The sequence below is a fragment of the Agrobacterium vitis genome, from assembly GCF_014926405.1.
Lineage (GTDB): Bacteria > Pseudomonadota > Alphaproteobacteria > Rhizobiales > Rhizobiaceae > Allorhizobium > Allorhizobium vitis_H.
On the sequence record NZ_JACXXJ020000005.1, the window covers coordinates 1,779,987 to 1,837,103 of the forward strand.

Sequence of the window (57,117 nt, forward strand, 5' to 3'; positions counted from 1 at the left end):
TGGCCGGCATGTTCGACCACAGACATGGTAATCAGGTTCGAGCGAGCGAAATTGATAAAGGCGCTGCGGGCTGTATCGACCATCGTCCGCGTTTCACCGACGGGAATCATCGCCTGTTCCCAGGCGCGAAAGCCGATATCGGCCAAAACCCCTGCTTCGTCGGAATGCGCGCTGCGAATCGTCGACATCGGCTCCTCACATGGATGATCGGTCGAGTAGATCACCGGGAATGCAACAGCGCCAGTGGCGTTAAGGTTTTATAAACACTTTGATGACGAGGTGCTTCAGTAAAGCCGCCGCCGTAGCCGGACCTTGGGAATTTCCAGCTCCACGACGGCGTCGCGCTCCATACCCTGCCAAACGGTCTCGAAACCGCAGCTTTTATAGAGGGCCTGGGCAGCAAAATTGTTCTGGTGTGTGGAAATTCGGGCCTGTTTTACCCCTTCGCAGCGCATGGTCTCGCAAAAATGCAGCACCAGCGACCGGCCAATGCCACGCCGCTGATGGTCAGGCGAGATCCAGATATCGGAAATCACATCCCGCTCCGCCTCACGCGCGCCCCACCCGGCAATCGTCCCTTCGACCTCGGCGACAATGACATCCAGCGCAGGCTCAAAAGGGAAGCGCAAAAACGCTTGCTTGACCTTTTGCGCAATAGCCGGATCGGTCATGGTGCGATCCAGCGGTCCGGTGGAGCGCCAGCTGTCCCAGCCGATGTGACCGACTATCTGCCGGTCAACCTCCTCCATCGGCCGCAGGATCAACGGCTTACCACCACTGAGCGGGCGTGAACTTTCCGGCGGCCTGTTCGATGACATGGGCGGTTTTGAAAAGGGTTTCTTCCTCGAAGGGCTTGCCGATCAGTTGCAGGCCAAGCGGCAGACCCTTGGCGTCGAGACCAGCAGGAACGGACAGGCCCGGCAGGCCCGCCATGTTCAGCGTTACCGAGAAAATGTCGTTGAGATACATTTTCACCGGATCGGCGGCCAGATCCTTATCGCCAATGGCGAAGGCCGAGGACGGAGTGATCGGCGTCAGGATCGCATCAACGCCTGCGGCAAACACCTGTTCGAAATCGCGCTTGATCAGCGTGCGAACCTTCTGGGCACGCAGGTAATAGGCGTCGTAGTAGCCAGCCGAGAGCACATAGGTGCCCATCAGGATACGGCGCTGCACTTCCTTGCCGAAGCCCGCCGCGCGGCTCTTTTCATACATGTCGGCAATATCCTTGCCATCAACACGCAAGCCATAGCGCACACCGTCATAGCGGGCGAGGTTGGATGACGCTTCGGCTGAGGCGACGATGTAATAGGCTGGAAGCGCATATTTGGTATGCGGCAGGGAAATATCGACAATCTCGGCACCGGCCTCCTTCAGCCAGGCCATGCCCTTCTGCCAGAGGGCTTCAATCTCTTCCGGCATGCCATCGACGCGGTACTCCCGGGGAATGCCGATCTTCATACCCTTGACGGACTGTCCGATAGCCGCCTCATAGTTCGGTGCCAGAAGATCAACCGAGGTCGTGTCCTTCTCGTCAATGCTGGCCATGGATTTCAAAAGGATGGCGGCGTCGCGCACGTCACGGGCAATTGGACCGGCCTGATCGAGCGACGAGGCATAAGCAACAATACCCCAACGCGAACAACGGCCATAGGTGGGCTTGATGCCGACAGTCCCGGTGAAAGCTGCCGGCTGGCGGATGGAGCCGCCGGTATCGGAAGCAGTGGCACCCGCGCAAAGCCGTGCAGCCACAGCCGCCGCCGAACCGCCGGACGAGCCGCCCGGTACCAGCTTTTCCTCAGATCCAGTGGCGCGCCACGGATTGACCACCGGGCCATAAAAGGAGTTTTCGTTGGACGAACCCATGGCGAATTCGTCCATGTTCAGCTTGCCCAACATCACCGCGCCCTCGTTCCAGAGGTTCTGGGTAACGGTCGATTCGTATTTCGGCTTGAAGCCGTCAAGAATGTTCGAGCAGGCCTGGGTATGGACGTCGCGGGTGGCGAACAAATCTTTCACCCCAAGCGGAATGCCCTCCAGCGCGCCAGCCTTGCCGGTGGCCAGCCGCGCATCCGAGGCCTTGGCCATGTCGCGGGCAATCTCCGGCGTCACCGTCACATAGGCATTGATGGCGCCATTGGCAGCCTCGATGGCGCCCAGATAGGCATCGGTCAGTTCGACGGCGGTGATATCCTTGGAAACCAGCTTTTCGCGGGCTTCGGCAATGGTGAGGCTGGTGAGTTCGCTCATGAATACGGTCACTTTATAGTTGGCGCGGCTGCGTCGAGGGCGTCGATGGCTCGGTGGAAAACCGGGCGGGCTTATTCGACAACCTTCGGCACCAGGAAGAAATGGCGGTCGGTTTCCGGCGCATTGGCAACGATGTCATCAGCCTTGCCGCCATCGGTAACGGCGTCCTTGCGCTTGCGCATCGCCATCGGCATGACAGAGGTCATCGGCTCGACGCCATCGACATTCACTTCCGACAATTGCTCGACAAAGCCGAGAATGCCATTCAACTCTCCCATCACCCGCTCGGCCTCGTCTTCGGGCAGAGCAATACGGGCAAGCTTGGCAACACGCTTGACAGTGGCGAGATCAACGGACATCGGCATTCTCCAGATCGATTATCAGACCGCTATAATCGCCGAACCGCGCCCGCGCAACGGGCAGGCTTTTGCCACCCTCGATTTTTCGCCCCTGGAGTGACTTATCCAGGGGCAAAGACTGAGGTTTTTAGCAGGGCATCATTTCAAAGCGACAGCGTTTCGCCAGGCTTGGGTGCCTTGACCTCGGTTTTCGAGCCTTCCATGCCGGCCACGAATTTTTCCGGGGTCTGGTCGATGATCGGGAAGGTGCCGTAATGGGCGGGAATAGCGGTCTTGAAGTTGAAGAATCGCTGGCAGGCAAGTGCGGCGACCGCACCGCCCATGGTGAAACGGTCACCAATCGGTACGATGCCAATATCGGGCTGATGCAATTCGTTGATCAGCGCCATATCGGAGAAAATATCGGTATCGCCCATATGCAGCAGCGATGCTTCATCCTGGAAATGCAGCATCAACCCATTGGCATTGCCGAGCGCATGCGACACGCCATCCTCGGTGATCTGCGCGGAAGAATGCAGCGCATTGGTAAAGGTCGCAGTAAAGCCGCCGAGATCGATCGTGCCGCCTGTATTGCCCATCTCGATTTTCTGGACGCCCTTGGCACCAAGCCAGGCAGCGAGATCGGCATTGGCCAGCACGGTTGCGCCGGTATCCTTGGCAATCGCCACCGTATCGCCGACATGGTCGCCATGGCCGTGGGTGAGCAGAATATGGGTGACGCCCTTGGTCATATCCTTCCTATCCAGCCCGGAAAAGCTGGCATTGTGGGTCAGGAACGGGTCGATCAGAATGGTCGCCTTGGCGGTTTCGAGACGAAAAGCCGAATGGCCGAGCCAGGTGAGTTTCATGGAATATCCTCTATGGATGAATGAAAATGGTTTGCCCGCCAAGACATATGGCATAAGCAGCGCAAGAAAAGACCAAACGGCGAGGATACCCCCGTATCCACACAGTTTGGCATGAACACACTATTCACATTTTGAGAAACAGTTATGGCGACCCTTGATATCGAAGAACTGGCGCAAAGCCTGCAACCGGGTCAGGCCGTGGCGGGTCTAGATCTCGGCACCAAGACCATTGGTCTTGCGATGTCGGATCTCGGACGCCGGTTCGCTTCGCCGCGCACGGTGATCAAGCGGACGAAATTTACCAAAGACGCAGAGGTTCTGCTGGCCTTTGCCGCGAAGGAAAAAGTCGCCGCCTTCGTCATCGGCCTGCCGATCAACATGGATGGCTCTTCCGGGCCGCGTGTCCAGGCCACACGCGCCTTTGTGCGCGCTATGGCCGAGAAGACCGACATTCCCTTCGTCTACTGGGATGAACGACTATCAACGGTCGCGGCAACGCGTGCGCTGCTGGAAATGGACGTTTCGCGGGCCAAGCGTGCCGAACGGATTGATTCGGCAGCCGCAAGCTTCATTCTTCAAGGGGCGCTGGACAGGCTGTCTGGCCTTGCATCCACGCTCTGAAGCTGCCTTGCTTTCCACCAGGCAGCAATTTGCTTGCGGCGGCGAAAGGCCACCAGGCTGAATAGCACAGTGCTATCGATAACGATGGCACGCATGACCAGCGGCGGAATGCTTTCCGGCGCGATGCCTAGAACATTGCCATAGATGGTAAAGACCAGATCATGGGTCTGGCGGGTCAGCATGAAAAAGCCGAAGCTCATGTCGTTGAGCGAAAGATAATACCAGCTTCCCAAAAGCAGGATTGGCCCTGCCCAGAAGATCAGCAGATATTTCATGCCAGCCTCCCCTTTACCGAGAGGGAGTGGGCCGAGACGGACTGACGCGGCAGGAGATGGTCGAAAAGATCATCCGGCGCCTTCAGCACCAGCCAATTGATCGCCGCCATGACAGACAGCACCAATGCCGGCACCGCAATATCCAATGCCAAAACGGCAAAAAACGTCATCATGACGCCCAGTGCCATATATTTCCGAAGGCCAGCCATCATTACCCGCCCCTATTGGTTGCATTCACCAGCAGAGTTAACGGTTAATGAATGCCGCACAACGTAAACCTTTTATTAAGGTTAATTTTTGGAGGCGGGGCTGTGGATAGATTGGCGGCAGGCCCTGCACCAAAAGAGCGAGCGATCCATCCATGCTTTGATAGCCAGGTTTAAAAAAATGGGTCACGTCACTCGTAAACTATGACAACAAGTCGTCGTGATCGGCTTCATCCCCAATATTTTGGCGGATTTCCGCTTGCAATCATTGACGAAATTGACTGCCTCCCCATGGGACAAAGGCACTGTTTCCATGACCAACCTCGAAAAGAGACTGACTATCTGTCTTGCTTGCCGGAACTGAAATTTCAACGTCTTGGAATAGATCGACATCGCTACTTCCGTCGATTAAATCGGGCCGATTTCTTCATAGTGATATTCGTTAAGCGCAAATTCCGGAACAAGCCCCAAGGCTTCAAATCTGTCACCAATCAAAGCCACCGAATAAGGGTAGTCGCCGGACACAATATAGAACTGTTCTCCATCCAAACTTTCAAATTTTAATCCGCATTCGGCCCTGCCCCAGTCACCGACGTAAACCATCTTAGAACAAGCCCCGATTAATAATCTATCAAAATGAAATATGCAGGACCTTGTTTCAAGACATCCGCCTGCAATATGGCGCTCAATAAAAATATTCCCTATCTCATACCTCTCTCGAACATGGTTCATTTTTATAGATATGATTATTGAATTCTCATTTTCATGAAATAATTCGATATATAGAGGCTTATACGTCATACCATATACAACCTTAATCGAAAAAACGGGTTGTATTAATTCCTGCTCCACGTTGATATCTTCGTCCACGACGAAAGGAAAATTCAGCATGAGCGGCCTCCTTCGGGCTTCTCACCGTGCAGACGATCACATCCGTCTCAATCTACCGCCGGATACAGCAAATCGATCAGATACCGGCTGTCGAATCGGGCATCGAGCACGCCGTAGGTATTTCGCCAGCCGCCTGTCAGGCGTGTCTCCAGAAAGGCATCAGCAATCTTGCCTGCCCCCATGCGGTAAAGCTCGGCGGCGGCGGCGGCCAGTGCCATTTGTTCGACCAGCAGGCGGGCAGCACCCTCGTCGCGTTCGCAGAGCGCCATGGCGGCGCGCAGCACTTCGACAGTTTTGCGGCCTGACGGGCCGAGATCGCGTTCCAGCTCGGCAAACACCATTTCGAACAGGTCTTTACCACGGGCCAGCACGCGCAACACGTCCAGCGCCATGACATTGCCGGAGCCTTCCCAGATGGCGTTAACAGGGGCCTCACGGTAATGGCGCGCGATGGCGCGCTCTTCCACATAGCCGCTGCCGCCGATGCATTCCATCGCTTCATAGATCAGCGGCGGCGCCATCTTGCAGACCCAGTATTTCACCACCGGCGTCATCACCCGTGCGTAAGCCGCATCGGCGGGATTATCACGGGCGCGGTCGAAGGCCTCGGCCAGCCGGAAGGACAGCGCCGTAGCCGCCGCCACATCCAGCGCCATATCGGCCAGAACGCGGGTCATGATCGGCTGATCGACCAGCTTTTTACCAAACACCGAGCGGCCCCGCACATGGTGGACAGCCTCGGCCATTGAGGCACGCATGATGCCCGCAGAGGCCAGCGCGCAATCCAGCCGGGTCAGCGTCACCATTTCGAGGATGGTGCGGATGCCGCCGCCCTGCTCGCCCAGCAGGAATCCGAAGGCATCGGTAAATTCGACCTCGGAGGAGGCATTGGAGCGATTGCCGATCTTGTCCTTCAGCCGCTGGAACTGCAAACCGTTGGCCGAGCCGTCTTCCAACAGGCGCGGCACCAGGAAACAGCCAACGCCCTCCGGCATCTGCGCAAGCATGACGAACCCATCGCTCATCGGTGCCGACATGAACCATTTGTGGCCAGACAGCCGGTAGATCCCCTCGCCTACCCGTGTGGCGGTGGAGATATTGGCGCGCACATCGGTGCCGCCCTGTTTCTCCGTCATGCCCATGCCAATGGTAATGGCGGATTTCTGCATGGCGGGGCGGTTGGAACTGTCATATTTGCGCGACAGAATCTTCGGTGCCCATTCCTTCTGCACTCGGGGCGAGCCCATCAGGGCGGCGACCGAGGCGCTGGTCATGGTCAGCGGGCAGAGATGGCCGCATTCGAGCTGCGCGGTGAGATAGAATCGCACGGCGCGGGCCTTGTGATCCTGGCCGCGTGCATCCGCTAAATTTTCCCAGACGGAGGAATGCAGGCCGGTTGCCATGGAACGGCGCATCAGCGCGTGCCAGGCCGGATGAAATTCCACCACATCCAGGCGCTCGCCGCGCGGCCCGTGGGTGCGTAGTTCCGGCGGATTGTGGTTGGCCATACGGGCCAGTTCCTGCGCCTCATGCGAGGTAACATAGCGGCCCAGCGTATCATATTCATCGCGCAGGTTGCGGCTGAGGCCGTTGGTAATATCAACCACCAGCGGATCGGTGCGAAAGGCGTTCACGCCGGACCAGGGCCTTGGCTGATTGAGTTCCAGCAATTTGTCTTCCGTACGGCTCATCCGCGTTCCAATTTTTATCTTTGTCTTACAGCAATGCCGCAAATCGATCTTTGTCGATGGTCTTTAACACGTTTGCGCGCATTTGCGACAGCATGGGTCGGGGCAAGCGACCAAAACGGGGGACAAAGGCTTGCACGTCTCAAGCAGGCTTGCTCCTGATCATCGCAGTCTTTATAGACCGCGCGACCCCTTCGGAGTCTCATGCTTTCACTACGAAGCGGAGAGACTCCAAAGCCTTTCGTTGTCGTTTGTCCTGTCGGAAAATCGGGCTCCATTTTTCCCTGACGAACTCTAGGAGAACATGCGCATGGTCTTCTTTCCCCATCGCCATCTGATTGGCATCAAGGGCCTTACCGAAACCGATATTACCTATCTGCTCGATAAAGCTGACGAAGCGGTAAAAATCAGCCGCCAGCGTGAAAAAAAGACCTCGACCCTGCGCGGTCTGACCCAGATCAACCTGTTTTTCGAGGCGTCCACCCGCACCCAGTCATCCTTCGAGCTGGCGGGCAAGCGGCTCGGTGCCGATGTGATGAACATGTCGGTCGGTAATTCGTCGGTCAAGAAAGGCGAAACGCTGATCGATACGGCGATGACGCTGAACGCCATGCACCCGGACGTGCTGGTGGTGCGCCATGCCTCAGCCGGTGCCGCAGCCCTTCTGTCGCAAAAGGTCGCCTGCGCGGTGATCAATGCCGGCGACGGCCAGCATGAACATCCAACCCAGGCGCTGCTCGACGCGCTGACCATCCGGCGCGCCAAGGGCAAGCTGTCTCGGATCATCGTTGCAATCTGCGGCGACGTGCTGCATTCGCGCGTCGCCCGCTCCAATATTCTGCTGCTCAATGCCATGGGCGCGCGGGTCAGGGTTGTGGCCCCCGCCACGCTGCTGCCTTCGGGCATTGCCGATATGAGCGTCGAAGTCTTCCACGATATGAAGGAAGGCCTGAAAGGCGCCGATGTCGTGATGATGCTGCGCTTGCAACGCGAGCGCATGGCAGGGTCGTTTGTCCCGTCGATCCGCGAATATTTCCACTTCTACGGGCTTGATGCCGAAAAGCTGAAAGCCGCCAAGGAAGACGCCCTGGTCATGCATCCCGGGCCAATGAACCGCGGGGTGGAAATCGCCTCCGATGTGGCCGATGGGCCGCAAAGCGTTATCGAAAGCCAGGTCGAAATGGGCGTCGCCGTGCGCATGGCCGTGATGGAATCGCTGCTGATCTCTGACAATAACGGCCCGCGTAGCGAAGGAGTTGGCGCATGAACAAGCCGCTTGTCTTCAACAATGCCCGCATTATCGACCCATCCCGCGCATTGGATGAGGTTGGCAGCATCATTGTCTCCGCCGATGGCCGCATTCTGGCCGCCGGTGCGGATGCCCGCAATCAGGGCGCACCCGAGGGTGCCGAAATCAGGGACTGCAAAGGACTGGTCGCGGCACCGGGTCTGGTGGATGCGCAGGTATTTGTCGGCGAACCCGGCGGTGAGCACCGCGAAACACTGGCCTCCGCCGGCAAGGCCGCAGCAGCTGGCGGCGTGACCTCCTTCGTGATGATGCCGGATACCGATCCTGTCATCGATGACATCGCCCTGGTGGAATTCATCAAGAATGCGGCGCGGGAAAAATCGCCGGTCAATATCTATCCGGCAGCGGCCCTGACCCGTCGGCTGCACGGCGAGGAAATGACCGAATTCGGCCTGTTGCAACAGGCGGGTGCCGTCTGCTTCACCAATGGCCGCCATGGACTGGATGATACGCTGGTGCTGCGCCGGGCGATGACCTATGCGCGTGAATTCGGCGCGGTGATTTCGCTGGAACTGCACGAAAAATATCTCGGCAATGGCGTGATGAACGAAGGCCTGTTTGCCAGTTGGCTGGGCTTGTCCGGCGTGCCGAAGGAAGCCGAAATCATTCCGCTGGAACGCGACCTGCGTATCGCCGGGCTAACGCGGGCAAAATATCATGCCGCCAAGATTTCGGTGCCCGGCTCGGTGGAGGCCATCAAACTTGCCCGCGCACGCGGCGCAAACGTCACCTGCGGTATTTCCATCAACAATCTGTCGCTGAACGAAAACGATATCGGTGAATACCGGACCTTCTTCAAGCTGGCCCCGCCGCTGCGGGCCGAGGATGATCGGGTAGCGATGGTCGAGGCCTTGGCAAGCGGCGATATCGACATCATCGTTTCAGCCCATGATCCGCAGGATGTCGATACCAAGCGCTTGCCGTTTGCCGATGCTGCCGATGGCGCGGTTGGTCTGGAAACCTTGCTGGCAGCAGCTCTCAGGCTGCATCATGCCGGTCAGGTGCCGCTGATGCGGCTGATCGATGCGATGTCCACCCGGCCTGCCGAAATTTTCGGGCTGGATGCCGGTACATTGAAGCCGGGCGCAAAGGCCGATATCGTGCTCATCGATCTGGACGAGCCATGGTTGGTTGCCAAGGAGACGCTGTTGTCGCGCTCCAAGAATACACCCTTTGAAGACGCCCGCTTCTCCGGCCGCGCTGTCGCCACCTATGTGGCGGGCCGTCCGGTGTTTTCTCTGTTTTGAACGTATAGGAGCCGGCCATGCCCAGCCTCGATTACAGCCAGGTGACGATCACCGCCCTCATCGCCTCGCTGGCGATCGGCTATCTGCTTGGCTCCATCCCCTTCGGACTGCTGCTCACCCGGATGGCGGGCCTGGGCGACGTGCGCAATATTGGTTCCGGCAATATTGGCGCCACCAATGTGCTGCGCACCGGCAATAAGAAGCTGGCCGCAGCCACACTGCTGCTGGATGCCTTGAAGGCAACAGCGGCAGCACTGATCGCCCAGAAACTGTTCGGCTCCGATACGGTCCATCTGCCGGGCCTGCTTGGTGGCTTTGCTGCTTTTATCGGCCACCTGTTCCCGGTCTGGCTGGGTTTTAAGGGCGGCAAGGGCGTGGCCACCTATATCGGCACATTGCTCGGCATTTTTCCTTTGATGGTGCTGGTCTTTGCCATCGTCTGGCTGTCGATTGCCTTTCTCAGCCGCTATTCCTCGCTATCAGCACTGGTTGCAACCCTTGTTATTCCGGTTGCATTGTGGATACTTGGTCAGCCGGAAGCTGCCATGATCACCTCGGCGATGACCGTGATCACCTGGGGCAAGCACAAGGCGAATATTGAACGATTGATTTCAGGCACCGAGAGCAAGATCGGTAAAAAAGGATAGCACACCATGTCGGCAGGCGGTTCGGGACGCTCAGGTATCGCCCTGACGGAAAAGCAACGAACCGCCTGGCTAAGGCTGATCCGCTCCGACAATGTCGGCCCCGCCACCTTTCGCGACCTGATCAACAATTTCGGCACCGCCGAACGTGCGTTGGACATGCTGCCCGAACTGTCGCAGCGCGGCGGCGCTACCCGCTCCATCCGAATCGCTACAGTGGCCGAGGCCGAACGCGAGCTGGAATTTGCCCGCAAATTCGGTGCGCGATTCGTCGGGATCGGCGAGCCGGACTATCCCCCGGCGCTGCGCCAGATCGACGCGGCACCGCCGATTCTGGCCATGAAAGGCCAAGGAAGCACTGCAATCCGCCCCTCGATCGGCATCGTCGGATCGCGCAATGCCTCAATCAGCGGCGTAAAAATGGCAGCCATGCTGGCACGCGATTGCGGCACAACCGGCTACACCATCACATCAGGTCTGGCGCGCGGTATCGATGCGGGCGCGCATCGGGCAAGCCTGGACACTGGCACGATGGCGGCACTGGCCGGTGGGCTCGACCGCCCCTACCCGCCTGAGAATGTCGATCTGCTGAAAGACATCTGGGATGGCAAGGGTGTGGCGATCAGCGAAATGCCATTTGGCTGGGAGCCTCGCGCCCGCGATTTTCCAAGACGCAACCGCTTGATTGCCGGGACCTCGCTTGGGGTTGTGGTGATAGAAGCCGCCAGCCGCTCCGGTTCGCTGATTACCGCGCGGCTGGCTGCCGATTTCGGACGGCTGGTGTTTGCCGTGCCGGGCTCGCCGCTCGATCCGCGCTGTCATGGTACCAATGGACTGTTGAAAAACGGTGCGACGATCACCACCGAGGCCCGGGATATTCTCGAGGCGCTATCCCCGCTCAGCAGTATTGACTTGTTTTCCCAGCCGCAGGTGGAAGAGCCGGTCTATGAAGAAAGCGAGACCTTCAACCAGCCACCCGGCGAACAGGATCGCAGCCGGATCATCGATGCGTTGGGCATAACGCCGGTCGAGGTCGATGATATCATTCGCCACACGCAATTACCGCCATCCGCCGTCTATCTGGTGATGCTGGAACTGGATATCGCCGGGCGCCTGCACCGTCATCCCGGTGGACTGGTTTCGATTGCACCGCTGGATTAAAGTTGGACTTCGCGCATTCGCGCCTTGAACGATTTTCAAAGCGATCTTTTGGCGTTTGAGATCATTCTTGGCGCTTTGTGGCGGCGTTGAAGGTCGCCGGCCTCTTCAAAAGCCATCTCGATCAGGTAGCACAGCATTTGCGCGCCCTCTTTTTCGGCAACCAGCCGCAATTCGCCCAGCATCTGGCGCACATAGGCTATGCTTTCCCGGCTATGAAGTTCCGCTGCGCCACTGCCCGTCATTACGTGTTCCCGTCGTGGAAATACAACCTGAATATGTATAATTGCTACCTATGCAACATATGATACAGAATTGATTTATGATTGCAATACCATTTTCATAAACTTTTGGTTGTGCAAACGTGTGATGGATAAAATGCATGAGGGGACTTGACCCCGGCGCAATCCCTGTCCATGTCGAACCATCGATGCTTGAACCCTCGCCAGAATCGACGCCATATGCAACAAACGGGGCCATGTTCAGAGAAACAGAATGAATGTAGTCGTTGTCGAATCCCCTGCCAAAGCCAAGACGATCAACAAGTATCTCGGACCGGGATATAAGGTGCTCGCCTCCTTCGGCCATGTCCGCGACCTGCCTGCCAAGGACGGCTCGGTCCTGCCGGATCAGGATTTCGAAATGCTATGGGAAGTGGACACCGCCTCTGCCAAACGCATGAAGGACATTGCCGATGCGATGAAGGGGGCCGATGCCTTGTTTCTCGCAACCGACCCGGATCGTGAGGGTGAAGCGATTTCCTGGCATGTGCTGGATCTCTTGAAGAAGAAGAAGGTGATCGGCGACAAGCCAGTAAAGCGCGTGGTTTTCAACGCCATCACCAAGAAAGCCGTGCTCGACGCCATGGCTGCCCCGCGTGATATCGATGGCGATCTGGTCGATGCCTATCTGGCGCGCCGTGCGATGGACTATCTGGTCGGCTTCAATCTGTCGCCGGTTCTGTGGCGCAAGCTGCCCGGTGCCCGTTCGGCAGGCCGCGTCCAATCGGTGGCCCTGCGGCTGGTTTGCGACCGGGAAAACGAGATCGAACGATTCGTCTCGGAAGAATACTGGAACCTGTCGGCGCTTCTGAAGACTCCACGCGGCGATGAATTCCTGGCTCGTCTGGTGTCCGCGGATGGCAAGCGCTTGCAAGCGCGCAGCGTTGGCAATGGCGACATGGCCAACCGGCTGAAAGACCTGCTCGACGGCGCAAACTATGTGGTGGAATCGATTGAGGCCAAGCCCGTCAAGCGCAACCCATCGCCGCCGTTTACAACTTCTACGCTACAACAGGCCGCCTCCTCCAAGCTCGGTTTCTCCGCCTCGCGCACCATGCAGGTGGCGCAGAAGCTTTATGAGGGCGTTGATATTGGCGGCGAGACCGTCGGTCTGATCACCTATATGCGTACCGATGGCGTGCAGATGGCCCCGGAAGCCATTGAGGCCGCCCGCGCCGCGATTACCCAGCAATTCGGCCCGCGCTATATGCCGGAAAAGCCGCGCTTCTATTCCACCAAGGCGAAAAACGCCCAGGAAGCGCATGAAGCTATCCGCCCGACCGATTTCAACCGGACACCGGATCAGGTGCGCCGCTATCTCGATGCCGACCAGTTGCGTCTTTACGATCTGGTCTGGAAGCGCGGCATTGCCAGCCAGATGGCGTCTGCCGAAATCGAGCGGACCACCGCTGAAATCCTCGCCGACAAGGCCGGTGAAAAAGCCGGCTTGCGCGCCGTTGGCTCGGTCATCCGCTTCGACGGCTTCATCGCCGCCTATACTGATCACCGTGAGGAAGGCGAAAAGAGCGACGACGATGATGAAGATGGCCGCCTGCCGGAGATCAACGCCCGCGAGGCGCTGGCCAAGCAAAAGGTCAATGCCACCCAGCATTTCACCGAGCCGCCACCACGCTATTCGGAAGCGACCCTGATCAAGAAGATGGAAGAGCTTGGCATTGGCCGGCCCTCGACCTATGCCGCGACGCTGAAGACGCTCAGCGACCGCGAATATGTTGTTATCGACAAGCGTAAGCTGATCCCCGAAGCCAAGGGCCGTTTGGTGACGGCATTCCTGGAAAGCTTCTTCACCCGCTATGTCGAATATGATTTCACCGCCGATCTTGAAGAAAAGCTCGACAAGATTTCTGCCGGCGAGCTGAACTGGAAAGACGTGCTGCGCGAATTCTGGCAGAATTTCTTTGCCCAGATCGAAGGCACCAAGGAATTGCGCGTCACCAACGTGCTCGACGCGCTGAATGAGGCGCTGGCCCCACTGGTGTTCCCGAAGCGCGAAGATGGCTCGGACCCGCGCATCTGCCAGGTTTGTGGCACCGGCAATCTGTCGCTGAAGCTGGGTAAATACGGCGCCTTCGTCGGCTGCTCCAATTATCCGGAATGCAACTTCACCCGCCAATTGTCCGCTGATGGCGGCACGGAAGCGGAAGCCGTCGGCAATGAACCGAAAGCACTGGGTGAAGATCCGACAACCGGTGAACAGATCACGCTTCGCAGCGGCCGTTTCGGTCCTTACGTCCAGCGTGGCGATGGCAAGGAAGCCAAGCGCTCGTCCCTGCCCAAGGGTTGGTCGCCGACCGATGTGGATTTTGACAAGGCGCTGTCACTGCTGTCACTGCCGCGCGAAGTCGGCCTTCACCCGGAAACCGGCAAGATGATGACTGCGGGGCTTGGCCGCTATGGACCTTTCGTGCTGCATGATGGCACCTATGCCAATCTCGATGGTATCGAGGATGTGTTGACCATCGGCCTCAACCGCGCCGTCACGGTTCTGGCTGAAAAGCAAGCCAACCCCGGTGGCCGTGGCCGCGCCGCACCTGCCGCCCTGAAAGAGATCGGCGATCATCCCGATGGCGGCGCGATTACCGTGCGCGATGGCCGCTATGGTCCCTACGTGAATTGGGGTAAGATCAATGCGACCATTCCCAAAGGCATGGACCCGCAAGCCGTGACCATGGAAGAGGCGATTGCCCTGATCGTCGAGCGCGCCGCCAAGGAAGGCAGCGGCAAGACCAAGGCGAAACCTGCGGCCAAATCCGCGGCCACCAAGAAAGCGCCTGCGAAAAAACCGGCTGCGAAAGCCACCAAGGCCGATGCGGATGACGCCGCCGACGCCAAACCAAAGAAAGCAGCTGCCAAGCCGAAGGCGACGAAGCCCAAGGCAAAGCCCGCCGCAAAAACAGAGAAAGCCTGACCTTGAGCAAATCCCCGCGACCCGACACCCGCAGCCTCACCAACAGAACGCGGAAGGCGGAGCTTGCGGCGAAAAAGGCAGCGGACAAGAATGAAACGGTGATCATTCACGGGGCGGTGCCGCCCCGTGAAATCCTGATGCAGTTCATCACCGACAATCCCGACCGGGCCTCCAAGCGCGAAATCGCCAAGGCTTTCGGCCTGAAGGGCGAAGCCCGTATTGAATTGAAGGAAGCCCTGCGGGCTTTGGAAGAAGACGGGCTGGTCAACAAGAACCGCAAGTCGCTGAGCCGACCCGGTGCGCTGCCGCCCGTGACCGTTCTCGACATCACCACCCGTGACAAGGATGGCGACCTGATCGGGCGTCCCGCAGAATGGCCGGATGAATTGGGTGCTGCCCCTGCTGTCTCCATCCGCCAGTCGAGCGCGGACCGCGCCAAGGGCAAGACGCCGGTTGGCGGGCTTGGCGACCGGGTTCTGGCAAAGATTTTCCCGTCGAAGGACCGCGCTGGTCCGGCCTATACCGCCCGGATCATCAAGGTGATCGACAAGCGACGCGGGGCGCTTTTGGGCGTTTACCGCGAAATGGCCGGTGATACCGGCGGCAGGCTGATGCCCATTGAGCGGCGCGGCGAGGAGATGGTCATCGAGGCCGCCGATGTCGGCGACGCCCGCGACGGCGATCTGGTCGAGGTGGAAGTCGGGCGGCTCTCCAGCCGTCTGGGCCTTGCCCGCGCCAAGGTTCTGTCGGTGATCGGCTCGGTGGCATCAGAAAAAGCGATCTCGATGATCGCCATCCACGCCCATGGCATTCCGCATATCTTCCCGCAATCGGTGCTGGACGAGGCCGATGCCGCCAAACCAGCCAGCATGGCGCATCGGGAGGACTGGCGCAGCCTGCCGCTGGTCACCATCGACCCGCATGACGCCAAGGACCATGACGATGCTGTTCACGCTGAGCCGGACCCCTCGCCCGATAATCCGGGCGGCGTGATCGTCACCGTGGCGATTGCCGACGTCTCCTATTACATCCGCAGTAAGTCGGCGCTGGATCGCGAGGCGCTGAAGCGCGGCAATTCGGTCTATTTCCCCGACCGGGTCGTGCCGATGCTGCCGGAGCGGATTTCCAACGATCTCTGCTCGCTGCGCGAGGGCGTTGACCGGCCGGCGCTGGCCGTGCGCATGGTATTTTCCCATGAAGGCCGTAAGGCCAGCCATACCTTTCATCGCATCATGATGAAGAGTGCGGCCAAACTGTCCTACCAACAGGCACAGGCCGCTATTGACGGCAACCCGGATGACAAGGCTGGGCCGCTGCTGGAGCCGATCCTGAAGCCGCTTTGGGCCGGCTATGCGATTCTGAAGCGTGGCCGCGACCGCCGTCAGCCACTGGAACTGGACATGCCGGAGCGCAAAATCATCCTTAAAGCCGATGGCACAGTGGATCGGGTCTTTGTACCAGAACGGCTGGACGCCCATAAGCTGATCGAGGAAATGATGATCCAGGCCAATGTGGCCGCCGCCGAGACGCTGGAGAAGAAAAAACAGCCGCTGGTCTACCGTATCCACGACACGCCAACATTGGCCAAGCAGGAAGTGCTGCGCGAGTTCCTGGCCACCATCGGCTTTTCACTGGCCAAGGGCGGCAATCTGCGCTCCAATTCGTTCAATGGCATCCTCGCCAAGGCGCAGGACACGCCCCACCAGACCATCGTCAACGAAATGGTGCTGCGCTCCCAGAGCCAGGCGGTCTATAGCCCTGAGAATATCGGCCATTTCGGCTTGAACCTTTTGAAATACGCGCATTTCACCTCACCCATCCGCCGCTACGCCGACCTGATCGTGCATCGGGCGCTGGTTGGCACGCTGGGGCTTGGCGAAGGCGGCATTACATCCGATGAAGAAGCGGCGCTGGCCGATGTCGCCGCCGAAATCTCCACCTTCGAGCGCCGCGCCATGGCCGCCGAGCGTGACACGATCAACCGGCTGATCGCCCATCACCTGGCAACCCGGATCGGCGACGAATTCGACGGGCAGGTTTCCGGCGTCACCAAATCCGGCCTGTTCATCTCGCTTCCGCAATATGGCGCCGATGGCTTCATTCCGGTCTCAACGCTTGGCCGCGACTATTTCATCTACGACGAGGCACACCAAGCTTTGACCGGTGAAAAGACCGGGCTTGGGTATCAATTGGGGGACAGCGTCAGTGTCAAGCTGGTGGAAGCCGTGCCGCTCGCGGGTGCCTTGCGGTTTGAAATCCTCAGCGAAGGCAAGAAAATGCCGACCGGCATCCGTTCCTTCCACAAGACAACACGGCGCGGACGGCCTGGTCCCGGCAAGACACCGGGAACAAGACCACCACGTAGCAGGCGTTGAAAATACGCGCCGAGTTCGTATATCTGGGCTTCGTAAATGAAGCCAGTCGAAGCGCTTGTGCGCAAATGCCGCGATGAAATATCAACTTTCATGCCCCATCTTTGATCAAAGCCTATAGGATTTGATAGAAGTTCAGGAGGAACCGCATGTCTGTCAGCCAGTCTCCCCCCGTTATCCGCTTCGGCGGCGGCAAGGATGCGGTTCGCCCGCTTGGACGCTCCATCCTGCGCGGTCTGATGTGTACCTGTCCGGCCTGCGGCTCCGGTCGCCTGTTCAAGGCCTTCCTGAAGCCGGTCGATACCTGCGCAGCCTGCGGCGAGGATCTTTCCCATCAGAGGGCCGACGACCTGCCGCCCTATATCGTCATCATGATCGTCGGCCATGTGCTGCTGGGCGGCTATATGATGACCGATCTGGTCTTCGTGCTGTCAACCTGGGCGCATCTGGCGATCTGGACACCGATTGCCGTCGTCGTCTCTCTGTTAATCATCCAGCCCATCAAGGGCGGCGTGGTCGGGCTGCAATGGGCGCTGCGCATGCATGGTTTCGGGGACGAGCCTGAGGTGATCGAGGACTACGACGAGCGCTATCCGCCAAAGTGACGGTTTCAACGAGCCATATCGGATGGACCAGCCAGGCCAAACCAACCCAGGTCGGGCGACGTATTAAGACAATCAAATAAGTAGTTTTCTGCATAGTGGCTTAAACCGGTTTCGATTTTTGCCATTATGGAGTAAAGCCCCGGAGGATCGCTGGCATATTATGAGATGTAATCGGCCTTTGTTGCCCTGGCATGACGCCTTGCGCTGTTATCCTTCACCGCGCATTGCGTGCATTTTCTTCTAAGGACCTTCCATGTCTGACACCAGAGACCCTGTTACCGGACATCGTGAAGAGATCCATTGGCCATCGCTGATTGCCGCAGTCTCATCGATTTCCGCTGTGGGCATTGCCATCGGGCTTGGATTGCCTCTGCTCAGCATCATTCTGGAAAAACGCGGCATTCCCTCCACCCTGATCGGGCTGAATTCAGCCATGGCAGGCGTTGCGGCGATGATTGCCGCGCCAATCACCACCAGGCTCGCGCACCGTGTCGGGGTGGCGCAGACCATGATCTGGGCGGTGCTGCTGGCAGCGCTCAGTTCGCTCGGCTTCTATTACGCCGAAGCCTTCTGGATGTGGTTTCCCCTGCGGCTGGTGTTTCACGGCGCAACGACGACATTGTTCATCCTGTCGGAATTCTGGATCAATGCCGCCGCCCCACCGTCGCGGCGCGGGCTGGTGCTCGGCATTTATGCCACGGTCCTATCGGTCGGTTTTGCAGCAGGCCCCTTGTTGTTTTCGATTGTCGGCAGTGAAGGCGTATTGCCCTTTGCCATCGGTGCGGTTGCCATCCTGATGGCAGCGGTGCCGATCTTCGTTGCCCGCAACGAAAGCCCGGCGCTGGATGAAAAGCCAGAGATGCATTTCTTCCGCTATATCTTCCTGGTGCCAACCGCCACAGCCGCCGTCTTCGTGTTCGGCGCGGTGGAAGTCGGTGGACTGTCACTGATGCCCGTCTATGCCACCCGTATCGGCTTCACAGAGGCCCAGTCAGCCCTGCTGCTCACTGTGATGGGGGTTGGCAATATGGTGTTCCAGATCCCGCTTGGCATGCTCTCCGACAAGCTTAGGGATCGCCGCTTGCTGCTCGGCGCCCTGGCAACGGTCGGTCTGATCGGATCGCTGCTGCTGCCGCTGATCTCCCATAGCTGGATGGCGATGGCCGTCATCCTGCTATTCTGGGGCGGCTGCGTGTCGGGGCTCTACACAATCGGCCTCAGTCATCTGGGCTCCCGACTCACCGGATCTGATCTGGCAGCCGCCAATGCCGCCTTCGTTTTCTGCTACGCCGTTGGCACGGTGGCCGGACCACAAGTCGTGGGTGCAGCGATTGACATGGGCGGAAATGCCGGTTTTGCCTGGTCGATTGCCGGCTTCTTTGCGTTATATGTGGTTCTTTCCGTCGCACGATTGTTTTTCAAGGGTGCGCGGGGTTGACTTTTCGGTGGCGATTTGTAGTTTCCGCCCAGATTTGCCGTGGGCCCTGAAGGTCGTCACGGCTTTGTGTTATTCATGTAAGGCAGGACGACCATGGCCAAGGCTACAACCATCAAGATCAAGCTGCTGTCGACAGCCGATACGGGTTTCTTCTACGTCACCACCAAGAACAGCCGTACGATGACGGACAAGATGACGAAGACCAAATACGACCCGATCGCTCGCAAGCATGTCGAGTTCAAGGAAACCAAGATCAAGTGATCCTGGTTCTTCGTAAGAAGATTGAAAAGCGCGCTCCATCCGGCGCGCTTTTTTTATGCCGTTTTGAGGATGCGCCAGCACGCCACGCAGACCGACTCTAAAAGCCGAGCCCGATCCTGCGCCTGTGGCAATAGGCGTAAGGACGCTGTCGGCGCGAGGACAGTAACCCCACGCATAGAGAGGGGCGCTGGATAGAATGCATCGGAAACCATCCTGACCGCGAAACGCAGAACGCCGCCTCCGGACAAGGAAGCGGCGTTGGGAAGCGGCGTTGGAATGGGGGTCGGCGGGCATGCAATAACGGCACGAGGAACCGCTTGATAATCGCACACCTGCCGACCAACCCCACGACCCAGGAGATGCGGCGGACCTGAGCACCATGGGGTATTGGTTAAACCTGTTATTCGTCAGTTTTTACTGCTTAATTTCTCAGATCCACAGGGATCGATGGATATCTCTAAGCAGCTTATAAAAACGGCATTTATTAAGAACCACAGCACACGTTAAAGCACAGCTTGCTATGGATGTATCGTAGTTGTCCCAACTATGCGCATATGAAATAAAAAATCAACATTTTCTTAACCGTTGCATCTTTTCGATGTCGGCATGGTTAAATTCTGCTCATTTCCGCTTCGTAAAAACAAATAGAATTAACACTCCAGAGAGGCAAGTATTTTCTCTCAAAAACTCTCGATATCGACGAAAAATTGTCGTTATCAACAATTCGAAAAACATAATTTTCTATTGCACCTCCATTTCTATCCAAAACAGAGTACAAAAATAAAACTATACCCTTATTTATTTATGGTATATTTTTTATTTTTTTAAAAGAAAATAGACATGTATCGAGCACATCTACAAGCTCTCGGAAAAGTCCGGGCAAACATGGCTTTCCATGTCAGGAGCAAATTTTTGCCAAACCGAATCCTTGAACACGCGCATGGATGTAACGGAAAATCACGGCAGATGAATTTTTGATGATGCGGGAGAGCGGGCTCCACGTGACCCCAAACACAAAGGCACACCTGTGCTGAAATTACTTTAGGCCGCCGCCGACACGACCCTGTTACGGCCCTCGGTTTTGGCTTGATAGAGCGCGCGGTCAGCCTGTCTTAACAATTGTTCCGGACTTGCGACCTCATCTCCCGCCGTAGCGATGCCAAGCGATGCCGTAACATTCAGTTCGCCACCAGATTGCAACCGAAATGGCTTTTTCTCTACCATCTCGCGCAGGCGCTCGGCCACCGTACCGGCCATCTCTTGCGACGTATCCGGCATCACGACCACGAATTCCTCACCGCCATAGCGGCAGGCAAGATCGGCTCCGCGCACCGTAGCGCGAATACGAGCAGCAAACTCCCGCAGAACGTCATCGCCCGCCTCATGGCCATAGGTGTCATTGACCAGCTTGAACCGATCGATATCCACCAGGCATACCGATAGCGGCTTCTTGCGCAGGCTGGAGCGCTCGAACAACACTTTGATATGGGTATCGAGATAGCGCCGATTGTGAAGTCCGGTAAGATCGTCGGTCACCGCCAGTTCGATGCTTTGCTGCACGCTGCTACGCAGCCTGTCGTTATACCGTTTGCGGCGTAGCTGGGTCAGCGTGCGCGCCAGCAGCTCATTGGTGTCGACCGGCCGGACAATGTAATCGTTGACGCCCAGATCCAACGCCCGCACGATCAAGTATTCCTCTCCCGGTTCGGCAATCAGCAAAATCGGAATGAAGCGGGTACGATCCAGCGAACGCAGCTGCGAACACAGGCGCAACGGATCGTAATCCTCCAGCGTGCCGTTGACGATGACCAGATCGAAATTGCTTTCCGCCGCCTCAAACAGCGCGGCCTGGGCGTCGGACATCGCAACAACATCAGCCACAGGCTTCAACGCCTTGATGATGCGCTCCTGCGAACTGGCGCGGCTATCGACCAGCAAGACCTGGCCGACCTCGTCCATACGTCCGTCGCCGAGATGAATGTTGCTGTCTATGCCCATTTTCTGCGCCGTCTCGGCGCGGATGCGCAATTCATCGGAGAGGGTTTTCAGACGCACCAGACTTTTAACCCGGGAGATCAGCTGCAGATCGTTGACCGGCTTGGTCAAAAAATCGTCAGCGCCAGCCTTCAATCCCCTCACCCGGTCCGAAGGCTGGTCCAGTGCCGTGACCATCACCACGGGAATATGGGCCGTGCGCGGGCTGGATTTCAGCCGCTCGCACACTTCAAAGCCGTCAATGCCAGGCATCATGACATCAAGAAGGACGACGTCCACCTGGGTGCGGTCGCAGATATCCAGCGCCTTCAGCCCGTCTTCCGCCGTCAATACCTCGAAATATTCCGCCAGCAGCCGCGCTTCCAACAGCTTCACATTGGCAGGAACATCATCAACAACCAGAATACGGGCTGTCATCAGCCATCACCCCTTGAAGCATGCCTGGCGCACACGCGCTACCGGCTCTGCATGAACATTGCGCCACCCCGACAGACTGGCACTTCAGATAGAATTCATAACTTCCAGAGCGCCGCGGTGCGTCAGGCATTTGACCAGGTCTCACGGCGATCGCCTACGTTTAAGACACCCGCGCTGCCTGCGCCTCAGGCGTCGCCCAGATAGGTCTTGATCGTTTCCAGGAATTTTGGCACGGAAATCGGCTTCGACACATAGGCCTCGCACCCACCCTGGCGAATACGTTCCTCATCGCCCTTCATGGCGAAGGCAGTCACCGCGATCACGGGAATGACGTGCAGCTCGCTATCCTGCTTCAGCCATTTGGTCACTTCCAGGCCGGAAACTTCCGGTAGCTGTATGTCCATCAAGATCAGATCGGGATGATGTTTGCGGGCCAATTCCAGCGCTTCCATGCCGTTACGGGTCTGGATGGTCGCATAGCCCGACGCTTCGATCAGATCACGAAACAGTTTCATGTTCAGCTCGTTATCTTCAACGATCATCACCTTTTTCGGCATTTTCAATCCTTGCTTTCCCGCCCTCCATGGTGGATGACAGGCGTAACAGACATAAAGATTCATTCTTTTGTGAAATAGAATTTAGCGCGATTTGGTTGAGAAATAGGTAATTCCCCGGCACATTGCGACACAAGTCAGTCAAGACAATTTAACCGTGATAAACCGAAAATAACAACCGGTTTAAGCGAGTTGGCCGGATAGAACGAACTGCCGGACGAAACAAACGGGAATGGGCATAGACTGTGCGAGACAAAGTGACGATCAAGACGGTTTCAGCAGAGCATGCCGAACAAACGGCGATTGCCGTGCTCGGTTGGCTGGCGAGTGAGCCGGACATGCTGGGACGCTTTCTGTCCCTGACCGGCCTGGAGCCTCAGCAATTGCGCCTGGCCGTCAATGACCCGGAATTTCTGGCCGGACTTCTGGAGTTTCTCATGCAGCATGAACCGACCTTGCTGGAATTCTGCTCCGCCACACAGACCCGACCGGAAGATGTTATTGCAGCCTATCACGTCTATGTTCGGCCTGCACTTGATTCCGGTGAAATCTGATGGGCGAGATTGTTGACTTCAACCACGTTCGATTGGCGGACCGGCCATTGCTGATCAGCGACGTCGACGACGTCGTGCTGGAATTCTTGGTGCCCTTCGAGGCCTACCTCGACAGCCTGGGCCATCGTCTCTTGCCGAAATCCTTTCGACTGCATGGCAATATCGTGTCAGCCAAGGACCAGCTTGCGCTGGAAGATCAGATCGTCACGGATCTCCTGCTGACGTTTTTCGAAAAGCAGGAAGAATGGCAGACGCCGTTTGGCGATGCCGTGGCCGTGCTGCAACGGATCGGCAAGATTGCCGATATTGTGTTTCTAACCGCCATGCCCCCCGCCTTTACCGCCCAGCGGCGCCGTCTGCTGGATCGGCTGGGGCTGGATTTCCCACTCCTGGCCACGGAAAGCCCAAAGGGACCCGTCGTGAAAGCCCTGCATGGCGACAGACCCCTGCCCTTCGCCTTCATGGATGACATGGCCCATAATCTCCATTCCGTGGGAGAGCATGCACCGGACTGTCTACTGGTGCAGATCGGGCCTCAGTCTGAAATTCATCGCCACGCGCCGCCGCCCGGCCCCCATGTATTGCGTGCCGGCGATTGGCACGATGCCAGCGAGCGAGTTCTACGCCATTTCCAGGCGCGGGTCTGATCCGCTTCCGTCTTTTACTTTTTCAGGTCATGGGGATTAGCAAGGGTTCCCCTTGCAGGCACTGAAAACCCGGCTTATGGTGGCGATGTTCAACATATGTTCTCGCCCATGTCTGCTGCGCCGCCCCTCCATTCCGGCTTTTGTCGTGATTGCCTTTCCCTACAGGCGGAAGGCAAGCGGAGATGCACGGCTTGCGGCAGCCCTCGCCTCGTCTATCACCCGGAACTGTTTAAGCTGACATTGGCCCATATCGATTGCGACGCCTTTTATGCCTCGGTTGAAAAGCGCGACAATCCAGACCTGATCGACAAGCCATTGATCATTGGCGGTGGTAAGCGCGGTGTGGTTTCCACCGCCTGTTACGTGGCCCGCATCCATGGTGTGCGCTCGGCCATGCCGATGTTCAAGGCGCTGGAAGCTTGCCCTGACGCCGTAGTCATTCCACCGAATATGGAAAAATATTCCCGTGTCGGTCGGCAGGTCCGGGCAATGATGGAGGAACTGACCCCTCTGGTGCAACCCCTGTCCATTGATGAGGCCTTTCTGGAATTGAAAGGGACTGAGGCCCTGCATCACGCACCACCCGCTCTTGTGCTGGCACGGCTTGCCCGGCGTATTGAAAGCGAAATTGGCATCACCGTTTCCGTTGGCCTGTCCTATTGTAAATTTCTGGCGAAAGTGGCGTCCGACCTGCAAAAACCCCGGGGCTTTTCAGTCGTCGGCGAGGCCGAAGCGCTGGACTTTCTGGCGCCCCGCCCTGTCACCACGATCTGGGGCGTCGGCAAGGCCTTCGCCAGCACCTTGGAAAAAGACGGCATTCGCACCATCGGACAATTGCAAACCATGGAGGAAAGCGACCTGATCCGCCGCTATGGCAGCATGGGCCAACGACTGGCACGGCTATCGAAAGGCATCGACGACCGGGACGTCCATACCAATGACCCGGCCAAAAGCGTCTCCGCCGAAACCACGTTCTTTGACGATATTTCCCGCCGGGAAGACCTTGTCCCCCATCTGCGCAAGCTCTCGGAGAAAGTCGCCTGGCGCTTGAAAAAGCAGGAACTGGCTGGACACACCGTTATCTTGAAGCTGAAGAGCGCCGATTTCAAATTACGCACCCGCAACCGGCGCTTGGACGATCCCACTCAACTTGCCGACCGGATCTTTCGCACGGGCCTGCAAATGCTGGAAAAGGAAGCCGATGGCACGAAATTTCGGCTAATCGGTATCGGCATCAGCGATTTTGCCGACCCAAGCCTGGCCGACCCCCCGGATCTGGTCGATCCGGATGCCGCCCGCCGCGCCAAGGCGGAAGCCGCCATGGACCAATTGCGGATGAAATTCGGCAAGGGCATGGTCGAAACCGGCTTCACCTTCGGCAGCAATAAAAAATAGCTACTATCAAAGCGCCGTTGTCAAAGCATTGCCCGTCAACTTTGTGTGAGCGGCCATGCCGGGTAAGCAATCGTTAAAGATCGACGTTTATTTTAGGATTCAGCCTGCACGCGGCTGCATCCTTTGTGCATTTTATAAAACGCACGGCGGTATAGGCGTTTAACAACTGATTTCTCGGCACATCGTTGCTCACATGATCAGGCGACCTTTTGAAGGCCCAGTTTTTCCCGGTTTACAGATGAGGGCACCATGACGGTCCGCACCATGTTTCGTTCGATGTTCCTGTCCGCTTCCCTGCTCGCGTTGAGCGCAGGCCTGTCGCAGGCCTCCGCCAGAGACGGCAGCGCATTGCAAATCATCGTGTCGAAACAGACGCAATCTCTCACGGTCTATGATGGAGACCGGATCATCGCCTTTTCGAAGGTTTCTACTGGTAAGGAAGGTCATACGACGCCGTCTGGAATCTTCTCGATCATCCAAAAGACGAAATATCACGAATCCAACCTTTATTCGAATGCGCCCATGCCCTGGATGCAACGAATCACCTGGTCTGGCGTTGCCTTGCATGAATCGAACAGCGTACCAAACCGGCCAGCCTCGCATGGCTGCGTGCGCCTGCCCGGCCAATTTGCGCGTGAGCTCTACGGCATGACCCGGCTGGGTGCGCATGTGCTGATCAGCGATGCTCCGGTCGCACCGGCTCCCATTGAACACCCGTTCCTGTTCACCCCGACGCAACAACAGCAAGGCCCGCAAATCCTGTCCGACGCCCGCCTGCGCGGTACGGACGGCACCAGCGGCACAGAACCGGTGGAAGTGGCGATGGCCGATCTGCCCCGCCCCAAGCCCCCGTCCGTAATTTCCGCCCAACCACCTTTGAGCCTGTTGATCACGTTCCGGGGTGAAACCGAAACCATCCATGACGCCCAACTTCTGTTGCAGGACATGGGGTTTGAGACGGGCGGCCATGACGGTCATGCAGGCCCCCTGACCCGCACGGCCATCCAGGGCTTCAAACGGTGGAAAGGTCTGCCCCTGAAGGGTCCGCTCATTACGCCGACGTTCCTGAGCGCTCTCTATCAAACTGCTGGCAAGCCGATACCACCCGTTGGCCAAATCTATGCACGCCAGGCATTCAAGCCGGTCTTCGATGCGCCTATTGTCATCGACCAGCCGGAAACACCACTCGGTACGCATTTTTTCGCAGCGAACCTGGAGAGTGCCGGTGGGAAGGCTCATTGGCAGGTGACCAGCCTTGAGCCAGCTTCCACGGTCTCAAATTCGTCGATTGTCACCATTGGCAAGGTGCAGCCAAACGTCCCCAATGGGTTGGATACGGTTTTCAATCGGATTCACGTCCCCGACGACATCCGCGAGCGCATTGAAACCACCATGACGACAGGCACCGTGATGACGATTACCGACCATGGGCTAAGCCCGGATACGGTTGATGGCACAGACTTCATCACCAACCTGCCGGGATAACGGCAATACCGAAATAATCCATGTCGCTTGAGCCCGGGCAGCGGTTTTGCGAGAGCGGCGCTACAAAGAGTGCCTATACCAATTCAACATCCACCACGCCCGGCGCGGACCGCATGGCGGCGGCGATTTCCGGGGTGATACGGAAACGTTGATTGAGTTCGACCTCGATTTCGCGGCGGCCATCTTCCTTGATCACCACGAAGGAAACCAGTCCATCGCCCTTGGTATTGAGATGGGCGGCGAGCGCCCGCAAGGGGCTGGAATCGCGCAGGTAGACGCGCAACGTCTTTTGCATCTGCAAGGATTTTTCTTCCAGAGACTGCGCCGTCTGAATGCGAAGGCCTATCCCTTCAGGACGCTCCTCCGCAGCAACCGTGATCACCAGCGACTTGCCCGATTCGAGCAGGTCGCGGTACTGGTTCAAGCCTTCCGAAAACAACACCGCCTCGAACTGGCCAGTGGCATCGGAAAAGGTCACAATGCCCATTTTGTTTCCGGTTCGTGTCTTGCGCTCCTGCTTTGAAATCACCGTCCCGGCCAGCCGACCCGCCGTCGCGCCCTGGCGCACAGCGCCGGAAAAGTCCGCGAAATTCTGCACGCGCATCTTTTCCAGCAGTGGTTTATAGGTGTCGAGCGGATGGGCCGAGAGATAGAAGCCCAGAACCTGAAACTCCCGCATCAGCTTTTCGGATGGCAGCCAGGGTGTATAGGTCGGAAAAGAAATCCGCTCCGGCCCTGTGGCGCCGCCAGAGCCGAACATGTCCGACTGGCCGCTGACGGCATTTTCCTGGGCGCGTTGCGCATAGCCGATGATCCGGTCCATGCCAGCCAGCAATTCAGGACGGTCGCGGCCAAAACAATCGAAGGCACCGGCAAAAATCAGGCTTTCAAATACCCGGCGATTGATCTGCTTCGGGTCGATCCGTAGACAAAAATCCTCGAGATCGGCAAAGGGCGTATCGGCGCGGACCGTTACGATATGCTCGACGGCTGCATCGCCGACGCCCTTCAAGGCAGCCAGCGAATAGTAAATCCTGTTCGGCCCCGTCTGGAAGTGCCGGAAAGAGGTCTGAACCGACGGTGGCACGACCTCAATACCGAGACGCCCGGCATCCTGGCGGAAATCCACCAGTTTTTCGGTATTGGCCATATCGAGTGTCATCGACGCTGCCAGAAACTCCACCGGATAATGGGCCTTCATATAGGCGGTCTGGTAGGAGACAATCGCGTAGGCTGCGGCGTGGGATTTGTTGAAGCCGTAATTGGCAAACTTCGCCAGCAGGTCGAAAATGTTGTCGGCCTGGGGCTTTGAGACGCCATTCTTCACCGCGCCATCGACGAAACGGGCGCGCTGCTTGTCCATTTCCTCCTTGATCTTCTTACCCATGGCGCGGCGCAAAAGATCCGCTTCACCAAGCGAATAGCCCGACAGAACCTGGGCCACCTGCATGACCTGCTCCTGATAGACGATAACCCCCTGGGTTTCCTTCAGAAGGTAATCGATGGTCGGATGGATCGATTCGATCTCCTCCTCACCATGCTTACGGGCATTGTAGACCGGAATATTCTCCATCGGCCCCGGACGATAGAGCGCCACCAGCGCGATAATATCCTCGATACAGTCGGGTCGCATACCGATCAGTGCCTTGCGCATGCCGGCACTTTCCACCTGGAACACACCGACGGTCTCACCGCGTGACAGCATTTGATAGGTTTTTTCGTCGTCCAGCGGAATTGTCGCCAGGTCGATCTCGATATCGCGCAACCGGCAGAAATCCACGGCGGTTTTCAGCACTGTCAGCGTCTTCAATCCGAGAAAGTCGAACTTGACCAGCCCGGCCTGCTCCACCCACTTCATGTTAAACTGGGTGACCGGCATATCCGAGCGCGGATCGCGGTACATCGGCACCAGCTTGGACAGCGGTCGGTCACCGATAACGATACCGGCGGCATGGGTCGAGGCGTGGCGATAAAGCCCCTCGATCTTCTGGGCGATATCCAGAAGACGGGCAACGACAGGCTCCTTCTCCGCTTCCTCCTGAAACTTTGGCTCTTCTTCGATAGCCTTGGACAAGGGGGTCGGATTGGCCGGATTGTTCGGCACCAGCTTACAGATCCTGTCGACCTGCCCATAGGGCATCTCCAGCACACGGCCAACGTCGCGCAAGGCTGCACGCGCTTGGAGCGACCCGAAGGTGATGATCTGCGCCACCTGCTCGCGTCCGTATTTACGCTGCACATAACGGATCACCTCTTCACGGCGATCCTGGCAGAAGTCGATGTCGAAGTCGGGCATCGAGACGCGCTCAGGATTGAGAAAGCGTTCGAACAGCAAGGAGAACCGCAAGGGATCGACATCGGTAATGGTCAAAGCATAGGCGACCAGCGAACCCGCACCGGACCCACGGCCAGGGCCAACGGGAATGTCCTGGCTCTTGGCCCATTTGATGAAGTCGGCAACGATCAGGAAGTAGCCGGGAAACTTCATCCGCTCAATAACGCCGAGCTCGAAATCCAGCCGGTCTCGATACTCCTTCTCCTCGTAGCCTGGTGCCATGCCAAGCTTCGCCAGCCGGTCGTCCAATCCCTCGATAGCCTGACGGCGCAATTCCCCGGCTTCGGCGCGCTCGGCCTCTTCCGGATCGTCACTGCCACCGGTAAAGCGCGGCAATATAGGATTGCGGGTATCGAGAACGAAAGAACAGCGGCTGGCAATCTCCACCGTGTTTTCAAGCGCTTCCGGCAGATCCTTAAACAAGGCCTGCATTTCCTTGCGGCTTTTCAGATAGTGATCCGGTGTCAGGCGAAACCGGCGGTCGTCGGACACGATGGCATTATGGGCAACCGCCATCAGCGCGTCATGGGCATCATAATCGTCACGGCTGGGAAAGAAGGCCTCATTGGTGGCAACCAATGGAATATCGTGATCATAAGCCAGCGCGATCATCCGGCTTTCATGCACCCGGTCATAGCCTTGGTGGCGCTGCAATTCGAGATAAAGCCGATCACCGAACAGGGATTTGAGCGTCTGAAGCCGCGCCAGCGCCTGGGCGTGATGGCCGTCCTTCACCGGCAGATCGACCGGACCGCCTGCTGCACCCGTCAGGGCGATCAGGCCATCCGTGCCGATCTCTTCCAGCCAGGATGCGGTGATATGCACGGATTGACTATTATCGCCCTGGAGATAGGCACGGCTGACCAAGTCCACCAGCCGCTCGTAACCGGCCGGATCGGCAGCCAGAAGAACGATGGCGGGATATTTGGCAAGAGAGCTATTGCCCCGCTTTTCCTCACTGGCGTCTTCCATGTCGATGGACAATTGGCAGCCAATGATCGGCTGCAAGCCATCGCCGAGCGCCTTCTGAGAAAACTCAAGCGCGATGAACAGGTTATTGGTATCGGTAATGGCAATGGCCGGTTGCTGGTCAGACGCAACCTTGCTCAGGATCTTCTTCAGCGGCAGCGCACCTTCCAGCAGCGAATAGGCCGAATGCACTCTCAAATGGACGAAACCTGGACCCGCCTTCACTACAGCCTGTCCGCTTGCGCCCATATCACTCATTGCATCCATCCTGCTTGCTTGTCGCCGCTACACACTGAAGACCGCCGCCATAAAACTTCTCGTTCAACCGAAATCGGCCCAAGGAAAAAGCAATGCAGCAGATGAAAGTGTTACCGCGTCCGATGTGCATTTAACAAAACGCACCGCGCTGTATGAAGGTTATTGTCCTAGGTTTGGCCCGCCATGTCCAGAAGACATGCAGCCTAACCGCGACCTATCCCCTTAAAGCGACAGGCGCCTTTGGCAGGCCCATCTAGATCAGGTCGCGCCCATACGATGCCCGGCATTTCAAAAAGCCATCGCCAGAACAGACAAGCTGGCGATAAAAACAGCCAGCGATGCGAATGCGGCGATGTCATGCAGAATGTCACTCATAGCTCACTCCTGTCTGGTTATGTATCCATTTTGTTCTCCTTTTGTTTGTTCGTCAACAGATATTTTTTCCCGGAGTTTGTCTACCAAAACCGGTTTCCATTTTTCTCTGACAAACACTAAGCGCCATACGAAAAACCCGCCGATCAGATGATCGACGGGTTTTGATATCGCTGATGTAAAAACTCTTTCCAGACCCGTGGGCGATTACAAATCGAAATCGACGATTCTGCCGTCCTGGAGAGTGACGCAGCGGTCCATCCGCCGGGCCAGTTCGTGATTATGGGTCGCAATCAACGCCGCAAGACCGGACTGGCGCACCAGCGCTTCCAGCGCGGAAAACACATAAGCTGCAGTTTCCGGATCGAGATTGCCGGTCGGTTCGTCCGCCAACAGCAACAGCGGCGCATTGGCGACAGCGCGGGCAATGGCCACGCGCTGCTGTTCGCCACCGGAAAGCTCGGCGGGACGGTGATCACCGCGATGGCCGATGCGCATGTAATCAAGCAAAGCCTTGGCACGCTTGCTGGCTTCCGGAATGCTCAAGCCCGCAATCATCTGCGGCATCATGATGTTTTCAAGCGCCGAAAACTCCGGCAACAGGTGATGGAACTGATAGACGAAGCCAATGCTGGTGCGGCGCATGGCCGTGCGGCCTTCCTCGGACAACTCATTGCAACGGGTGCCGCCAATCAGCACGTCGCCTTCCGTCGGATGTTCCAGCAGCCCGGCAATATGCAGCAGGGTGGACTTGCCCGTGCCCGACGGAGCAACGAGAGCGACGGTTTCGCCTTCGTATAATTTTAGTCCGGCGCCTTTCAGAATGGAAAGCTTGGTTTCGCCCTCCCCATAGGTGCGCGAGACCTCCGAAATTTCGAGAACAGGGTTGTTCGCCATGGATCCGCTGTTCCTTATTCGTAACGCAGGGCTTGCACGGGATCGAGCCGGGCTGCCCGCCATGCCGGAAAGATGGTGGCGATAAAGGATAGGGTGAGCGACATGATAATCACCGAAACCGTTTCACCAAAGCTCATATCCGCTGGCAATTTGCTTAGGAAGTAGAGTTGCGGATCAAACAACACGGTACCCGAGACCCAGGAGAAGAAATTCCGGATCGATTCGATGTTCAGACAGACCAGCACGCCCAGTCCGACGCCAGCGAACGTGCCAGCGATGCCGATGGCCGCACCTGTCATGAAGAAGATCCGAAGGATCGAACTTGAACTGGCGCCCATGGTCTTCAGAATGGCGATATCGCTGCTCTTGTCCTTCACCAGCATGATCAGGCCGGAGATGATGTTCAGCGCCGCGACGATGACGATCAATGTCAGGATCATGAACATCACATTGCGCTCCACCTGCAAGGCGGAGAAGAAGGTCTGGTTTCGCTGTCGCCAATCGCTGATAAACACCTGCCGACCCGCTGCCGCCTCGACCTTGGGACGCAGCTCATCGATGTCGTCAGGATTGGTGACGAACAATTCGATGGATTGCACCACGCCTTCCGCGTTGAAATAGAGCTGCGATTCTTCAAGCGGCATGTAGATGATCGAGGAATCATATTCCGACATGCCGATTTCGAACGTACCGGAAATCTTGTAGGATTTGACCCGCGGGTTGACGCCCATCGGGGTCACGTCCCCCTCTGGCGAGACCAGTGTGATAGAATCGCCCGCCTGCAAGCCGAGATCGTTGGCCATGCGCGAACCGATCAGCACGCCCTGGCCGGATGTGAAGCCAACCATGTCGCCGGTCTTGATATTTGCTGCCACTTCCTTGAGCTTCAACAGGTCGTCGGGACGAATGCCGCGCACCAGCGCACCCGTGCCAGCTCCGCCCTTGCCGGAAGCCAGCGTCTGGCCTTCGACCAGCGGCAGCGCCATGGTAACACCGGGTACGGCGGAGAATTTCTTGGCAAGATCGGCGAAGTCGGTGAAGGGACTATCGACCGGCTGAACGATCATATGCCCGTTTATGCCGAGGATACGAGAAATCAACTCGGTCCGAAAACCGTTCATGACAGCCATGACGATGATCAGGGTCGCAACCCCCAGCATGATGCCGACGAAGGAGAAGCCGGCAATAACCGAAATTACCGCCTCCTTGCGCCGGGCGCGCAGATAGCGCCAGGCCACCATGCGCTCGAATGCGGAAAACGGCTTTGCGGATGACGGCACTGCGGTATCGCCTGCCGCAGAGCTTCCGGTTTCACTGCTCAATCTTGCCTCCTGGCGTCGCTCAACCGGCAAGACGGTTGATGGCGGCCTCGATGGTCATGGTTTCACGCTCGCCGGTTTTACGGTTCTTCAGCTCGACTTCGCCATTGGCGACCGACCTCGGACCGACGATCACCTGGTAGGGAACGCCAATCAGATCCGCGAGTGCGAATTTCGCACCGGCGCGATCATCGGTATCGTCGAGAAGAACATCCTTGCCGGCCTTGATCAGCGCCCCGTACACGGTGTCGCATGCGCCATCGCAACCGGCATCCCCAGCCTTCATGTTGATGATGATAGCATCGAAAGGCGCGACGGAAGCCGGCCAGATAATGCCATTTTCATCATGGGAAGCTTCGATAATGGCCGGAACAAGGCGGGTCGGCCCAATACCATAGGATCCCATGTGGACAAGATGTTCCTTACCATCAGGTCCCTGCACCTTGGCGCCCATCGGTTCGGAATATTTGGTGCCGAAATAGAAGATATGACCGACCTCGATACCACGAGCGGAAATCTTCGCGTCATCCGGCATAGCAGCGTAAGCCGCCTCATCATGCATTTCAGAGGTGGCGGCATAGTGCGACGTCCAGTCGTCAAAAATCGCCTGAAGGCCAGCAACATCGTCAAAATCGGTATCGGCAGGCGGAATGGCGCGATCCAGGAAGCTCTTGTGACAAAACACTTCCGATTCACCGGTATCGGCGAGAATGATGAATTCATGGCTGTGATTGCCACCGATCGGGCCGGTATCGGCGCGCATTGGAATGGCCCGCAGACCAAGCCGGTCAAACGTCCGAAGATAGGCGGCAAACATCTTGTTATAGGAGTGAATGGCGCTTTCCTTCGTCAAATCGAAGGAATAAGCGTCTTTCATCAAAAACTCGCGCGACCGCATCGTGCCGAAGCGCGGCCTGATCTCATCACGGAATTTCAATTGTATGTGATAGAGGTTCAGCGGCAGGCTCTTGTAGGACTTTACATAGGACCGGAAGATGTCCGTGATCATTTCCTCATTGGTGGGACCGTACAGCATGGGCCGGTCCTGCCGATCCTTGATCCGCAGCATTTCCTTACCGTAATCGTCGTAGCGACCGCTTTCCTGCCAAAGCTCCGCCGATTGCAGGGTCGGCATCAGCAATTCCACTGCCCCTGCCCGGTTCTGCTCCTGACGAATGATCGCATTGACCTTGTCCAGCACGCGCTTGCCCAGCGGCAGCCAGGAATAGATGCCCTGCGACTGCTGTCGGATCATGCCGGTGCGCAGCATCAGCCGGTGAGAAACGATTTCCGCTTCCTTGGGATTTTCCTTCAGGATAGGCAAAAAATAACGGGAGAGACGCATACCGACTTCCATTGGTGAGGCGAGCCGCATTTCGTGCGGAATCAGCCGTATATCTGGTTTTTCTTGAAGCCTTCTAACCGTTTCGCACGCGGAAGAAAACCCGCCCCGTCCTTTTGTGCACGGCGGCGAAGGATAACAAGGCCCTGCGGCCCAATCTGCCTCATGCAGAGACATCTTAACGATCGGCTTGTTTTGGCTGGCTCATGACTGAACACCTGGCAAAAAACCGAGTTCCAGCTCCAAAACCGGGGCAAATCACTCACGCCTGAGCATTCGCTCACGGTCCAACCATGTCAAAATATTGACAAATCAGCAAAAACTTCCAGTTCAATTTCTTTTTTTAGAAAGCTGTAACAAAAATGCAAAAAGTTGATGACAAGCCTGCCTTGTTGAGCTAGTTTACGCTCACAAAACAGGCAGAAAGCTTAAATTTCTGCCGATTTCGCGGTTAAAGTCTTGGGAGGATCAGATCTTAGGCGCGGTCATTCGCAGCCCCTTAATTGGTGAAAGGTCACGCGACATTTCAATAACAAGGTCTTCGGGCCTTGTTTTTTTTTGCCCATACGGGTGCTGTCCGCTTACGGGACAAACCTAGCGCTCCGAGAATATCAGGCCCTCAGCGAATATCAGGCATGACGTGCGGCAGGTCAGCAAAGCTGAAGCCGAAATAGCCGGACACGAAATTCCAGCCAAAAAAGATGACGGCAGCGACAATTGTCGTGGTACCCATCACCCGCCAGAAGCGGAAGCCTGCTGGGGCGCTGGCCACGGTGCCAGGAACGATGTCGCTTTCTTCGTCCTGAGTCCGCACTCCAAAGGGCAGGACAGCAAATAGTGTGACCCACCAGAGAATGAAATAGATCGCTCCACCGGTAACCCACGACATCACTCTTCCTCCCCGAAATGCACCCCAAACACAGTCGCAAGAGTGCAATCTACAGCATTGGGCCGAAAAGTGGAAACCGGTTTTCGGGAAAACCCGAGGCTATCGGCAGTACCTTTCACACCGTGATTGTTCAATCCGGCGGCGTGGGCAAACCGATCAAAGCGGATTGCGAAGCAAGCCTTCAGCCATGGCGCGGAAAGCCTCGACCGCCTTTGGCAAGACATTTTCCGGATTGTCGCTGGCCGCAATCCAAAGTGCCGCATCAAGAGCGGCCCCGCTCAGAAGCCGTGCAGCGGCTTCTGCATCAACCGGCTTTAGGACCTTTTGAGCAATAAGGTTCTCCAAGACCTGCCGGGTTATCTGAAGACAGGTATTCTGGCTTGGCCATTTGGAGGGGTCACCCAACACTGCGGGGCCGTCAAGCAACACGATACGCTGCACCTCCGGCTCCATTGCCATTTCAATATAGGCCACGCCCTCAGCCAGCAGGCGCTGCCAGTCCGTCGCGGCATGAGAACCGATTTGCTGGGCGCGCGCGGCCATTTCCGAATCGATCTGGTCGACAACCGCCGCCAACAGACCACGCTTGTCGCCAAAGTTGTGATAAAGCGCACCGCGCGTCAGCCCCGCGTCGGCGGTTAACTCGTCCATGGACGCAGCCGAATAGCCCTTTTCAGCAAAGGCTTTTCGACCAGCCGCAATCAATTTGATGCGGTTTTCCTCCATGGTTTCTCGTCGGGACTTTGCCATTCAGACCTCATTTCATATACGATATGCATGTGAATTTGACATACGGATCGTATGCGGTTACCTTGGATACGAATCGTATACGAAATAACGGCTGCGTTGTGAAGCGTCGCGCGGACCCACTCGCATTGTCATCCGATAACCCAGAAAAGAGAGAAAAATGACTGAGCGCGAAGCAATCTTTCCTGCCAACCGACATGCTCTTTACGAAGAACACGGTTATTCCGCCGCCATACGCTCCGGTGACCTGTTGTTTGTCTCAGGTCAGGTCGGCAGCCGTGACGATGGAACACCCGAGCCTGATTTCAAGCGTCAAGTCCAACTGGCTTTTGAAAATCTCAAGGCCGTCTTGGGTGCTGCGGGATGCGGCGTGGAGGATATCGTCGATGTAACGACGTTTCACACGGACCCCGAACAGCAGTTTCCAATCATAATGCCCGTCAAGCAGGAGATCTTTCACAGCGCACCCTATCCGAACTGGACGGCCGTTGGGGTCACCTGGCTAGCTGGCTTCGATTTTGAAATAAAGGTCATTGCCCGTATTCCGAAAATTCATTGAAACCGAACCGCCATAAGGATCCAGCATGAGCTAAAGTTGCTCGAGTTCGATCAATGTCCCATTAAAATCCTTGGGATGCAGAAAAAGTACCGGCTTGCCATGCGCGCCGATTTTCGGTTCGCCATCTCCCAAAACGCGGGCACCTTTGGAGATCAAGCGGTCCCGCGCAGCGTAAATATCATCCACTTCATAGCAAATGTGGTGCATGCCACCATTGGGCGATTTCTCGAGAAAGGCTTTGATCGGGGAATGATGGCCCAGCGGCGCCAGCAGTTCGACCTTGGTATTTGGGAGTTCGACAAAAACCACCGTCACACCATGCTCCGGCAAGGCTTGAGCTTCGGAAACCGTCGCGCCAAGCATGTCAGCGTAAGTCTCAACGGCAGAGCCAAGATCTGGCACGGCGATGGCGATATGATTGACCCTGCCCAGCATACGCTTCTCCCATATCTGCGCCCATAGAGCGCCGTCATCACAAGATGACTGGCGCTCTATGCATTGTTGATAGCTGAGGTATTCCAGCTCCAGAAATATCCCTTGCCAGTGACCCCGGCAATCAGACCTTGGTCACAAAAACCGTAACGACAGGCTTCTTGCCCCAGCACTCATTGGCAGTAGAGCGCACAGCACGACGGATACTTTCACGCAAGGCGCCAAGATCCTTGCGCCGCGTGCGCGGAATGCTCTCGACCGCGCTCAGCACGGCGTCATAGAGAATATCCTCCATGTCATCGCCTTCCAGATCTTCCGCTGGCAGGCCATGGGCGACCACTTCAGGATCGTCGCGGAACTCGAAGCGTTCGTCCAGGAGGACACTAACCGAGACATGGCCTGCAAAAGACAGCTTGCGCCGCTCACCAATGCCCATCTGCTCGAAATCGCCCAGCAGTTTGCCGTCCTTGAAAACCCGGCCATACGGCGCTTCACCGATGACTTCGGCAGGACCAGGCGCCAGCCGCAGAATGTCGCCATTGCGCACTTTCGGCACCTGGGCAATCCCGGCCTCCAGAGCCAGTTTCTGCTGCGCCGTTAGATGGGCCGCCTCGCCATGAACAGGGACGAGAATTTGCGGGCGCGTCCATTGGTACATCTGCAAAAGTTCGTTGCGGCGTGGGTGACCGGAGACATGCACAAGCGCGTCGCTATCGGTAACGATGGTTACGCCCTGCTCGATCAGGCCATTCTTGATATCGTTGATCGGCTTTTCATTGCCGGGAATAGCGCGAGACGAAAAAACAACTGTATCGCCTTTGGTCAGCGCCACGTTGCGCATTTCATCGCGCGACAGCTTGGCAAGCGCCGCGCGCGACTCACCTTGGCTACCTGTCAGGATCACCACGACCTTATCGCGGGGAATGTACCCATATTCGTCCTCGGCGATAAAGGGCTGCACGCCTTCCATCAGCCCGACATCGCGCGCCACACCGACGACCCGCTTCAGGGAGCTGCCCAACAGCAGGACTTCGCGGCCTGCTGCCTCGGCTGCCTTGGCAATCGAGCGGATACGTCCGACATTGGAGGAAAACGTGGTGATCGCCACGCGCCCCTCTGCTGTTTGGATGATCTTGCGCAATCCTTCCGAGACTTCCTGCTCGGAGGGCGAAACGCCCTCCCGCATCGCGTTGGTGCTATCGCACATCACCGCCAGAACGCCCTCGTCACCAAGAGCGCGGAACCGCGCCTCATCGGTCAGCGGGCCAAGCGACGGCGCATGGTCAATCTTCCAGTCTCCAGTATGAATGACATTGCCAAGCGGTGTGCGAATAATCAGCGACATCGGCTCGGGAATGGAATGGTTGACGTCCGAAGCCTCGACAACAAAGGGGCCGACATGGACCTTGTCGCCTGGCTTGAAGGGCGTTACCGGAATTTCAGCCCGGGTTCCCTCATAATTCCGCTTGGCTTCCAACATGCCAGCGGTAAAACCCGAGGCATAGACCGGCACATTCAGGCCCGGCCAGATATCGTTTAGCCCGCCATAATGATCTTCATGCGCGTGGGTGATGAAGATCGCCTTGAGCCTGTTTTTCTGCGAGAGAACGAAGCGGATGTCAGGCAGCACCAGATCCACACCAGGCAGATCGGGACCAGGGAAGGTCACACCGCAATCCACCATGATCCATTCCCGGTTCTTCGGCGGGCCAAAGCCGTAAAGCGCCAGGTTCATGCCGATTTCACCCACGCCGCCCAGCGGCAGAAATACCAGTTCGTCTGTCTTTGTCATTCTTTCCTTGGCCCATTCGGCTCGAAAAACACATCTCCCGCCGCAACTGGCGTGATGCCTAGCGAGCCCCGGTCGAGCAATAATATCCCTTTATCATCGATTCCTGAAAACACACCGGAAATCGACCGATCCGGGAGATTGACGGTGATTTTCTCACCGATCCCACAAGCCACCTGCCGCCAGCGCTGCATCACGGCCTTGACGCCACGGCCCCGATCCCAGAGCGCCAGTGCATCGGCCATGGCGGCGAAAAGATGCGTGAAAAGCTCATCGGGCGTCACGGCAGCGCCGTGCTCGGCGAGCGAGGCCGTGGGATACGGCGTTTCAGTGGGTTTGAAAACAAGATTGATGCCGATGCCGATGACCAGGGCGTTGCGGCCATCCGGTGTCCGCTCCGCTTCCAACAGAATGCCGGAGGTCTTGGCACGACCAATCAGCACATCATTCGGCCATTTGATTTCCAAAGGCGGTGCACCCGACGGCAACACGACGCCAATCGCATCATGCACGGCCACGGCCACGGCCAGAGGAAGCGAAGCCAAATCGGCCAAAGGCGCCGGATCGATCAATAAAAGAGAGCTGTAGAGATTGCCGGGCTCCGAGGCCCAAGGCCTGCCACGACGCCCTCGCCCGCCTGTCTGGCGGTTGGCTGTGATCCAGAGATCTCCCGGATCACCGTCACGGGCTCTGATCAAGCATTGCTGGTTGGTGGAATCCACCTCGTCCAGCGCAATATGTCGGAAGGCGTCGAGCGCCTTCCGACGATGGGTGGAATAGTCGCTCAACGGAACAGAGTCGCTGCCGCTGCCGACGCCGCACTGCCGATCGGTCCGCCGATCAACACATAGGCAATGACGAACAGACCGGACAGGCCAAAGACCACCCGCAACGTGCCAGACGTCGCGGCAAACTCGATCTTAGCATCATCGAACCACATGACCTTGACGAGGCGCAGGTAGTAGTAGGCGCCGATAACCGAGGCCAGAACACCAATGATCGCCAGGGCATAAAGATGTGCCTCGATAGCCGCCAGGAAGACGAAATACTTCCCGAAGAAGCCAGCGAGCGGCGGAATGCCGGCCAGCGAGAACATCAGTGCCGTCAGAACAAAGGCCATGAACGGACGGGTCTGCGACAGGCCAGCCAGATCATCCACTGTTTCAAGCGCTTCCCCCTCTTTGGTCCGCATCGCCATGATGCAGGCAAAGGTACCGAGGTTCATGATCAGGTAGATCAGCATATAGAGCAGAACGCCCTCGATGCCCTGCTTGGAGCCAGCGGCCAGGCCGACCAGAGCGTAACCCATATGACCAATGGAGGAATAGGCCATCAGGCGCTTGATATTGCGCTGGCCGATGGCGGCTACCGAACCCAGAACCATGGAGGCGATCGCAATAAACACGACGATCTGCTGCCATTCAGCGGTAATCGGCTGGAAGGCGTCGATGACGATGCGAACCAAGATCGCCATAGCGCCAACCTTTGGGGCGGCGGCAAGAAAGGCCGTGACGGGGGTCGGCGCACCTTCATAAACATCCGGTGTCCACATATGAAAGGGAACAGCGGAAATCTTGAAGGCGAGACCGGCCAGCACGAAGACAAGACCGAAAATAAGTCCGAGATTGGTGTGACCAGCAGCCAGGACGGCAGCGATCTTGTCGAACTCGACATTGCCGGTAAAGCCGTAGACCAGAGACATGCCGTAGAGCAACATGCCCGACGACAGGGCACCAAGCACGAAATATTTCAGGCCAGCTTCCGAAGACCGCGCGCTGTCGCGGTTCATGGCGGCGATGACGTAGAGCGCCAGAGACTGGAGTTCCAGCGACATATAAAGAGAGATCAGGCTATTGGCCGAGATCATCAACAGAATGCCCAGCGTCGCCAACACCAGCAAGACCGGAAACTCGAACTTGTCGAGATCGTTGGCTCGTGCCTGACCGAACGCCATGACCATGGTGGTGATGGAACCGATCAGGGCCAGGACCTTCATGAAACGGGCATAACCGTCGGAGATATAGGCACCGCCGAAGGCGACACCGTCGGCGGGCATCAACAGGATCCACGCACAGGCGGCGGCGAGAAGCGCCACCGCCAGGCCTGTCACCAACGAGGTCTTGTTGGTGAACACGCCGATCATCAGCAATACCAGCGCGCCAACCGCAAGCAGAAGCTCCGGCGTGACGAGATGCAGGCTTGCAAGGAGAGTTTCAGCATTCATGTCCAATGATCCTGTCGTCAGTTCACCAGGAGCGCAACATTTTGCGCAGCCTGCAGAGCAGCGGTGTAGTTATTCAAAAGCGCATCCACCGAAGCCGTCGTCACGTCGAAGATCGGGGCCGGATAGACACCGAACAGGATGGTGAGCGCGATCAACGGATAAAGCGTGACCTTTTCGCGGAACGACAGATCGAGAAGCGCTTTCAGGCTCTCCTTGTCCAGCGCTCCGAAAACGACCCGGCGATAGAGCCAGAGCGCGTAGGCTGCCGACAGGATAACGCCGGTGGCAGCAAACAATGCCACCCAGCTATTGGCCCGGAACGCACCGATCAGCGTCAGGAATTCGCCGATAAAGCCCGAGGTGCCAGGCAGGCCGACATTGGCCATAGTGAAGATCATAAAGGCCAGCGCGTATTTCGGCATGTTGTTGGCGAGACCGCCATAGGCGACGATTTCGCGGGTATGCATGCGATCATAGATCACGCCGACGCAGAGAAACAGCGCGCCTGAGACAAAGCCGTGGCTGATCATCTGGAAAACCGCACCCTGCAATCCTTGGGTATTGGCCGCAAAGATACCCATCGTCACATAACCCATGTGAGCAATGGAGGAATAGGCAATCAGCTTCTTCATATCCTCCTGCATCAGCGCCACAAGCGAGGTGTAGATGATGGCGATAACGGAGAGCGCAAAGACCGCCGGTGCAAAATAGTCGGAGGCTAGCGGGAACATCGCCAGCGAAAAGCGGATGAACCCATAACCGCCGAGCTTCAGCATGATGCCCGCCAGAATGACCGAACCAGCGGTCGGCGCCTGGACGTGGGCGTCGGGAAGCCAAGTGTGGACAGGCCACATCGGCATCTTTACCGCAAACGAGGCGAAGAAGGCCAGCCATAGCACCGTCTGCAGGTGCGGCGGGAATTTATGAGCCAGAAGCGCTGCGATATCGGTCGTGCCGGCATCCCAGTACATCGCCATGATCGCCAGCATCATCAGCACGGAGCCGAGCAGCGTATAGAGGAAGAACTTATAGGAAGCGTAGACGCGATCCTTGCCACCCCAGACACCGATGATGATGAACATCGGGATCAGGCCAGCTTCGAAGAACACGTAGAAAAGCACGATATCGAGCGACACGAACACGCCGACCATCATCACTTCAAGGATGAGGAAGGCGATCATGTATTCCTTGATCCGCTTCTGGACCGAGGTCCAGCTGGCGAGCACGCAGAATGGCATGAGAAACGCCGTCAACACCACGAAAAGCATAGAAATGCCATCGACGCCGAGGTGATAGGCGATGCCGGTGCCGAGCCAGGGATGATTTTCCACCATCTGGAAGCCTGGATTGGCGTTATCGAAACCGATCCAGATGAACAGCGAGACAATGAAGGTCGCGACCGTCGTCAACAGCGAAATGTTGAGAACGTTCCGGCGTCCGGACGGAGTGTCGCCATTCATCAGCAGCAGCAGGGCAACCCCGACCAGCGGCAGAAAGGTGACCGTTGAAAGAATTGGCCAATCGGTCATCAGATCGAACTCCCGAGCATCATCCAGGTAATAAGCGCTGCAATTCCGAGCAGCATTGCGAACGCATAGTGGTAGAGATAGCCGGATTGCAGCCGGACAACCCGCTGCGTCAGACCTGCGACCCCGGCAGCAACGCCATTCGGACCATAGGCATCAATGGTGGCAACATCGCCCTTCTTCCACAGGAACCGTCCAAGCGCCTTGGCCGACCGTACGAAGAGGAAGTCATAAAGCTCGTCGAAATACCACTTGTTGAGCAGGAATTGGTAGAGAAGCCACTGGCTTTGCGCCAGCTTCTTCGGCGTTTCCGGCGACTTGATATACATGTACCAAGCGGTGACCAGGCCGACGAGCATAGCAACAAACGGGCTGAGCTTCACCCAGGTCGGAACGTGATGCACCTCGTGGAGGACTTCATTATGCGCACCGGTAAACAGCGCACCCTTCCAGAACTCGGCATAGGCTTCGCCAAAGAAATAGTCATGGAAGATAAAGCCAGCGAACAAGGCTCCTGCGGTCAGAAGGTAAAGCGGCACCAGCATGACCTGAGGTGATTCATGCACATGATGCATGACTTCGTGCGAGGCGCGCGGCTTGCCGAAGAAGGTCATGAACGCCAGGCGCCAGGAATAGAAGCTAGTGAACAGGGCGGCAATGACCAGAAGCACGAAGGCAAAGGTTGAAACACCTGTGCCAGCGGCAAAGGAGGATTCGATAATCGCATCCTTGGAGAAGAAGCCTGCCGTACCGATCATCGTTCCAGGAATGCCGACACCTGTCAGCGCCAGATTGCCGATGGTCATCGCCCAGAAGGTCACTGGGATATGCTTGCGAAGCCCACCCATGTGACGCATGTCCTGTTCACCATCCACGGCGTGAATGACCGAACCGGCACCAAGGAACAACAGGGCCTTGAAGAATGCGTGCGTGAACAGGTGGAAAATAGCCGCCCCATAAGCACCGACGCCAAGCGCCACGAACATGTAGCCAAGCTGCGAGCAGGTCGAATAGGCAATCACCCGTTTGATGTCGTTCTGCACGAGACCGACAGTTGCCGCAAAGAAGGCAGTGATCGCACCGACGATGGTGACGACCATCAGGGCATCCGGCGACAGTTCGAAGACCGGCGACATGCGGGCGACGAGGAAGACACCGGCGGTGACCATGGTTGCCGCGTGGATCAGAGCCGAAACCGGTGTCGGCCCCTCCATCGCATCCGGCAGCCAGGTATGCAGCAGGAACTGTGCCGACTTACCCATGGCCCCCATGAACAGCAGCAGGCAGGCTGCGGTTACCGCATGGCCCTTGTCGAGATGCATACCGAACAGATTGATGACAGCGTCACCGGCAGGTGCGCCTTCGGCTGGCAGATATGTCTGAGCAGAAGCGAAAATCGTTTCGAAATTGATCGAGCCAAACAGCACGAACAGCGTGGCGATGCCGAGAATAAAGCCAAAGTCGCCGACACGGTTGACGATGAAGGCTTTCATCGCAGCAGCCGTTGCCGAAGGCTTCTTGAACCAGAAACCGATCAACAGATAAGAGGCCAGACCGACGCCTTCCCAGCCGAAGAACATCTGCAGGAGATTGTCTGACGTGACCAGCATCAACATTGCAAAGGTAAACAGCGACAGATAGCTGAAAAAGCGTGGACGATGCGGATCGTGATGCATGTAGCCGATGGAATAGAGATGCACCAGCGTCGAGACGCTGTTGACCACCACCAGCATGACCGCTGTCAGCGTATCGATCCTCAGCGCCCATTCAACGTCGATGCCACCGACCTGAATCCAGCGTAAAACCGGAACCTTGATCAGCTCAGAATGACCGAAGCCAACCGAGATGAACACGTACCAGGACAGGGCCGCAGTCAGCACCATGAAGCCGGTGGTGATGAATTCCGATGCCTTGGCGCCGATCTGGCGACCGAACAGGCCGGCGATGAGCGCGCCAAGCAGCGGAAGAAAGACGATTGTCTTATACAATAGCATAGCCGTATCAGCCCTTCATCATGTTGACGTCTTCAACGGCGATCGATCCGCGGTTGCGGTAGAAGACAACGAGGATAGCAAGGCCGATCGCCGCTTCCGCAGCCGCGACGGTCAGGATAAACAGCGCGAAAACCTGGCCGACGATATCATTGAGGAATGATGAGAAGGCCACCATGTTGACGTTTACCGCCAGAAGAATGAGTTCCACCGACATCAGAATAACGATGATGTTCTTTCGGTTGAGGAAGATACCGAAGACGCCCAGCATGAACAGGATCGCGCTGACGGTGAGATAATGGGAAAGTCCGATTTCCATTGTTCGTTTCCTTGAGATCCCTTGCCTTCAGCTCAGATGCCCTGGCCGGGCTTGACCTTGACCACCTTGATGGCAGTCGCTGGTCCACGTGCAACCTGGTATGCGATATTCTGCCGCTTGATGTGCTGGCGGTGACGCAGAGTCAGCACGATGGCGCCGATCATGGCCACCAGCAGCACAAGGCCGGCAATTTGGAAGAAGAAGACATAATTGGTATAGAGCACATCGCCGAGCGCCGCCGTGTTCTGACGGTCCGCCAGTGCCGGGATCGGCATGGTGATCGCCTGCTTGGCCGCAGGCGAAATGACCGAACCGCCGATCACGAAGATCAGTTCAGCTGCAACGATGGCACCGATCAAGGCCGCCAGGGGACCATGTTTCGAAGCCCCTGCCCTCAATTCCGTGAAGTCGATGTCCAGCATCATCACCACGAACAGAAAGAGCACTGCAACCGCGCCGACATAGACGACCAGCAGGATCATCGCCAGGAACTCGGCACCCGTCAGCATGAACAGACCAGCCGCGTTGACGAAGGTGAGGATGAGGAACAAAACCGAATGAACCGGATTGCGTGACGAAATAACCATGAACGCCGACGCAATCGCGACAAAGGCGAAAAGGTAGAAAAAGATTGCCTGAAGACCCATGATGGTGCCTTTTCATCTTCCCCAGGAGCGCGGCGCGGCCGTGTCCCATGAAATGCCAGTGGCCCGGGCCGGACCATCCATGCATTTCGTTTCAATTTCAAACCGGGACGGACAGATTTTGTCCCGCCGCCATCGGTTTCCTCAAAAGACGATCTCAGCGGTAGGGAGCATCCTGCGCAAGATTGCGCGCGATTTCCCGCTCCCACCGATCTCCATTGGCCAAAAGCTTGGCCTTGTCGAAATAGAGTTCTTCGCGTGATTCCGTCGAGAATTCGAAATTCGGACCTTCGACGATCGCATCGACCGGGCAGGCTTCCTGGCAGAAGCCGCAATAGATGCATTTTACCATGTCGATATCGTAACGAACCGTACGGCGCGTGCCATCGTTGCGGCGTGGGCCGGCTTCGATGGTGATCGCCTGGGCCGGACAGATCGCCTCGCATAATTTGCAGGCAATGCAACGTTCCTCGCCATTGGGATAGCGGCGCAACGCATGCTCGCCGCGAAAGCGCGGGCTAACGGGGCCTTTCTCAAACGGATAGTTCACGGTCGCCTTCTGCTTGAAAAAGTAACGCATCGACAGGAAAAATGCGTTGACGAACTCTTTCAGAAACAGCGAGCGGACAGCCTGGGAAACACTTGCCATCTTCAAACTCCAATTCTGCCGAAATCTGCGGGGTGAAGGCTCATGCCCAGCCCCCAAGCTTCAGCACGAATGCAACAATAACCACCATGGCCAGCGACAGCGGCAGGAACACTTTCCAACCCAGGCGCATCAACTGGTCATAACGGTAGCGCGGAACGATCGCCTTGGTGATGCCGAACATGAAGAACACCAGCGTCGCCTTGAGGATGAACCAGATAATACCCGGCACCCAGTTGAGTACGGCAATGTCCAACGGCGGCAGCCAGCCACCCAGAAACAGAATGGTGGTCAGGGCGCACATCAGCACGATGGCTGCATACTCACCCAGCATGAACATCATGTAAGGGGTCGAGCCGTATTCGACCATGAAGCCGGCGACCAGTTCGGATTCAGCCTCAGGCAGGTCAAAGGGAGGACGATTGGTTTCCGCCAGCGCCGAGATGAAGAAGATCACAAACATCGGAAACAGCGACAGCCAATGCCAGTCCAGCAGCGAGGCCGGCATTCCCATCATCGTGCCGAGACCATGGTTCTGGGAATTGACGATGTCGGTGAGGTTCAGAGATCCCGCACACAGCAGCACCGTGACGATGACGAAGCCGATCGACACTTCGTAGGAGACCATCTGAGCCGCAGAGCGCAGGGCACCGAGGAATGGGTATTTCGAGTTGGACGCCCAGCCCCCCATGATGATGCCGTAGACTTCCAGCGAGGAAATCGCAAACACATAGAGAATGCCGACATTGATATTGGCAATCACCCAGCCCTGGTTGAGCGGAATAACCGCCCAGGTCGCCAGAGCAAGCGTCACGGCCACAAGCGGAGCCAGCAGGAAAACGGCTTTATTGGCGCCAGCCGGAATGATCGGTTCCTTGAACACGAATTTCAAAAGGTCGGCGAAAGACTGGAAAAGCCCCCATGGACCCACCACATTCGGACCACGGCGCAATTGCACCGCCGCCCAGATCTTGCGGTCTGCCAACAGGATATAGGCAATGAACACCAGCAGGCAGACCAGCAGCAGCAGGGACTGGCCGATCATGATGGCCGCCGGCCACACATAGGTAGAAACGAAACTGTCCATGGTCCCTTGCCCTTACTCTGCCGCAGCCTTGAAATTATTGCGGGCCAGTGCCGAACACTCGGCCATCACCGCAGACGCGCGTGCAATCGGGTTTGTCAAATAGAAGTCTTTGATCGGAGACGCAAACCCGGATTGGGTCATGTTCCCGCCTTTTTTCGCCAAGGCGTCGATTTGCGCCGGATTGCCTATGGCAATCTCGTCAAGCGCGGCAAAATGCGGATAGGCCTGATAGAGCTTCTGTCGCAGTTGGCCAAGCGAATCGAACGGCAGCTTCTTGCCGAGCACGTCCGAAAGCGCGCGCAGCACAGCCCAGTCTTCGCGAGCCTCACCCGGCGCGAAACCAGCGCGATTGCCGAGCTGGACGCGACCTTCCGTATTCACCCAAGTGCCCGACTTTTCCGTATAGGCGGCAGCCGGCAAGATAACATCGGCATTCTGGGCGCCGTTATCGCCATGCGAACCAATATAGACAGTCAGCTTTGCGGTCTTGGCCGACAGATCCAGTTCATCGGCGCCGAGCAGGAAGAGGACATCCATTGCACCAGGCATTTCTGCTGCCGTCTTGCCCCCCTGCCCCGGCACGAAACCGAGATCGAGGCCACCGACGCGCGACGCTGCGGTATGCAGAACACCGAAGCCATTCCAGCTCTCGCTGACAGCACCGACGGCAACAGCAAGCGCAGCGACCTGAGCCAGCACGGCAGCGCCGTCACCACGGGTCAAGGCGCCCTGGCCAATGATGATCAACGGCTTGGCAGCCGTCTTCAACGCATCAAAGAAGCTGTTCTTGCCAGCTACCAGATCGGAAAGCGTCTCGCTACCGGCACCAAGATAGCTATAGTCATAACGCAGATCGGCGTTTTCGCCGATTACGCCGATCGGGAAGCCACCACGACGCCACCGCTTGCGGATACGCGCATTCATGACCGCCGCTTCAAGGCGCGGATTGCAACCGATCAATAACAGCGCGTCGGCATCCTCGATACCCTCGATGGTCGAGTTGAGGATATAGGACGAACGCCCAAGAACAGGATCGAGCGCCGTGCCGTCCTGGCGACAATCGTAGCTGGTGGAACCAAGCGAAGTCAGCAGTTCCTTCAGTGCATACATTTCCTCGACGGACGCCAGATCACCAGCAATCGCGCCGATCTTCGAGCCGTTGGTAGCCGAGACGGCAGTCTTGATCTCGGCAAAGGCTTCCGGCCAGGTTGCTGGCTGGAGACGTCCATTGCGCCGCACATAAGGCCGGTCCAGACGCTGGGTCTTCAATCCGTCCCAAATGAAGCGGCTCTTGTCGGAAATCCACTCTTCATTGATGCTGTCATTGACGCGCGGCATGACACGCATCACTTCACGACCGCGCGTATCGACGCGGATCGCCGAACCCAGCGCATCCATCACATCGACCGATTCGGTCTTGCCCAATTCCCACGGACGGGCCGTGAAGGCGAAGGGCTTGGAGGTCAGCGCACCGACCGGGCAGAGATCAACGACATTGCCCTGCAATTCCGAGGTCATTGCCTGTTCGAGATAGGTGGTGATTTCGGCATCCTCGCCACGACCGATCAGGCCGAGTTCGGCAATGCCGGCCACTTCGGTGGTGAAGCGGACGCAGCGCGTGCAGTGAATGCAACGGTTCATCACCGTCTTGACCAGCGGCCCGATATATTTGTCCTCGACGGCGCGCTTGTCCTCGCCATAGCGGGAACTGTCGATACCGAAGGCCATGGCCTGGTCCTGCAAGTCGCATTCGCCGCCCTGGTCACAGATTGGACAATCGAGCGGGTGGTTGATCAGGAGGAACTCCATCACCCCTTCACGCGCCTTCTTGACCATTGGCGTATTGGTATAGACTTCCGGTAACTCGCCATTCGGGCCACCGCGGATATCACGCACACCCATGGCGCAGGACGCTGCCGGCTTTGGCGGGCCGCCCTTCACCTCGACAAGGCACATACGGCAATTGCCAGCGACCGAAAGCCGCTCGTGGAAACAAAAACGCGGAACTTCGGCACCCGCTTCCTCGCACGCCTGAAGCAGCGTGAAATGATCGGGAACCTCGATCTCCTTACCGTCGACTTTCAGCTTTGCCATATTCGCCTTCCTGTCTCACGTCCATCGCAGCCGCCGCTTCTTCAGTCCGGCCAGGAAAATCGCACAGGATTTTCCGCTACGCATGTCTCAGTTCTCGACGGCTCGCCTGCTTTGCATCCCATCAGTCAAGGTGGGATGCATGGCGGCAGAGCGCCCTCAATTCATCCAATAGGCCTTCGCCCATCTTTTCCGTGCAGTGCTTCATACATGAGACACAAAACACGTCGTAACACATTCTATCTCAATCACAATTCCTAAACCGACGCCGTCACACCCGCCTAATCAAGCACCGGTCAGCTTGCGGGCCTGTCCGATCCAGTCATCACGCAGGATGCGACCGTCAAGACCAAGCTCCGCATCAATCCGTGCCGCATCTTCGGGGGTCCAGGTGGCGATATCATCAAGGCCATGAACACCCAGTTTACTGAGCATTTCCTGAACCTTCGGCCCGACACCGCCGATTGCCTTAAGATCAACCTTCTTGCCGCGCCGCCGGGCGGGCTTGACGGCAACAGGCGCCGCCTTCACTTCGGGCTCCTCTACAGGTGTCACAGGCGCGACTGTCGGCTTTTTGGCCGAACGCACTGCCGGGCTTTTTACCGGCTTGGCAGCCTGCGGCTTGCTCTTGGTTTTTGCGACTGGACGGCGTGCGGGTGCTACTTTGGGCTGAACCACTGCATCCGAAACCGGAGCATCGACTGGCTGCAGCTGCGTTTCAGGCTTCAAATTGACCTCTGAAACGGATGCGGCAGCAACCTGATGATCAGCTTTATCTTCCGGCACATCGTCCTTCGTCCGACGGGTAGGCTTGTCCATCATTGTTTGCATGGAACCGAGCATCACACCGGTCATCTGGGTGGCAAAACCGAAACCAAGCACCGTGGCAGCCGCAAAGGCAGCCATCGGATTGGCCATCAGAGCATGCAGCGACGATCCGGCCATCTCAGCACCGCGGCTGGTGTCAGCCGGCTTTGCCGATGCATCCGTTCCCGTCCGTTTCGAAGCCTCAACCATCGCATCACCTTTGTTACTCGGCACCACTGTAACCGGAGCCTTCGTTACTCAGCCGCTTCCATGACCGCGCCATGGTCCATGGCCTTGCGGGTATAGTCATCAATCCTGGCCTCGATCTCAGGCCGGAAATTACGGATCAGACCCTGGATCGGCCAAGCAGCCGCATCGCCAAGCGCGCAGATCGTATGACCTTCGATCTGCTTGGTGACCTGGAACAGCATGTCGATTTCGCGCTTCTGGGCATTGCCCTTCACCATGCGTTCCATCACCCGCCACATCCAGCCGGTCCCTTCACGGCACGGCGTGCATTGGCCGCAGCTCTCATGCTTGAAGAACTGCGACAGCCGGGCAATCGCCTTGATGATATCGGTGGACTTATCCATGACGATAATCGCTGCGGTACCGAACGAGGATTTCACATCACGCAGCCCATCGAAATCCATGGGGACGTCAATAATATCTTCCGCCTTGACCACCGGACAGGACGCACCGCCGGGAATGACAGCCAGAAGATTGTCCCAACCGCCGCGAATGCCGCCGGCATGCCGCTCGATCAGTTCGCGGAACGTGATCCCCATGGTCTCTTCAACCGTGCAGGGCTTGTTGACATGACCGGAGATCATGAACAGCTTGGTGCCAACATTGTTCGGGCGGCCAAAGGACGAGAACCAGCCAGCGCCACGACGCAGGATGGTCGGCGCAACCGCGATCGATTCGACATTGTTGACCGTCGTCGGGCAGCCATAGAGACCCATATTGGCCGGGAACGGCGGCTTCAGGCGTGGCTGGCCCTTCTTGCCTTCAAGGCTTTCGAGCAGAGCCGTTTCCTCGCCGCAGATATAGGCCCCTGCGCCGTGGTGAACGTAAATGTCATAATCCCAGCCGAGCTTGTTGTTTTTGCCCAGCAATCCGTATTCGTAGCACTCGTCGATTGCCGCCTGAAGCGCTTCGCGTTCGCGCATGTATTCGCCGCGCACATAAATATAGGCGGCGTGGGCGCCCATGGCGAAACCGGCGATGACACAGCCTTCCAGCAGCGTATGCGGATCATGGCGCATGATTTCCCGGTCTTTGCAGGTGCCGGGTTCGGACTCATCGGCATTGACGACCAGATAATGCGGGCGACCGTCGCTTTCCTTCGGCATGAAGGACCACTTCAGACCAGTTGGAAAGCCTGCACCGCCACGACCGCGAAGACCGGAGGCCTTCATTTCATTGATGATCCAGTCGCGCCCCTTTTCCAGGATCTGCTTGGTCCCGTCCCAGTGGCCGCGGCTCATCGCGCCTTTCAGGGACTTATCCTTGAGGCCGTAGATATTGGTGAAAATGCGGTCCTTATCCTGTAACATCTCTCACCCCTTGGCCTTGTCGGCAGTGTCGCCGGAGACTTTCGCATTCTCGCTCGCTGCCGGTTTGTCGGTAGCAGGCGTCTTCAGCTTCGGATCGGTAACCGGCGTATCGGTGACCGGGCGGGCCGCGTTGGATGGAGGAACCGCTGCCTCATCCTGCCCTGATTGCCCCTCGCCCCAACGGACCGGGGTGATCTCTTCCGTCAGGCTGGTCAGCCCGCCTTCAGGCGCAGAAAACACCCGCTCAATCTGCGGGCCTGTCTTGACCTCTACACCCTTGCCGGCTTCGAAGGCGTCGATGATTTCTTCGAGACGCTCAGGTGTCAGATCCTCATAAGCGTCCTTGAAAATGATCACCATCGGCGCGTTGACGCAGGCACCCTGACACTCGACTTCTTCCCAGGACAGAGTCCCGGTCGCATTACGCTCCAGAGGCTCCGGATGGATCTTTTTCTTACAGATTTTCATCAGCTCTTCCGAGCCGCGCAGCATACAGGGCGTGGTACCGCAGACCTGGATATGGGCTTTGGTGCCGACCGGCTTCAACTGGAACTGAGTATAAAAGGTCGCCACTTCGAGCACGCGGATATACGGCATGTCGAGCTTGTCCGCGACGAATTCGATCGTCGCCTTGGTAACCCAGCCGTCCTGCTCCTGCGCCCGCATCAACAGCGGGATGACAGCGGATTGCTGACGACCCTCCGGATATTTGCGGATGGTGGCTTCGGCCCAAACGGCATTCTCATCGCTAAAAGCGAAGGATGCGGGCTGGAATTGATCTTCGGCTAAACGACGAACGGACATACTTCCTCACGCCTTATCTCAGTTTTTGAACAGAAGACCTTGATGCGTCGCCATGACAGCATCCCGGCCTGCGTTCAGATTGTCCTTCTCGCGGACGCTGACGAGCAATGCGGCAGAAAGCCCGATTGCCGCCTGCAGAGCAGACGGCCTGGCGGGACAGTGCCGGTCGGTCCCAACGGATTGCAATGCGTAGCGCCAACCTGCAACCGACGTTGCAAGACGAGCACCACACTGCCGATCCGAAAGGATAAGCTGCATCAACGATCCACCTCACCAAACACGATGTCGAGAGACCCCAGCACCGCCGTTACGTCAGCAAGCTGATGACCGCGCGACATGAAGTCCATGGCTTGCAGATGCACGAACCCAGGAGCGCGGATCTTGCAGCGATACGGCTTGTTTGTGCCGTCCGCCACCAGATAGACCCCGAATTCACCCTTCGGCGCCTCGACGGCCGCATAAACTTCGCCAGCCGGTACGTGGAAACCTTCAGTGTAAAGCTTGAAGTGATGGATGAGCGCTTCCATCGACCGCTTCATCTCACCCCGTTTCGGCGGCACAACCTTGCCATCCACAGACGAAACCGGGCCAACGCGCGCATCGCCGAGCAGGCGATTGACGCATTGCTTCATGATCTTCACCGATTCGCGCATTTCCATCATGCGGATCAGATAGCGGTCGTAGCAGTCGCCATTCTTACCGACCGGAATATCGAATTCCATATCGGAATAGCATTCGTAAGGCTGCGAGCGGCGCAAATCCCAAGCCGCACCCGAACCGCGAACCATCACACCTGAGAAGCCCCATTTCCAGGCATCTTCCAGGCTGACGACGCCGATATCGACATTGCGTTGCTTGAAAATCCGGTTCTCGGTCAACAGTCCCTCAATATCATCGAGAACTTTCAGGAAAGGATCGCACCAGGCACCGATATCCTCGACCAGCTGGGCCGGAATATCCTGGTGAATGCCACCGGGACGGAAATAGGCGGCATGCATGCGCGCGCCAGAAGCCCGCTCATAGAACACCATCAGTTTTTCGCGCTCTTCGAAGCCCCAGACCGGTGGCGTCATCGCACCGACGTCCATCGCCTGCGTGGTGACGTTCATGATATGCGACAGGATACGGCCAATTTCGGAATAGAGAACCCGGATCAGCTGGCCGCGGATCGGAATTTCCAGGCCGAGGAGCTTTTCCACCGCCAGGCAATAGGCATGTTCCTGGTTCATCGGCGCGACATAGTCCAGCCGGTCGAAATAGGGCAATGCCTGCAAGTACGTCTTGGCTTCAATCAGCTTTTCGGTGCCACGGTGCAAGAGGCCGATATGCGGATCGACACGCTCGACGATTTCACCGTCCAGCTCCAGCACCAGACGCAAAACGCCGTGCGCGGAGGGATGTTCAGGGCCGAAATTGATCGTGAAGTTACGGACGGAATGTTCAGTCATGGTCTCGCCTTCCGTTCCCTTACTTCGCGGCTTTTTCATCGCCGGGCAGCACGTAATCCGTACCTTCCCAAGGCGAGAGAAAGTCGAAACTACGGAATTCCTGCTTCAACTCAACCGGTTCATAAACCACCCGCTTGACCGTGTCATCATAGCGGACTTCAACAAAGCCTGTCAGCGGAAAATCCTTGCGCAGCGGATGGCCTTCAAAACCGTAATCAGTCAGCAGACGACGCAGATCCGGATGACCGGTAAACATCACGCCATAGAGATCCCAGGCCTCGCGCTCAAACCAGTCAGCGCCCGGAAACAGCGGACAGATCGACGGAACCGGCTTGTCTTCGCTGGTGGACAGCTTGATGCGGATGCGCTGGTTCTGCTTTGGCGCCAGGAAGTGATAGACAACCTCGAAACGCTCGACACGCTCGGGATAATCCACACCGCAGATGTCGATAATATTGATGAAGCCGCAACGGGCGTCGTCACGCAGGAAAGTCACCAGCGCATAGATATTTTCGACGGTCGTGGTGACCGTCAGTTCACCAAAGGCAACGGTGCTCGACAAAGCAAAACCACCGCTGTTTTCGGTGATATGGGATGCCAGCACTTGCAGGGCTTCACTCATTTTGTCGGTCCCTCGCCTTAGCGCTCGATCGTGCCGGTGCGGCGGATTTTCTTCTGAAGCAGCAGGACGCCATAGAGCAGCGCCTCTGCCGTGGGGGGACAGCCCGGCACATAAATGTCGACAGGCACGACCCGGTCACAACCCCGGACGACGGAATAGGAATAGTGGTAGTAGCCGCCGCCATTGGCACAGGAACCCATGGAGATCACATAGCGCGGCTCCGGCATCTGGTCATAGACCTTGCGCAAGGCGGGCGCCATCTTGTTGGTCAGGGTTCCCGCAACAATCATCACGTCCGACTGGCGCGGAGATGCACGCGGTGCAACGCCGAAGCGCTCCATGTCGTAACGCGGGCCGGACGCCTGCATCAGGCCTTCGACGGCGCAGCATGCCAAACCAAACTGCATCCACATCAATGACCCGGTACGCGCCCAGGTGATCAGAGCCTGGGTTGAGGTAACCAGAAACCCTTTGTCAGCCAGCTCATCATTGATCTCGCCGAAAAAAGTGCTGTCATTGCCAATCGGCTTGCCGGTGGCAGGGTCCAGAATACCCTTGGGCTGTGGTGCAACCAGGGTCTGGTGATCGCTTTGGCTCACTCCCATTCCAGGGCTCCCTTCTTCCATTCATATATAAATCCGACGGTCAGCACGCCGAGAAACACCATCATCGACCAGAAACCGAACCAGCCGATCGCACCAAAGGAGACCGCCCAAGGAAACAGGAAGGCAACTTCAAGATCGAAGATGATGAAGAGAATCGACACGAGGTAGAATCGGATATCGAACTTGATGCGGGCATCGTCAAAGGCGTTGAAGCCGCATTCATAGGCCGAAAGCTTTTCCGAGTCGGGTGCCTTGAATGCCACGGCAAACGGCGTCACCAAAAGGGCAATGCCGATAACCATCGCAATTCCGACGAAAACCACGATCGGAAGGTAGGAACTGAGGAGTTCAGTCATCGTATCCATCCTTGCTTGTCAAAACGCCGGGCGACGTTCACGGCAGAATACCGACAAGCCAAAAAGACTGTTGCAACGAGCCGTTGGTTAGCGCAGCCAGCGCCCGTGCGCAAGTGCGCTTCCCGCATTTCGCACATGCACACAAAGACTTTAACACCAAGAGCGAAGGCCGGTATAGAGCACTTCGCAATTCACACAAAATAACAGCTTGGAAAGATAAAGAAATGGCGCGAGTGACGGGGCTCGAACCCGCGACCTCCGGCGTGACAGGCCGGCACTCTAACCGACTGAGCTACACCCGCGCATTGACGATGCCGTGTCAAGGGCATCTGAATGGAAAGCCATTCACTTTTAGTACCAGGATGGCGCGAGTGACGGGGCTCGAACCCGCGACCTCCGGCGTGACAGGCCGGCACTCTAACCAACTGAGCTACACCCGCAATTTCCTGGTGGGAAGCTTGCTTCCCCGCTTACCGATCGTCATCTGCCGTTCGATGAGCGGCTAACTAAGTGGTTCCTTGGTGGGTGTCAAGCAGCATTGAAAACAAAAACGTGACAGAATGATTTTTCGCTGTTGATGGGTAAAAAACACTGGCGCTTGTGCAGCGGCACACTGATCGAAGCAGACAGGAAGAAACCGCAGATCAAACAGCGCTGTCCTTATCCATCACCTGCTTTAGCCCTGCGGCGCGCAGACCGTCCTGGGCTTAACATTCTTTCTCAGCCGCCAGTCCAGACATGAGGCCAAACACCAAGGCACCGCAGAAGCCCCTAGCCTGTTGACAACAGAAGACCCCTTAAGCCCGGAATTGCGGGATTTTTTACCCAACCGTCATCTTGCCGTCGCAAAAAAAGAAAAAAAAGCAAAAAACCCTCTTGCGGTTTTTTCAGCGACCGAATAGATCACAGCCACCGACGCGGCGGGCACGACCCGATGACGCGAAGGGCGATTAGCTCAGTTGGTAGAGCGCCTCGTTTACACCGAGGATGTCGGGAGTTCGAGTCTCTCATCGCCCACCATTCTTCCATTAATATTCATTATTTTAAGGTGTTGCTGGAAACCTCTGCGCCGTTTCCGGTTTCTTTTGGACGAGCTTCGCTCTATTTGGCAAAAAAGACCCGCAGGTGATTCCGCGGGTCTTTCATTCCTATGAATTATCGATGCTTTCGGGAGTTTATTTCCGTTTGTACGCGCCAAGGCCAGGGCGATAGGTCTTGTCATCCAGGAACTGTTTCAGGCCCTCGTCACGGCCCCGGGTCTTGTCCAGCAGCAGCATTTGCTCCAGCTTGGCATAGATATAGTCGTCGGCCAGCTCCCAGGGCATGTTGCGGACGCGCTTGAACGTGTCCTTGGCGGCTTTCATTGTCACAGGATTTTTCTCGAGCAGGCTGGCGCAGAGTTTGCGAACGCGGGTTTCCAGCTCTTCCAGCGGCACCGATTCATTGACCAGGCCCATATCCCGGGCCTTTTCGCCACCAAAGGGCTCACCGGTCATGATGTAATACAGCGAATCACGGTGATTCATCACCTCGGCCACAGCCCGGGTCACATTGCCACCGGGCAGGATGCCCCAGTTGATTTCCGAGAGTCCGAAAGTAGCCTCATTGGCGGCAATCGCCAGATCGCAAGCCACCAGGGGATTGAAGGCTCCGCCGAAGCACCAGCCATTGACCATAGCGATGGTCGGCTTTTCGAAATAGGTCAGGCGCTGCCACCACCCGCCCGATTGGCGGCGGCTTTTCAGAGTTGCGTGGCGGGGTTTGTCGTCATTGTCACGGAAATATTGCTGAAGATCCATGCCGGCAGACCATGAGGTTCCGGCACCACGCAACACCAGCACGCCGCAACGGTCGTCGGCTTCCAGTTCCTCAAGGACTTCCGCCATGCGGATATTCAGCGCCGGGTTCATCGCATTGCGTTTTTCAGGCCGATTGAAGGTCACGAAGGCGATTCGGTCTTCGATGTCGACCAACACGGTGTCTGCGTCGGATTTTTCTGCAACTGTCATGGTATGTCTCCTTATGCGCCGGGCTGTCCGGACGCCGGTGTC

General features: G+C 57.3%; 54 protein-coding genes and 3 tRNA genes (2 of these 57 running past the window's edge). 16 read left to right on the forward strand and 41 right to left on the reverse strand.

All coding sequences use genetic code 11. From position 1 onward, the window contains the following. The 5 genes from IEI95_RS19580 to IEI95_RS19600 all read right to left on the reverse strand — a co-directional run. Positions 1–188: the start of a GNAT family N-acetyltransferase gene (locus tag IEI95_RS19580; protein ID WP_156533273.1), read on the reverse strand. It extends 331 nt beyond the left edge of the window; 188 of the gene's 519 nt are visible here — the first part of the coding sequence; the start codon lies at positions 186–188; the stop codon falls past the left edge of the window. A 96-nt stretch (positions 189–284) separates the two neighbouring features. Then, complete coding sequence (locus IEI95_RS19585) at positions 285–818, reverse strand: GNAT family N-acetyltransferase (protein WP_156533274.1); 534 nt, start codon at positions 816–818, stop codon at positions 285–287. Next, positions 769–2,250, reverse strand: a complete 1,482-nt coding sequence (gatA, locus tag IEI95_RS19590) for an Asp-tRNA(Asn)/Glu-tRNA(Gln) amidotransferase subunit GatA (RefSeq protein ID WP_015915694.1) — start codon at positions 2,248–2,250, stop codon at positions 769–771. The genes IEI95_RS19585 and gatA overlap by 50 nt, the downstream gene beginning before the upstream one ends. A gap of 71 nt (positions 2,251–2,321) precedes the next feature. Further along, entirely contained in the window at positions 2,322–2,609 is a 288-nt protein-coding gene (gatC, locus tag IEI95_RS19595; protein WP_015915693.1) for an Asp-tRNA(Asn)/Glu-tRNA(Gln) amidotransferase subunit GatC, read from the reverse strand. 143 nt (positions 2,610–2,752) lie between these two features. Beyond that, positions 2,753–3,457 carry a metal-dependent hydrolase gene (locus IEI95_RS19600; RefSeq protein ID WP_156533275.1) on the reverse strand — a complete coding sequence of 235 codons (705 nt, stop codon included), beginning with the start codon at positions 3,455–3,457 and terminating at the stop codon, positions 2,753–2,755. A 144-nt stretch (positions 3,458–3,601) separates the two neighbouring features. On the opposite strand from IEI95_RS19600, the gene ruvX reads away from it, so the two are divergent. Next, on the forward strand, positions 3,602–4,078 hold the full coding sequence (gene ruvX / locus IEI95_RS19605; protein WP_156533276.1) for a Holliday junction resolvase RuvX: 477 nt from the start codon (positions 3,602–3,604) through the stop codon (positions 4,076–4,078). Here ruvX and IEI95_RS19610 read toward each other — a convergent pair. From IEI95_RS19610 to IEI95_RS19625, 4 genes are all read right to left on the reverse strand, one after another. Then, positions 4,033–4,353: a DUF6105 family protein gene (locus tag IEI95_RS19610; protein WP_015915690.1), complete on the reverse strand. Its 321-nt coding sequence runs from the start codon at positions 4,351–4,353 to the stop codon at positions 4,033–4,035. The genes ruvX and IEI95_RS19610 overlap by 46 nt on opposite strands. Next, a complete protein-coding gene (locus IEI95_RS19615) occupies positions 4,350–4,565 on the reverse strand; it encodes a hypothetical protein (RefSeq protein WP_156533277.1) in 216 nt (71 codons plus the stop codon). The genes IEI95_RS19610 and IEI95_RS19615 overlap by 4 nt, the downstream gene beginning before the upstream one ends. A gap of 402 nt (positions 4,566–4,967) precedes the next feature. Beyond that, positions 4,968–5,450, reverse strand: a complete 483-nt coding sequence (locus IEI95_RS19620; RefSeq protein WP_156533278.1) for a hypothetical protein — start codon at positions 5,448–5,450, stop codon at positions 4,968–4,970. A 47-nt stretch (positions 5,451–5,497) separates the two neighbouring features. Beyond that, positions 5,498–7,141 (reverse strand): acyl-CoA dehydrogenase family protein, encoded by a 1,644-nt coding sequence (locus tag IEI95_RS19625; RefSeq protein ID WP_015915688.1) that lies wholly within the window; start codon positions 7,139–7,141, stop codon positions 5,498–5,500. 307 nt (positions 7,142–7,448) lie between these two features. On the opposite strand from IEI95_RS19625, the gene IEI95_RS19630 reads away from it, so the two are divergent. Genes IEI95_RS19630 through dprA form a run of 4 tightly spaced genes read left to right on the forward strand, consistent with a single transcriptional unit; the run spans position 7,449 to position 11,499 of the window. Beyond that, entirely contained in the window at positions 7,449–8,405 is a 957-nt protein-coding gene (locus tag IEI95_RS19630) for an aspartate carbamoyltransferase catalytic subunit (RefSeq protein ID WP_060715742.1), read from the forward strand. Then, complete coding sequence (locus IEI95_RS19635) at positions 8,402–9,694, forward strand: dihydroorotase (protein ID WP_156533279.1); 1,293 nt, start codon at positions 8,402–8,404, stop codon at positions 9,692–9,694. Before IEI95_RS19630 ends, IEI95_RS19635 begins: the two co-directional genes overlap by 4 nt. A 17-nt stretch (positions 9,695–9,711) precedes the next feature. Continuing rightward, entirely contained in the window at positions 9,712–10,341 is a 630-nt protein-coding gene (gene plsY, locus IEI95_RS19640) for a glycerol-3-phosphate 1-O-acyltransferase PlsY (protein WP_015915685.1), read from the forward strand. 6 nt (positions 10,342–10,347) lie between these two features. Then, positions 10,348–11,499: a DNA-processing protein DprA gene (gene dprA / locus IEI95_RS19645; RefSeq protein ID WP_087727786.1), complete on the forward strand. Its 1,152-nt coding sequence runs from the start codon at positions 10,348–10,350 to the stop codon at positions 11,497–11,499. Between the two features lie 35 nt (positions 11,500–11,534). On the opposite strand, the gene IEI95_RS19650 is transcribed toward dprA, so the two are convergent. After that, positions 11,535–11,741: a hypothetical protein gene (locus tag IEI95_RS19650; protein ID WP_087727785.1), complete on the reverse strand. Its 207-nt coding sequence runs from the start codon at positions 11,739–11,741 to the stop codon at positions 11,535–11,537. Positions 11,742–11,991: 250 nt separating this feature from the next. On the opposite strand from IEI95_RS19650, the gene topA reads away from it, so the two are divergent. The 5 genes from topA to rpmG all read left to right on the forward strand — a co-directional run bounded on the left by topA (position 11,992) and on the right by rpmG (position 19,382). Next, positions 11,992–14,706, forward strand: coding sequence for a type I DNA topoisomerase (gene topA, locus IEI95_RS19655; RefSeq protein ID WP_156533280.1), 2,715 nt, complete (start codon positions 11,992–11,994; stop codon positions 14,704–14,706). 98 nt (positions 14,707–14,804) lie between these two features. Next, positions 14,805–17,081, forward strand: coding sequence for a ribonuclease R (gene rnr, locus IEI95_RS19660; RefSeq protein ID WP_234934286.1), 2,277 nt, complete (start codon positions 14,805–14,807; stop codon positions 17,079–17,081). A 146-nt stretch (positions 17,082–17,227) separates the two neighbouring features. Further along, positions 17,228–17,683, forward strand: coding sequence for a DUF983 domain-containing protein (locus IEI95_RS19665; protein ID WP_156533282.1), 456 nt, complete (start codon positions 17,228–17,230; stop codon positions 17,681–17,683). Positions 17,684–17,936: 253 nt separating this feature from the next. After that, positions 17,937–19,121 (forward strand): MFS transporter, encoded by a 1,185-nt coding sequence (locus IEI95_RS19670; RefSeq protein WP_071204380.1) that lies wholly within the window; start codon positions 17,937–17,939, stop codon positions 19,119–19,121. Between the two features lie 93 nt (positions 19,122–19,214). Next, a complete protein-coding gene (rpmG, locus tag IEI95_RS19675) occupies positions 19,215–19,382 on the forward strand; it encodes a 50S ribosomal protein L33 (RefSeq protein ID WP_015915679.1) in 168 nt (55 codons plus the stop codon). Positions 19,383–20,423: 1,041 nt separating this feature from the next. Here the strand turns inward: rpmG and IEI95_RS19680 are convergent. Next, positions 20,424–21,794: a PleD family two-component system response regulator gene (locus tag IEI95_RS19680; RefSeq protein WP_087727781.1), complete on the reverse strand. Its 1,371-nt coding sequence runs from the start codon at positions 21,792–21,794 to the stop codon at positions 20,424–20,426. A 185-nt stretch (positions 21,795–21,979) separates the two neighbouring features. Continuing rightward, on the reverse strand, positions 21,980–22,351 hold the full coding sequence (locus tag IEI95_RS19685) for a response regulator (protein ID WP_015915677.1): 372 nt from the start codon (positions 22,349–22,351) through the stop codon (positions 21,980–21,982). A gap of 254 nt (positions 22,352–22,605) precedes the next feature. On the opposite strand from IEI95_RS19685, the gene IEI95_RS19690 reads away from it, so the two are divergent. The 4 genes from IEI95_RS19690 (at position 22,606) to IEI95_RS19705 (ending at position 26,429) form a co-directional block, all read left to right on the forward strand. Next, positions 22,606–22,902 (forward strand): DUF3572 domain-containing protein, encoded by a 297-nt coding sequence (locus tag IEI95_RS19690; RefSeq protein ID WP_139191392.1) that lies wholly within the window; start codon positions 22,606–22,608, stop codon positions 22,900–22,902. Continuing rightward, positions 22,902–23,549, forward strand: coding sequence for a hypothetical protein (locus tag IEI95_RS19695; RefSeq protein ID WP_156538176.1), 648 nt, complete (start codon positions 22,902–22,904; stop codon positions 23,547–23,549). Before IEI95_RS19690 ends, IEI95_RS19695 begins: the two co-directional genes overlap by 1 nt. A gap of 108 nt (positions 23,550–23,657) precedes the next feature. Then, the gene (locus tag IEI95_RS19700) at positions 23,658–24,944 is read left to right on the forward strand and encodes a DNA polymerase IV (protein ID WP_156533284.1); all 1,287 of its coding nucleotides are present in this window, start codon (positions 23,658–23,660) and stop codon (positions 24,942–24,944) included. 249 nt (positions 24,945–25,193) lie between these two features. After that, positions 25,194–26,429: a L,D-transpeptidase family protein gene (locus IEI95_RS19705; RefSeq protein ID WP_234934241.1), complete on the forward strand. Its 1,236-nt coding sequence runs from the start codon at positions 25,194–25,196 to the stop codon at positions 26,427–26,429. A 73-nt stretch (positions 26,430–26,502) separates the two neighbouring features. Here IEI95_RS19705 and dnaE read toward each other — a convergent pair whose 3' ends face one another. From dnaE to IEI95_RS19735, 6 genes are all read right to left on the reverse strand, one after another. Then, positions 26,503–29,991, reverse strand: a complete 3,489-nt coding sequence (gene dnaE / locus IEI95_RS19710) for a DNA polymerase III subunit alpha (RefSeq protein WP_156533285.1) — start codon at positions 29,989–29,991, stop codon at positions 26,503–26,505. Positions 29,992–30,570: 579 nt separating this feature from the next. Continuing rightward, a complete protein-coding gene (locus tag IEI95_RS19715; protein ID WP_156533286.1) occupies positions 30,571–31,260 on the reverse strand; it encodes an ABC transporter ATP-binding protein in 690 nt (229 codons plus the stop codon). 14 nt (positions 31,261–31,274) lie between these two features. Then, complete coding sequence (locus IEI95_RS19720; RefSeq protein ID WP_015915670.1) at positions 31,275–32,582, reverse strand: lipoprotein-releasing ABC transporter permease subunit; 1,308 nt, start codon at positions 32,580–32,582, stop codon at positions 31,275–31,277. Positions 32,583–32,601: 19 nt separating this feature from the next. Further along, a complete protein-coding gene (proS, locus tag IEI95_RS19725; RefSeq protein ID WP_156533288.1) occupies positions 32,602–33,924 on the reverse strand; it encodes a proline--tRNA ligase in 1,323 nt (440 codons plus the stop codon). Positions 33,925–34,540: 616 nt separating this feature from the next. Continuing rightward, the gene (locus IEI95_RS19730) at positions 34,541–34,810 is read right to left on the reverse strand and encodes a DUF1467 family protein (RefSeq protein ID WP_156533289.1); all 270 of its coding nucleotides are present in this window, start codon (positions 34,808–34,810) and stop codon (positions 34,541–34,543) included. A 156-nt stretch (positions 34,811–34,966) separates the two neighbouring features. After that, positions 34,967–35,560, reverse strand: a complete 594-nt coding sequence (locus IEI95_RS19735) for a TetR/AcrR family transcriptional regulator (protein WP_156533290.1) — start codon at positions 35,558–35,560, stop codon at positions 34,967–34,969. 157 nt (positions 35,561–35,717) lie between these two features. Between IEI95_RS19735 and IEI95_RS19740 the strand changes: the two genes are divergently transcribed. Then, positions 35,718–36,116, forward strand: a complete 399-nt coding sequence (locus IEI95_RS19740) for a RidA family protein (protein ID WP_156533291.1) — start codon at positions 35,718–35,720, stop codon at positions 36,114–36,116. A gap of 30 nt (positions 36,117–36,146) precedes the next feature. On the opposite strand, the gene mce is transcribed toward IEI95_RS19740, so the two are convergent. The 21 genes from mce to IEI95_RS19845 form a co-directional block, all read right to left on the reverse strand. Further along, positions 36,147–36,551, reverse strand: a complete 405-nt coding sequence (gene mce / locus IEI95_RS19745; RefSeq protein ID WP_156533292.1) for a methylmalonyl-CoA epimerase — start codon at positions 36,549–36,551, stop codon at positions 36,147–36,149. Positions 36,552–36,672: 121 nt separating this feature from the next. After that, positions 36,673–38,340 (reverse strand): ribonuclease J, encoded by a 1,668-nt coding sequence (locus IEI95_RS19750; RefSeq protein WP_015915664.1) that lies wholly within the window; start codon positions 38,338–38,340, stop codon positions 36,673–36,675. Next, on the reverse strand, positions 38,337–39,125 hold the full coding sequence (locus tag IEI95_RS19755) for a biotin--[acetyl-CoA-carboxylase] ligase (protein WP_156533293.1): 789 nt from the start codon (positions 39,123–39,125) through the stop codon (positions 38,337–38,339). Before IEI95_RS19755 ends, IEI95_RS19750 begins: the two co-directional genes overlap by 4 nt. Further along, entirely contained in the window at positions 39,122–40,561 is a 1,440-nt protein-coding gene (gene nuoN, locus IEI95_RS19760; RefSeq protein WP_070150443.1) for an NADH-quinone oxidoreductase subunit NuoN, read from the reverse strand. Before nuoN ends, IEI95_RS19755 begins: the two co-directional genes overlap by 4 nt. 17 nt (positions 40,562–40,578) lie before the next feature. Beyond that, positions 40,579–42,090, reverse strand: coding sequence for an NADH-quinone oxidoreductase subunit M (locus IEI95_RS19765; protein WP_156533294.1), 1,512 nt, complete (start codon positions 42,088–42,090; stop codon positions 40,579–40,581). Next, positions 42,090–44,081, reverse strand: coding sequence for an NADH-quinone oxidoreductase subunit L (gene nuoL / locus IEI95_RS19770; protein WP_156533295.1), 1,992 nt, complete (start codon positions 44,079–44,081; stop codon positions 42,090–42,092). Before nuoL ends, IEI95_RS19765 begins: the two co-directional genes overlap by 1 nt. A 7-nt stretch (positions 44,082–44,088) precedes the next feature. Beyond that, positions 44,089–44,397: an NADH-quinone oxidoreductase subunit NuoK gene (gene nuoK, locus IEI95_RS19775; protein ID WP_015915659.1), complete on the reverse strand. Its 309-nt coding sequence runs from the start codon at positions 44,395–44,397 to the stop codon at positions 44,089–44,091. Between the two features lie 32 nt (positions 44,398–44,429). Further along, complete coding sequence (locus IEI95_RS19780) at positions 44,430–45,044, reverse strand: NADH-quinone oxidoreductase subunit J (RefSeq protein WP_156533296.1); 615 nt, start codon at positions 45,042–45,044, stop codon at positions 44,430–44,432. Positions 45,045–45,198: 154 nt separating this feature from the next. Beyond that, complete coding sequence (nuoI, locus tag IEI95_RS19785) at positions 45,199–45,690, reverse strand: NADH-quinone oxidoreductase subunit NuoI (protein ID WP_015915657.1); 492 nt, start codon at positions 45,688–45,690, stop codon at positions 45,199–45,201. Positions 45,691–45,730: 40 nt separating this feature from the next. Then, the gene (gene nuoH, locus IEI95_RS19790; protein ID WP_015915656.1) at positions 45,731–46,774 is read right to left on the reverse strand and encodes an NADH-quinone oxidoreductase subunit NuoH; all 1,044 of its coding nucleotides are present in this window, start codon (positions 46,772–46,774) and stop codon (positions 45,731–45,733) included. A 12-nt stretch (positions 46,775–46,786) separates the two neighbouring features. After that, positions 46,787–48,868 (reverse strand): NADH-quinone oxidoreductase subunit NuoG, encoded by a 2,082-nt coding sequence (nuoG, locus tag IEI95_RS19795; protein ID WP_156533297.1) that lies wholly within the window; start codon positions 48,866–48,868, stop codon positions 46,787–46,789. Between the two features lie 282 nt (positions 48,869–49,150). Further along, complete coding sequence (locus IEI95_RS19800) at positions 49,151–49,882, reverse strand: helix-hairpin-helix domain-containing protein (RefSeq protein WP_156533298.1); 732 nt, start codon at positions 49,880–49,882, stop codon at positions 49,151–49,153. A gap of 44 nt (positions 49,883–49,926) precedes the next feature. Further along, positions 49,927–51,231 carry an NADH-quinone oxidoreductase subunit NuoF gene (gene nuoF / locus IEI95_RS19805; protein WP_015915653.1) on the reverse strand — a complete coding sequence of 435 codons (1,305 nt, stop codon included), beginning with the start codon at positions 51,229–51,231 and terminating at the stop codon, positions 49,927–49,929. Positions 51,232–51,234: 3 nt separating this feature from the next. Then, complete coding sequence (gene nuoE, locus IEI95_RS19810; protein WP_156533299.1) at positions 51,235–52,035, reverse strand: NADH-quinone oxidoreductase subunit NuoE; 801 nt, start codon at positions 52,033–52,035, stop codon at positions 51,235–51,237. A gap of 18 nt (positions 52,036–52,053) precedes the next feature. After that, positions 52,054–52,293 (reverse strand): hypothetical protein, encoded by a 240-nt coding sequence (locus tag IEI95_RS19815; protein WP_041696442.1) that lies wholly within the window; start codon positions 52,291–52,293, stop codon positions 52,054–52,056. Beyond that, complete coding sequence (locus IEI95_RS19820; RefSeq protein WP_071204609.1) at positions 52,293–53,483, reverse strand: NADH-quinone oxidoreductase subunit D; 1,191 nt, start codon at positions 53,481–53,483, stop codon at positions 52,293–52,295. Before IEI95_RS19820 ends, IEI95_RS19815 begins: the two co-directional genes overlap by 1 nt. A gap of 19 nt (positions 53,484–53,502) precedes the next feature. Continuing rightward, a complete protein-coding gene (locus tag IEI95_RS19825) occupies positions 53,503–54,105 on the reverse strand; it encodes an NADH-quinone oxidoreductase subunit C (RefSeq protein ID WP_156533300.1) in 603 nt (200 codons plus the stop codon). Positions 54,106–54,122: 17 nt separating this feature from the next. After that, positions 54,123–54,710 (reverse strand): NuoB/complex I 20 kDa subunit family protein, encoded by a 588-nt coding sequence (locus tag IEI95_RS19830; RefSeq protein ID WP_156533301.1) that lies wholly within the window; start codon positions 54,708–54,710, stop codon positions 54,123–54,125. After that, positions 54,701–55,066: an NADH-quinone oxidoreductase subunit A gene (locus IEI95_RS19835; RefSeq protein WP_041697832.1), complete on the reverse strand. Its 366-nt coding sequence runs from the start codon at positions 55,064–55,066 to the stop codon at positions 54,701–54,703. Before IEI95_RS19835 ends, IEI95_RS19830 begins: the two co-directional genes overlap by 10 nt. Positions 55,067–55,291: 225 nt before the next feature. Beyond that, positions 55,292–55,368: transfer RNA gene (locus IEI95_RS19840), tRNA-Asp, on the reverse strand. Between the two features lie 61 nt (positions 55,369–55,429). Further along, a tRNA-Asp gene (locus IEI95_RS19845) sits at positions 55,430–55,506 on the reverse strand. A 504-nt stretch (positions 55,507–56,010) separates the two neighbouring features. On the opposite strand from IEI95_RS19845, the gene IEI95_RS19850 reads away from it, so the two are divergent. Beyond that, a tRNA-Val gene (locus tag IEI95_RS19850) sits at positions 56,011–56,086 on the forward strand. A gap of 155 nt (positions 56,087–56,241) precedes the next feature. On the opposite strand, the gene IEI95_RS19855 is transcribed toward IEI95_RS19850, so the two are convergent. Together IEI95_RS19855 and IEI95_RS19860 are read right to left on the reverse strand one after the other, a co-directional pair. Beyond that, positions 56,242–57,075, reverse strand: coding sequence for a p-hydroxycinnamoyl CoA hydratase/lyase (locus IEI95_RS19855; protein ID WP_015915645.1), 834 nt, complete (start codon positions 57,073–57,075; stop codon positions 56,242–56,244). An 11-nt stretch (positions 57,076–57,086) separates the two neighbouring features. Beyond that, positions 57,087–57,117 carry the final stretch of an AMP-binding protein gene (locus tag IEI95_RS19860; RefSeq protein ID WP_194416927.1) on the reverse strand. 1,568 nt of this gene lie beyond the right edge of the window, so only the last 31 of its 1,599 coding nucleotides appear in the window; its start codon lies off the right edge, out of view; its stop codon occupies positions 57,087–57,089.

What these genes read in the sequence shown, in the direction of transcription:
- IEI95_RS19685 (WP_015915677.1), bottom strand. Translation starts at nt 22,351, where the DNA reads ATGCCGAAAAAGGTGATGATCGTTGAAGATAACGAGCTGAACATGAAA.
- IEI95_RS19800 (WP_156533298.1), bottom strand. Translation starts at nt 49,882, where the DNA reads ATGGTTGAGGCTTCGAAACGGACGGGAACGGATGCATCGGCAAAGCCG.
- IEI95_RS19610 (WP_015915690.1), bottom strand. Translation starts at nt 4,353, where the DNA reads ATGAAATATCTGCTGATCTTCTGGGCAGGGCCAATCCTGCTTTTGGGA.
- IEI95_RS19680 (WP_087727781.1), bottom strand. Translation starts at nt 21,794, where the DNA reads ATGACAGCCCGTATTCTGGTTGTTGATGATGTTCCTGCCAATGTGAAG.
- IEI95_RS19665 (WP_156533282.1), top strand. Translation starts at nt 17,228, where the DNA reads ATGTCTGTCAGCCAGTCTCCCCCCGTTATCCGCTTCGGCGGCGGCAAG.
- IEI95_RS19650 (WP_087727785.1), bottom strand. Translation starts at nt 11,741, where the DNA reads ATGACGGGCAGTGGCGCAGCGGAACTTCATAGCCGGGAAAGCATAGCC.
- IEI95_RS19705 (WP_234934241.1), top strand. Translation starts at nt 25,194, where the DNA reads ATGACGGTCCGCACCATGTTTCGTTCGATGTTCCTGTCCGCTTCCCTG.
- nuoL (WP_156533295.1), bottom strand. Translation starts at nt 44,081, where the DNA reads ATGCTATTGTATAAGACAATCGTCTTTCTTCCGCTGCTTGGCGCGCTC.
- IEI95_RS19635 (WP_156533279.1), top strand. Translation starts at nt 8,402, where the DNA reads ATGAACAAGCCGCTTGTCTTCAACAATGCCCGCATTATCGACCCATCC.
- ruvX (WP_156533276.1), top strand. Translation starts at nt 3,602, where the DNA reads ATGGCGACCCTTGATATCGAAGAACTGGCGCAAAGCCTGCAACCGGGT.
- dnaE (WP_156533285.1), bottom strand. Translation starts at nt 29,991, where the DNA reads ATGAGTGATATGGGCGCAAGCGGACAGGCTGTAGTGAAGGCGGGTCCA.
- plsY (WP_015915685.1), top strand. Translation starts at nt 9,712, where the DNA reads ATGCCCAGCCTCGATTACAGCCAGGTGACGATCACCGCCCTCATCGCC.
- gatA (WP_015915694.1), bottom strand. Translation starts at nt 2,250, where the DNA reads ATGAGCGAACTCACCAGCCTCACCATTGCCGAAGCCCGCGAAAAGCTG.
- IEI95_RS19700 (WP_156533284.1), top strand. Translation starts at nt 23,658, where the DNA reads ATGTCTGCTGCGCCGCCCCTCCATTCCGGCTTTTGTCGTGATTGCCTT.
- IEI95_RS19585 (WP_156533274.1), bottom strand. Translation starts at nt 818, where the DNA reads ATGTCATCGAACAGGCCGCCGGAAAGTTCACGCCCGCTCAGTGGTGGT.
- IEI95_RS19835 (WP_041697832.1), bottom strand. Translation starts at nt 55,066, where the DNA reads ATGACTGAACTCCTCAGTTCCTACCTTCCGATCGTGGTTTTCGTCGGA.
- IEI95_RS19740 (WP_156533291.1), top strand. Translation starts at nt 35,718, where the DNA reads ATGACTGAGCGCGAAGCAATCTTTCCTGCCAACCGACATGCTCTTTAC.
- IEI95_RS19855 (WP_015915645.1), bottom strand. Translation starts at nt 57,075, where the DNA reads ATGACAGTTGCAGAAAAATCCGACGCAGACACCGTGTTGGTCGACATC.
- IEI95_RS19600 (WP_156533275.1), bottom strand. Translation starts at nt 3,457, where the DNA reads ATGAAACTCACCTGGCTCGGCCATTCGGCTTTTCGTCTCGAAACCGCC.
- nuoG (WP_156533297.1), bottom strand. Translation starts at nt 48,868, where the DNA reads ATGGCAAAGCTGAAAGTCGACGGTAAGGAGATCGAGGTTCCCGATCAT.
- IEI95_RS19615 (WP_156533277.1), bottom strand. Translation starts at nt 4,565, where the DNA reads ATGATGGCTGGCCTTCGGAAATATATGGCACTGGGCGTCATGATGACG.
- nuoK (WP_015915659.1), bottom strand. Translation starts at nt 44,397, where the DNA reads ATGGAAATCGGACTTTCCCATTATCTCACCGTCAGCGCGATCCTGTTC.
- IEI95_RS19735 (WP_156533290.1), bottom strand. Translation starts at nt 35,560, where the DNA reads ATGGCAAAGTCCCGACGAGAAACCATGGAGGAAAACCGCATCAAATTG.
- IEI95_RS19695 (WP_156538176.1), top strand. Translation starts at nt 22,902, where the DNA reads ATGGGCGAGATTGTTGACTTCAACCACGTTCGATTGGCGGACCGGCCA.
- mce (WP_156533292.1), bottom strand. Translation starts at nt 36,551, where the DNA reads ATGCTGGGCAGGGTCAATCATATCGCCATCGCCGTGCCAGATCTTGGC.
- IEI95_RS19765 (WP_156533294.1), bottom strand. Translation starts at nt 42,090, where the DNA reads ATGACCGATTGGCCAATTCTTTCAACGGTCACCTTTCTGCCGCTGGTC.
- nuoI (WP_015915657.1), bottom strand. Translation starts at nt 45,690, where the DNA reads ATGGCAAGTGTTTCCCAGGCTGTCCGCTCGCTGTTTCTGAAAGAGTTC.
- IEI95_RS19780 (WP_156533296.1), bottom strand. Translation starts at nt 45,044, where the DNA reads ATGGGTCTTCAGGCAATCTTTTTCTACCTTTTCGCCTTTGTCGCGATT.
- nuoN (WP_070150443.1), bottom strand. Translation starts at nt 40,561, where the DNA reads ATGAATGCTGAAACTCTCCTTGCAAGCCTGCATCTCGTCACGCCGGAG.
- IEI95_RS19670 (WP_071204380.1), top strand. Translation starts at nt 17,937, where the DNA reads ATGTCTGACACCAGAGACCCTGTTACCGGACATCGTGAAGAGATCCAT.
- nuoF (WP_015915653.1), bottom strand. Translation starts at nt 51,231, where the DNA reads ATGTTACAGGATAAGGACCGCATTTTCACCAATATCTACGGCCTCAAG.
- nuoH (WP_015915656.1), bottom strand. Translation starts at nt 46,774, where the DNA reads ATGGACAGTTTCGTTTCTACCTATGTGTGGCCGGCGGCCATCATGATC.
- IEI95_RS19830 (WP_156533301.1), bottom strand. Translation starts at nt 54,710, where the DNA reads ATGGGAGTGAGCCAAAGCGATCACCAGACCCTGGTTGCACCACAGCCC.
- gatC (WP_015915693.1), bottom strand. Translation starts at nt 2,609, where the DNA reads ATGTCCGTTGATCTCGCCACTGTCAAGCGTGTTGCCAAGCTTGCCCGT.
- IEI95_RS19620 (WP_156533278.1), bottom strand. Translation starts at nt 5,450, where the DNA reads ATGCTGAATTTTCCTTTCGTCGTGGACGAAGATATCAACGTGGAGCAG.
- proS (WP_156533288.1), bottom strand. Translation starts at nt 33,924, where the DNA reads ATGCGTCTCTCCCGTTATTTTTTGCCTATCCTGAAGGAAAATCCCAAG.
- IEI95_RS19625 (WP_015915688.1), bottom strand. Translation starts at nt 7,141, where the DNA reads ATGAGCCGTACGGAAGACAAATTGCTGGAACTCAATCAGCCAAGGCCC.
- IEI95_RS19820 (WP_071204609.1), bottom strand. Translation starts at nt 53,483, where the DNA reads ATGACTGAACATTCCGTCCGTAACTTCACGATCAATTTCGGCCCTGAA.
- IEI95_RS19825 (WP_156533300.1), bottom strand. Translation starts at nt 54,105, where the DNA reads ATGAGTGAAGCCCTGCAAGTGCTGGCATCCCATATCACCGAAAACAGC.
- IEI95_RS19715 (WP_156533286.1), bottom strand. Translation starts at nt 31,260, where the DNA reads ATGGCGAACAACCCTGTTCTCGAAATTTCGGAGGTCTCGCGCACCTAT.
- rpmG (WP_015915679.1), top strand. Translation starts at nt 19,215, where the DNA reads ATGGCCAAGGCTACAACCATCAAGATCAAGCTGCTGTCGACAGCCGAT.
- IEI95_RS19750 (WP_015915664.1), bottom strand. Translation starts at nt 38,340, where the DNA reads ATGACAAAGACAGACGAACTGGTATTTCTGCCGCTGGGCGGCGTGGGT.
- IEI95_RS19730 (WP_156533289.1), bottom strand. Translation starts at nt 34,810, where the DNA reads ATGTCGTGGGTTACCGGTGGAGCGATCTATTTCATTCTCTGGTGGGTC.
- IEI95_RS19815 (WP_041696442.1), bottom strand. Translation starts at nt 52,293, where the DNA reads ATGCAGCTTATCCTTTCGGATCGGCAGTGTGGTGCTCGTCTTGCAACG.
- IEI95_RS19630 (WP_060715742.1), top strand. Translation starts at nt 7,449, where the DNA reads ATGGTCTTCTTTCCCCATCGCCATCTGATTGGCATCAAGGGCCTTACC.
- nuoE (WP_156533299.1), bottom strand. Translation starts at nt 52,035, where the DNA reads ATGTCCGTTCGTCGTTTAGCCGAAGATCAATTCCAGCCCGCATCCTTC.
- topA (WP_156533280.1), top strand. Translation starts at nt 11,992, where the DNA reads ATGAATGTAGTCGTTGTCGAATCCCCTGCCAAAGCCAAGACGATCAAC.
- dprA (WP_087727786.1), top strand. Translation starts at nt 10,348, where the DNA reads ATGTCGGCAGGCGGTTCGGGACGCTCAGGTATCGCCCTGACGGAAAAG.